We start from the raw sequence: 47,515 nt of genomic DNA, 5'->3' as shown, positions 1-47,515 counted from the left end.
AAGCAGCGCGACACAGTGTATGTGGAAGGAATGTCAAGGCCGAATGATTCCTTTAAAAATAAAATCACAAATCATTCGCTCGTTACCAGCCTTGACAGGCCTGGAACAGACACGTACATTTGCTTAAAAGCTGAACAGGACTCTCACGATCTCACTACACATTTAAAAACATAATTTTGTGCAGACTTTAGGGGGCTAAGACAACTTCATTATGTTTGACGAGTTAAAAAAGACGGACGAGAACGAGAAGGACTTGAATATCGACAGAATATTGAATTCAATGGCATATGGTCGTGAGTTTAAATATACTTACGAGGATCTTTTCGGTGAATTTGACGGGCGAAGCACGAGTTATCAATACTTGATGCTTAATGAAGTACATGACGAAATGGTTTACGAGGACTTAATAACGAGTCAATGGAGGCAAGACACCAGGACAGACGGGAAGTATCGATTGATCTCGTTAACTATTCGGGGTTATCAAATAAAAAAGAAGGGCGGATGGACTAAATACAAAAGGGGATTAAAGACAACGTTCGTTGATGGACAAATAGTGAAATGGAGCATAGTATTCGTTACTCTTGGTAGTTTCGGGATACTCGTCTGGAGCGAATTCATTAAAGGTAGAGTCCCAACAGAGCCTATTCCCATCGAGACAAAAAAGTTAGAGTTAAATACCTCTCAACCCTCAACCAAAAAAGACTCAACTTATCAGGACTCGATACAAATAAAATAGAACATTTACGAGAAGGTCGGCTACTGCATACAACAAAATGTATAATCCATGGCGCTGATAAGGAGGACATTTTTTTATTTTTGCTCAGCGCCACGGCTTATACACAAACGTTGCCGGCAATTTATCTCGGACGATTGCGTGACTAACTAACCTGGACAGGATTATCGATTATAGCGAATGAAAGCAAATAAGAACGTTACAAACGAGGCTAGTGATCTATTACCAAAATATTCGTCTCGCTTAGCATTAGTCTTGGGGCTAATATTTACAGGATGCTCAAGCAAGTACGAAACAAACCAGCCCAGAATAGACGGTGACTGGATACTTATGGAATATCCAGCGGGAATAGAAATTGGCCCGGTTGGACTAAGATTTATGGATGATACTTTATATACGATAACTGACGGCGGATTTGTCAATGAGGGTGTGTTTATAATGAAGGATGACACACTGATAACAAGGGATTTTGACCAAAAATTTGATAAACAAAGAATACAGAAATTAACCGATGATACTTTAGTCTTGACGGGTTTGTATTTAGACAAGAAATACTATTCTCGGAAACTAGAATTCATTGACAATCTAAAATTTGATAACATAGAAATAGTAGCTGGAACTTGTTTCGGAGATTGCCCTGAATTTATATTAAATTTAACAGACGCCGGACTAATTAATTTCAAACCTAAATTGAATTGTAAGTCGACTGAACAAGTGGAATTTATTCTTGGCCAAGAAAAAATGAAAAAAATTGACAGTCTTTTTAAATGGACATATTTGCACAAGCTAGACACAACCAGAACAGGTGCAGCTGTTGACGACTGGGCATTCGAAATTGCAATCATATTTAACCAACAGAAAATAAAACTGAAAACCACACATGATTATATTCCTCACAGGCTAAAGGGAATATTTCATTTGTTGATTGACGAGCTAGTGACCAGGAGATTAATATAAACTGCCGGCAACAGAATATATAAATCATATGCGGGTTCATTTTGGTGCGATAAATTCTGCATGTAAATTTATTAAGCAAGGTTTGATGCCTTTTACTATTAAGCCGCATACGCTTTATATATAAACGTTGGCGGTAATATTTTATGGGACTGTTCGATTTCTTTAAGGCAAAAAAAACTGAAAATTACATTGGACGAGATATTACATTTCGTCTCAATAATCCTAGCAGGACAGTATTGGCTGGATGCAAGGAAGGCGATTACGTCAATTTGTGGACAAAGCCTGAAATGGATCGAGTTAATATTTACGCGCCCAACTCAATTGGTGGCTCCGGTCAGCTGGGCACGATTCCATCTAATTACTTCAAGTTGATTAAGGCTCATATACTTGGACAGAAAGACTTTGAGTTTTCTGGACCATCGACAAATAATTACGACGCTACTATCACAGATGTGTCTTCGACAAGTTGTACAATTTCTATACGATTATTCTCTCCAGAGGAGCACGAGCGCCGGATTAAAGAGATGATTGAAAGAGATAAGGAATTGACAAGAGTAGAGTTAGAGAAAAAATACAGAATGTCTAAGCCTGTAGATATAAAGTTCGACTTGAAAGGAGACAAACCGTTCAGCTTGGATCATGTAAGACTAAGGATTTTCGATAAAGAGTATTACATCGAAAACCCTCACGATTATAAACTTCAGCTTGTAGACGATACGAATGGTGTTATCGCAGAGACCTTTTCCCAGAAGGACAAGGTTTTTAGAGTGGTGAAGGCGCACTTAAATGGTCAACCACTCAGGATTGAACAAATTGAACGGTCGAGAGATCACTTAAAGGTAGTTGTGGGGTGATAAAATACTACCGCCAATAAATAAGGCTTCGCGTGGCCGGCACGGCCCAGCGTGAAGCCCGTGTTGCACGGAAGCTTCGATAGCGGTGAGAATTTTTAGTTATGGGGATTGATGTGCGGGGTGAAGGTGATCTCGCTAACGGTAGGCATATGCTAACACTGTACAGTTTTCTGATTTAAAGCGGCGTACGTTTTTTTCGTTTGATCATCTTGGTAATTTTAAGTGATTATCGGTCTAATTTTCGCAATTTATCCAAAGCAGTGGCCAGGCATAGCTTAAGCTTGCTTACACTGATAGTTTTTAATAAGATCTTTTGTCATTTCCGGACCCGGCGGTCCTCTCCTGTCAAAATTAAAGATGGTGATCATCGTGAGTTTGTTACAAACAGGACAGGCATCGGGATTATATCTTAAAAGTTCTGTACTGATCTGCTTCCATGATTTTTCTTCCGGGAATTCGTAGTAGCTCTCCAATTGCTGATGTAGCAAGGGTAGAATGTGATGCTTTCGACTGCTGCTTAAAATGCCATAGTGCCGAATACGGGTGAATCCTTTGGGCAGAATGTGGAGCGAAAACCTTCGAATGAATTCAAGAGGATGTAAACCCATCTGCTTGACTTTGCTTTCTTCGCGGTAGTCTTTGAATCGAAAGGTCACCAGATTATGTGTGACATGGACAATTCGATGATTGGAGATAGCGACTTTGTGCGTATACCTTCCGAGATATTCGATCACATGTTTAGGGCTTCCGAAAGGACGCTTGGCATACACCACCCAAGATGCTTTGAATAAGTCATTATAAAAAGATGGCTCCAGTCCTTTGAATCGCTCACGAAGTGATGCTACGAATCGGGCTCTGAAGACGTGGCTCATCGCCTTAACCGGGAAGAGGAATTTTCCATTACTCCGGGCATGCTTCCACTTCCCTGATGCGGTCACTCCACCGCCAGGAACAATGCAATGAATGTGCGGATGAAGTGACAGATTTTGTCCCCAGGTGTGGAGAATAGAAATCATTCCGGTATCAGCACCAAGATGATTTTTATCATGCGCAAAACTTTTCATCACACTCCAGGCAGTATCGAACACGAGCTTATACACTAAAGCAGGCTGGTACAAGCAGAGTTTGTTGAGTGCCTCTGGCAAAGTAAAGACGACATGAAAATACGTTGCTGGAAGCAACTCCGTTTCTCTGGATTGTATCCACCGCTCACGTTGCACCTGTTGACACTTGGGACAGTGCCGGTTCCGACACGAATTGTAGCTGATACGCACATGACCGCAGGAAGTGCATAGGTCTACATGTCCACCAAGCGATGCTGCTCTGCATCGCCGAATGGCATCAAGGGTACGCAGCTGCCAGGTATTAAACTGGTCATTGCGCACCATTTCTTTCCAATGTGAATTGATCACATTGGCAAGCTCATAAACCGGACGCACAGCTAAGCCTTTTGCGTCTTTTGCTCAGATGGATAAAGCTTATCGAGTGGAGAAAAAGGAATTTGTCTTCCGGCTTTGGCTACGTGCAAATACACCATGGTGGTGTCAATGTGAGCATGACCCAGCAACTCTTTAATAGAAACAATATCCAACCCCTGCTCCAGCAAATGAGTAGCATATGTATGGCGTAGGGTATGGACGGAGACCTGTTTTTTGATACCAGTCTTTTTGGTGGCTTCACGAACGACCCACTGCGTGCCGCGCGGTGAAAAAGGTTGCTGATGATCCTTTCCATTGAAGAGCCACTTGATAGGCTTTTCTGCATCCAGATATTTTTTTAATCCACGAGCCAGATGTTCACCCAGGGGTACGTATCGGTCTTTCCTGCCTTTGCCTTGGCGCACATGAATCACCTTTCGGTCGAAGTCCACATCTTTGATGAGCAGGGAACGTACTTCCTGGCAGCGGAGTCCGCAGCCATAGAGCACACCGATAAGCACACGATGCTTGAGTAAAGAAGGAGCTTTAAGCAATTCTATCATCTCCCTTGGGCTAAGCACGACGGGAAGTTTTTTATCACGCTTGATGGAAGGGAGTTTAATGGCACGGTCATTCAACCCCTCACATCGAAACAGGAAGCGAAGCCCGTAGACAGTGAGTTTGAAGTCTGCTTCGGAGGCACCTTTCTTTTTGAGAAGAAGTAAATAATCTTCAATCTGTTCGAGGTCAAGTTGGGTGGGAAGGCAATTGTACTTCAAAGCGATATGTGCGATGCACCGCATGTAGTTGTTGAGCGTACTCATGCTCTTGCCACTGACGATTATCTTCTTCTCTAACCTGTTGTGAAGAGCCTTAAAACCTTTTACATTAGCGCATGCGCGCTGAACCAAGGTAGTTCCTTGTTGCTTCTTGATGTTCATAGTAGTAATTGTTATGTGGAAATACAATTTACTACGAAGCGATGAAGAGCTACCGAAGGTTTAGTGCAACAAAATCTTTAAAGGCCGGCTTTGGGGTTCAGTATATTTGAAGTTTTGTTTTCTTAATTTCGTTCAGCAACGTGTGACAGTGGAATGCTTCGAAAGCCCAAGCCGTCATAAACATAAACGTTGGCTGTAATTTTCTAACGACACTTTGATAATGATTAAAATTTGAGATTGAAATTCACAAATCTGACAATTCTTCTGACACTGCTACTTTTCTCGTGTTCGACAAAAAATAATCAAGACCAATGGGACAAAGAAAACATTCGACCACTTGAGGTAGACGACCCGAGAGTTGAGAGAGCAAGGAAAGCTGCACAGGACAGTCTAAAATATTTTGTTGACTATTTTGGGCGTTACCATGGACAAGAAAATTATTCGTTCCATTTAAAAAAAGTGTTCACAGACAAGGACGACTATGAGCACATGTGGTCGACACCATTTTCACTTTATGACAATGGGTTTAATTGCGTTCTGGACAACGTGCCAAATACCATAAAGAATTATAAACTCGGGGACACTGTAAAGGTTCGTTTCGCGGACATTGAGGATTTCATTATCGTGATTTCGGACTCTACCATCATAGGACACTATCTTCAAAAAGAACTCGGGAACTAGAAAACGGCAGCCAACAAAAGTGTTTATGTCAGCTGCGGGTGCGTTGTTGCTGTGAAGTTTAGTCTTCTTGATTTCGTTTTGCGGAAAATTTGACGAACAAAAATTAAAAGGATGGACTGAAATCCCTGTGGACGGTAATTTAATTGATCACAAAGATCAATCACTGAATCTCTTGGACTCGATACTTATTGACTAAATGACATTCAAAAAAATGGAGAAACAGGAATTAGAACTTCGAATAAAGAACGCAATTATCCTTCTTTCCAACGGGCATCCATTTGAGGTTGGAGATTTAACACTTGGGACAAGGGACAAGAATCACTTTTCTGTAACAGGTTGGTCAGTCAACAACGACTTAAAAAACATAACAAAGGAAAGTGCGATCAAAGAAATGAATGAAATAAAGGACTTGTTCAAAAGAATGACATTAGTTTCAAAAGACCTTTCTAGCTTTATTGAGAATAAAAAAATTGAGTATCACTTGCGTTTCGACTATGGAATGGGAGCAATTGGAATCTGCACAGAGAAGGACGGACGGTTAGAATGGGAAACGGATTTGAGTTGGTAAAAACTGCTGCCAACACAAAATATAATGCATGCCTTGCTCTTTGATTTGAACGAGCTGAGAATTAAATTGAAACCATCCAGGTCAACGGATGAATGTTTCTATTTAGAAGCACGCATTATATTCAAACATTGTGCGTAATTTTTTAAAATGAAAGAGACGGAACTAAGAAAGGCGATTTCAGAGAGAAGAATACCCAAGGATAAATTGAGTAACTCGTGGGATCTTGGCATAGGCATGTTACCTGTGACAATGATTTTCTTTGCTTCAGTGGTAATATTGGTTACCCCAAACAATCCAATTTCAACGCGAACGGAGTTAATTCTATTTTCAATCACAGGACTGCTGTTTGCGACAGCGGTTTACTATTTACTTAAAGACAGGAAATTGAAATCAATATCGACTAGCAAGTCAAGGAACGAAAATAGAATACTAATCATTGAGACACTAAGACAAATCGAATGGGGTTATAAGGAGGATCCATTAGGCGTATTTCATGTTGATGTTCCTTTTGTTTTTGGGCACGCCGGGCATTTGTTCATTGTTATTTACCTGGAAGGTGAAATTTTATTTAACTGCAGAAATGTTGGAACCAGTAAAGGCCGGATGCCTTTTTTATTTGGGATTGATACGTTCAAAGAATTGAAATTTATTTGCGATAGAAAAAACTAATGCACAACACAAAATATAATGCATGCCTTGTGCTTTGATCTGAACGGGCGGAGGTTTTAATTGAAAAATCACTCTCGAGGGATGAAGCTCTTATTGAGAGGTACGAATTATATTCAAAGGTTGGCGGCAATTGTACGGTCAATAAATCAGCAAAATTATGATGTTAGGTTCAGGATTTCTTCGACAAATGAATGAAACGATTAAGTACAATAGAGATTTACTTCGTAAAAAGACTCGATTTGAAAAAGACGAATTGAAAAGAACTGAGAAAACCAGATTGACTGATGACAAAAAGCTTAGTGATGAGGAGTCCGAGATTCTGATTAACAATTTAAGGCAAGAAGGCCGCAGACAAAGGCGAAAAGAAGTCTTTTTCTTTTTCTTATCCATTGCAGTCACAGTGATAGTTTTATTAATTTTTAAAGAGACTCTTTTGAAGAAAATAATTGATTTTCTGAGGTAAACACTGCCGCCAACAAAATGTTGCACAATGGTGGGTTACGGGTAAGTTCAAGTGCTATCTTCGTTCAACGTTTGGTCACATGGGACAATGAAGTGTTTCAAATTCACACCACTGCGTAAACACAAACATTATCAAACATTGCTGGACAGAACGGAGTGAAAAAAATGGCCTATATAAGAAGATGAAGAAAGGTTTAATCTGGACGGTCATTGTAGCCGTTGTTCTCTTATTAATTTGGAATTTGGGTTCCGAGCACGTTGACGGTGTTAAGTCCGAGAAGGATTGGTATATTTCTCAACTTAAATTCGATTTTTCAGGAGTTCTAGATAGTGCGGAAAAGAAGGGACAGGCCTTGATTCGCGTTACTCGCGGACATATTGAATTTGACAAAGAGGCGAGGTTAAAGGATAAGTTGCGCTTTAATGGATTGTTGGACTTATTTTTATACCGCCAGGATGGAAAAATTGATTTGATGATTTCTGGTCAAGTCCAGTTGCAGCCCGGTGATAGCGTCTACGTAAATACTGAATTAAAGACTGCTAAGTTTTTCAGAGACGGTGAAATGATGTATGAACAGCCTCTCCTGAAATCTTTAAGGGGAAGACCATTCTAAAGTATGCGATGCAACGTTTGCTAACAATGCATATAAATCATGCCGGCAGAGTTTGATTAATTTTAATGGTCTGCCGGCACGCTTTATATACGAACGTTGTCAATAATAGAGCTCCAGACAATTCTGAATTCAATTTAGTTCAGCGTCTTCAAAAACTCCAACAACTTCATCTCCTTTCTTAAAATCCGAACTAAGAAAAAAGCAAAGATAGTTAAGAATCCGTAGCCACTTAAAACACAATAAAGATACATACCATAGGATAGGTTAACTTTGAAAGCAGGAAGCAGCAACGTAAATCCAATCACATAGAGAATGTAGATGGTGGGAATAAATATAGTATGAATCTTTTTTCTCCATGCATAGTACCCCTGCATTCTCGCACTAAACTCTGCCAACGAGTTATCTGGCCTAATGCTTCCAAATCGATTGGCACTCATCCATTCCAAAACCACTCGTGCTATCATCACCACAATCATCAAGGTCAATCCGATTGTTAAACCATTCATCTGATAGGCTTTCATACTAACAAAATACCCTATCAAGATGAGAATCAAAACGGATATGATGATAATAGTGCCCCAATGACCAGCCCGTACTTTTTTTAGATGAGCTTCTCCTTTTTTCATTAACTCCGTAGCCGAAGTATTACCTGTGACATTCGGCTGTCTGTTCCAAATATTTTGTAAGTCATCAAATGTTTCCATGTTGTACACATTGTGTTAAGTGTTTTTTAATTCTGTGAATCCGCACACGAAGGGCTTCTTCGGTTATTCCGACAACTTCAGAAATTTCCTGGTAGCCAATTCCTTCCAACATCATTAGTGTAGTCATTTTGTCTTGCTCTCCCAGCTTTTGAATGCAGCTATACATTTTCTGGATTTTCTCTTCCTCTTCAAAAGAATATTGCTCTGTTGCAATAGGGGGGAAGATAGTAGTCGCTTTTTCTTTTCGGGTAGACTGCTTTCGTAAATAGAGCAAGCAAGTGTTCACCGAAATCCTATAAATCCAAGTGCTGATGCTCGATTCACCGCGAAATGAATCCAGCGATTCCCATATTTTTATAAATACTTCTTGAGAAGAATCAGAAGCCAAAGCTTCACTACCATTAAAGTATCCTTTACAAAGTCTGAATACTTTAGCATAATGCTGGTCAAACAATTCGTTAAAACGCAGGTTTTTATCTACCGTGTTCAATAGGTTTATTTTAAGTTATTTAATAGCTTCTCCATAAACCAATTAGGTTGGTCGTACATCACAAAGTGAGCAGAATTTTCCGCGTAATGTATTACCACCGAGGCTAATTTTTCATACTGCGCTTTGTATGTTTTCTCAACAGTAGTTTTATCAGGATTGGCAGCACCTAAAACTATCACGGGAATTTTAATTCTGACAATCGCTTCGCGCAAATCTAAATTAAGCATATCGACATATCCATACACGTATGTTTTTCTATCGGCCTTGTTCATCCAATCGATCAACACTTTTTGCTTCTCTGCATTCTTGCACATGTATGGAACAGTCTGGGCATTCATCGCTGCAAAAGAAGCACTGTCCATCCTCAACATCATCTTACTTTGCGGATTGTCGTACGAAATTGGCTCTCCTTTGTAACCGGGAATCATCAACGCAGCCGAAGAGGGCAGCGCCTCCACCGCGATAATTTTACTAAACATATCTGGCTCAATAGACGCCAGCCACAAACTCAATGTACCCCCGAGGCTATGCCCAAGCAATATGGGCTTTTTTAATTTCCTCTCTTTCACATATGCAAGTACGTCATCCTTTATTTTCGCTAGCCACTGCCCTTCGATAGGCGCCACGTTGCCAAACCCGGCAAACGTAAAGACATGGCACTGATGTGTTTTCGAAAGTTCAGCCACCGTTTCGTCCCACACTTCGCCCGTGCAAGCAAATCCGGGGAACAACAAGACTGGTTGCCCCTGACCTTTCACCACAACTTGAAAGGCCGCTTGCGATTTCGCGGTCAGAACAGAGACTAATAAGAGAAAAAAGATAAATGCTGTTGTTTTTATAACTATTGGATTTAAAATTTCCCTTTTGATACATCCAATCAAAAATTGTTACAAGATTTTCAAATTATTATCATTACTAAATTTGTGACGAAAGACAAGCTTCGAATGGAGTGAAGAGAAGGGCCTTACTACTGCCAACAAAATGTTCCATAAAACATAGCGGGGGCGCAGTGTAAAATTTGTAGTTTGGATTTCTTAATTTCGTTCAGCCCCTTGGGAGGACGCAGCTTCGTAAACCAGGCACATTCATACATAAACGTGGTGGCCATGCGCTATTAGGATGACAGACTTTAAATTGACGATAGAGAACGTAAAACCAATTTTTGACGCTTCCGGATTCGAGGCCGTTGAAAGCCATAGAAACTTTATCAGGCTAGAGTCGACCAAAGTTTCAGTGATAATTGCCTATGACGAGAGAGAGAAATCTAATTTGTTTTTTATCGGGCAGATTGGTTCCACGGCGCACCTTTTGCACAGTAAAAATCTTAAGGAAGTATTTGACTACGAAAATGCTCCTGGAAATTTTACCGAGTTCTTACTGGATTTTTTAAACAACGAAGGAAAAGGAATTTTAAAAGGTGACTTCGATAAGCTACATAAGCTCGAGGATCATGAGGAAAGCCAGGCCAAAATCTATACCGACGATCTGCTAAAAGAACAAAAAGTAATAGCTGCTGACAAAGCCTGGACAAACAAGGACTATTTGACGTTTGTGAAAGTGATTGAGGGAATCGATTTGGACCAATTGCCTAGTTCATATAAGTTAAAATACCAAATGGCGTGTGGGCGCATTCGACAAACAAAGTAGAGTTCGGACTGAAGCGCACAGGTCTACAACAATGCATATGGCGCATTGTCGTTTTGTTGTTAATTTGAAAATAAAAATTCCAACGCACCGCATGCGTTTTAAGTAATAACATTGGACAATTTGAGTTATGTCAATATTGAACTTCTTCGGACTAGGCTATCCGAAAATCAAATACGAGCCGCGTGGAGAAAACATTACTTACAAGCTGGAGGATAGAGAATTGTTTGTAGCAACGACTTATCACGATGGAGAACGGATTTACACTGACTCAATTGAAAAATGGGACAACGGGCGGTTATTGACTCACGAGGAGAAAAGCAAAGCTATCTCAGACCTTGTTGACTTCGTAAGAAGGACAAAATCGAAAAATCCAATTATTGTTATCAATGTGGATAAGGACAAGCAACTTTGGGAAAGGGAAATTGAAAGACTAAAAATTAAGATAAAGTCAATCGAGTACACTTCAGAAAAAGAAAAAGATGATGTCGAGTACAATATGTATTTAGGATTTTTGCCAATGTTGACTATCGGAGGTTACGAGATTAAAACAAAGGAAGATCTAGATAATTATTGGATAACCAGGAAGAAGCGGTGAATGTTACTAACGCACAATAAAATGTATAATCCATGGCACTAATAAAGAAGACATTTTATTTTTGCTCAGCGCCACAGATTATACATATACGTTAGCATGCATTTATCTATGAAAACCAACTCATTATTTATTTTTTAGTCTTGCGCTACTCTTTGCATGCAGTAAGGCCCAGGATCGAACAACTTCAGAGAAAGTTTCAATGGATACTATCTACGCAGGAGATTTTATTTGGCGACAAAAAAAGGAGGACAAAAGACTAACAATATTGTTTGACAATGGTAAGGACCGTGAGAAACCGGTGTTCAAATTGAACGAGGAAAACTTATTTCGAATTCGTGTTAAGCGACTTTTTGAATACGAAGTTTATACTTCAGAGATACATGGTGCTGAGATTATTAAAGTTGACTCAGCCACTAACCTCTTTCTTGTTACCCCCATTGATTCTAGCGTCACCTTTGTGATAAATCAGTATTATCCAAAGGGAAGAGTAATACGATGTATCAAAAACTGGAATCAGGAAACTAAAGAATTCGAGGAACAACTGACTCCGTTGAATGGTTTTAAAGCCGTAACGCATTTTGAATGGAAAGTCAAATAGAAAGTCTGCTAACACAAAATACAGTAGTTCAAGGGGACACAATAACGTTTACTATTTCTAAGGGACAATTGAAAAAATCCGGTACTGACGACCATTACTTAGTTACCTCAATTGAGAGCGAAGGGACTATTTACTTGGACAAAGACGAAGTCCTTAAAATCGAAAGAAAGTTAGCAGCTTCGAACGCTGACTATTATTTTGGGTTAATGTACCCCGTTGTTGGACTGTTTGTTTATTTCAGATGGAGGTTGAAGCAAACAAAAACTGCAGCCAACAATTAACGCTTAAACGAAGTGCCAACTTACGATGCGAGAGACTACGAAGTAGTCTTTTTTTGTTAGTGCTTCGTGTAGGCCTGTGGTGAACTGATAACAAACCATAGTGACGGATCTTCCGGAATCGGGGAGGATGAATATGCATACAAAACGCCGCGGGAATTCTTCGCCGCGCAGCGTCATATGTATTTTAAGAAGACTGTGCTTCGATTCGCCTTGCGCATTTGGCACATGCCATAGCCGCGCAAACCCACCACGTCACAAAGCTATGGCAAGAGCCGAACCTAATGTTCCTACCAAATTGGCCATACGACTATGTTCTAATTCTCAAGTTGAAAATAAATTTAAGAAAACTTGCGCAACCAGATAATTGCGCTTATACTTGCAACTACTTGATTGCACATAAAAGCACGATGGAAACAAGACGCGACGTATTTCAGGCAATAGCTGACCCAACAAGAAGAGCGATTTTGCTGTTGCTGGCCGCCCAGGCCATGACACCCAATGCCATCGCTGAAGAATTTCATACCAGCAGGCAAGCCGTTTCAAAACACATTCAAATTCTTACGGAATGCGAAATAGTGAGGCAAGAACAAAAGGGGAGGGAAATTTATTATCACGTCAACGCAACTAAAATGAAAGAGGTTGATAAATGGATTGAGCAATTTAAGAGCATTCTGGAAACTGAATTCAATCAACTAGACAAAGTATTGCTAACACTTAAAAAACAAAAAAAATGACAAAGAATTTGCTATTTGATTTTAGCGTTGACAAAGCAGCGAAAACCGTATTCGTAACAAGAGAATTTGATGCTGACCAATCGTTAGTATGGGATGCTTTTACTAAAGCCGAAATTCTTGACCAATGGAATGCACCTGCACCATTTACAGCAAGAACAAAGTATATGAACTTTAAAGTAGGCGGAAAAAGATTTTATGCAATGGTAAGCCCCGAAGGGCAGGAACGCTGGATAATTCAGGAATACACATCTATTACTCCCAAAACCAATTTCAAATTGTTTAACGCATTTGCTGATGATAATGAAACTCCACAATTACCAGGCTCACATTGGAACTACACTTTCAGCGAACAAAATGGAATTACAAAAGTTAGTATCATCATTTATAATGAATCGCTTGAAAGATTGGAGAAAATGATTGAATTAGGTTTCAAAGAAGGATTTACAGTTTCATTAAACCAACTAGAAGACATATTATCAGCTTTGAATAAGTAACGCGATGCGAAAAGCATACACTTAAATTTCTAATAGCATTAGTAATAGCGGCCCTAATGGCTTGTGGGAATTCTCAACAGCATTCTCGGAAAGACAGTAAGACTGATTCAACTTCCATTCAAACCTTAATAAAAAACCTGAGATGACTACTCAAAAGATAGCGTCTTGTCTTTGGGTTGAGATTATTAATTGCAAAGACCAAAAAGAAGTAGATTATTATTGGGGTGCTTTGACTGCAAACGGTGGCGCAGAAAGTTCTTGTGGCTGGTGTAAAGACAAATATGGTTTATCATGGCAGATTGTTCCTGTTGAATATTTTGACCTCATTAACGGTGATGACCCTATGGTTAGAGAAAAGGCGATGAAAAATACTCTTGAGCAAAAAAAAAATTATTTTATCAAAACTTAAATAACAACCAAAACCAATAAAGACAATGGCACAAATCAACCCACATATCAATTTCAACGGAAATGCAGAAGAAGCATTAAATTTTTACAAGTCTGTATTTGGCGGAGAATTCTCAAAAATTATCCGATTCAAAGACATTGCCAGTGAGGAATTCCCAATACCGGATAAAGAAGCTCATAAAATAATGCACATTGCATTGCCTATTAAACAAAACTTTTTGTTTGCAAATGATATTCTGGAAATTATGGGGCGAGTAAATGAAAACGAGAATCGGAGTAAAATTGCAATTACTGCTGAAAGTAAAGAAGAGGCTTACAAGTTATTTAATGGACTTTCAGCAGGCGGGCAAATTGAAATGCCTATTGACGAAAATCCCGATGGTACTTATTTCGCGATGTTTAGAGATAAATACGGTATTGAATGGATGGTCAAGTTTGACCCAAAACATAAAGGAGAATAATAACAACGGACCACTATCAGCGGTAGACTCGTTACGTAATGCATAACCGAAAGTATTTAACACTCTCTGTAAGGCACACACGTGGCCTTGCCACACTTTCAACCCCGGACCAAGCAGTCAAAGAATGTGCTCGGTTTACTATAGCTGGCTAAATTGGTTTTGAAAAATGCCCTACCGCATTACTAACATAAAAATGTTTGGCGTCAATTAACGAATTAACGAGGGACAAAAGACAAGGCTACCAATGAAGTGAGGAGAAGGCCCTGCTACTGCTAACAACAAATATGCGCCATTGTATTTTTATTGTTAAATTTGAATGAAAACGGTTGTGCCGCATTTAATTTGATGACGATGATAAAAGTATTGACTATTTTGACTTTAATCTTCGGATTGCTGTCCTGTGATAGAATTAAAAGGAAGACAGAACAGGTTACTAACAATGTGAAAACAAGAACGAAAGAGGAGATTGAGAGACAAACAAAAAGAGTTGTTGATACCATACTTCCGACCTTTAACCATGATAAACCGGACACTGAAAATAATAAGGAACGATTTAAGGATTTTATAAAAGTTGAAATTACTCCCGATGTAAAAAACATCTACTGCTTTGATGACGCAATTGGAATAGATGCTGACTATATGTTTTCTTTCGACTGCAATTCGTCAACATCAAATAAAATCATTGAAGTTAATGGTCTAGAACTTGATACAGTTAATAGCGACAATGGATTTTACATACAACACGATTTTGACTGGTGGAATAAGGAGAAAATTGCAAAACTGGCAAAGTATAGCTGGACGAATGGGGATCGATTCTTCAAGTACTATTGGTATGATAAAAAAAATGGTAAGGCTTATTTTTTCGAATTTGATTTATAAGGAGATGTGCAAACGACCGCACAATACGGTATATAAATCATATGCGGGTTCATTTCACTACCAAGGGTTCTGCAGGTAACTTTATTCAGCACCGCCCGGTCGTTGTATGCTTTCACAGCCGCTTACGCTTTATTTACTGATCGTTGTGTATAATGGCTCCTATGACGATTGAGTTAACAGAACAAGAATACAAATCCACAATGACGGGAAAGATGACAGATGTCACGGCGTCTGCCAAGCCAGTCGTAGACATCTGGCCATATGTCGAAATTTTGAGAAATGAAAAAATTGTTCCTGACTATGTATTCGCCAACGAATTGGTTGAATCGGTTTACACAAATGGGGATGGATCATTTCATCACGTTCTATTACCGACTGACAATAAGAATGTATTAATTATTTTAATTATCGATGTGGTCGGACAGAGGATTAAGGGACACTTTAAATTAGATCTAACTCAGCAGTATGGACTCTCCTAAAATTGAACCAGAAGTTGAAGTGGTCAGCTGCTAACTATGTATCTGCGCTATTTAAAATTGGTTTATTATTTTTGGAGGAAAATTTAAACAGCCTATATACTAGCGTTGTATCCATGTGCCCCACAATAAATACCCATGAACAACTATCAAAAATTTGGATTGATCTCAGGACAAGTTCTCATGGGACTGTTGTTTGGATTTGTAGGAGCGATAGTTACAACACTTACGACAATTCTGTACTTTGAAGTTAGAGGGCAATACTTGGACTTGTTTCCTGAAGTGCTGTCAGCGGTAATTGGCTGCTACCTCGGGATACAAATTGGAATTGGTTATAACGGTTTTAAATTCTTAAAACAAAAAGGCAAACAGCAGTACTTCCCTAAATTTTTTTTTCAAAGTACTGGCGGTCTGATTTTGGGACTGATGATATCTTATTTTTTGACTATTTCTCCTGGTATCAAAATGAGTGAGGCTATCGTAAATTGTTTGGGAGTTGCCTTACCACTGACAGGGTCGATAATCGGGTTTGACCTTGGACTTTTAAAAAGAGTAAATGACAATTGAAAAAAGACGCGTGACGCGCACGTGCTACAACAATAGCGATAAAACATACGCCGTTGTAGGTTCCTAAATTGTGTCTAATTAAATTTCGGCAGCAACGCTGGACAACGATGTGGGTATGACACATCGCATACGTCCCATAGCTAGGCGTTGTGCGTCATACAAACAAAAATCGACCTGAGACGACTAAATATTACTAAAAAAATCTACAAAGCATGGAACCTAGAATCACGGTATTGACATTAGGGGTAGATGACTTAGAAAAAGCAGTTGAATTTTATAGAGATGGACTTGGATTGTCCACAGACGGAATTATTGGAAAAGAATTTGAATTCGGAGCCGTAGCATTCTTTGATTTGCAGCATGGCGTAAAACTTGCCCTATGGCCTAGAAAAAGTATTTCAAACGACACTCAATTAACTCAAAAAGAGCCTTCTGCAACGGATTTTACAATTGGACATAATGTTGCAAGTAAAGAAGAAGTAGATGATGTTATGGAACAGGCAAAAAATGCCGGAGCAAAAATTGTGAAACCAGCTCAGGATACATTTTATGGTGGTTATGCTGGGTATTTCCAAGATCTCGACCAACATTTATGGGAAGTAGTTTGGAACCCAGCATTTAAAATTGAGGAGTAGTTTGATTGAAAAGTATGAACGCGCAACAACATGTATGCGTCAGTTAAATTGTTTATTATTTTTTAACACCAAGGCAAATTTAAACGCCGCATTCATCGGCGTTAGCCGCCATAATACGGCACCAAAGAAATGAGGAAAATAACGACAATAATATTTCTGTCCATTGCGAGTTTAAGCTTTGGACAAAAGACTATTCAATTTGCCGACTCAATCCGTAAGGCATACAATATTCCCGAGATCAGCTATGCTGTAATTGATTCCAAATCCGCATTAGAAATTGCTGCATTGGGGAGGCACTCCATAGATCTGCCAGACACTGCAACTCTAAATGACCGATTTCATATTGGCTCTAATACCAAAGCAATGACAGCGTTTATTATTGCTAAATATGTGGAAAAAGGAAAATTGAAATGGACCACCAAATTCTTCGATTTATTTCCAGAGTGGAGAGAAAAAAGCAAGCCCGAATATACGAGCATAACACTACAGGATCTACTTTCACACAAGGCGGGAATATGGCCATTTCAAGGAGAAGGCGACCCACAAATGCCAGACTACAAAGGAACAAAACCAGAAAAAAGAAAACAATTTGGACAGTTTGTCCTAACGTTAGAACCTGTAAAACTTGATGAACAAACACCGTTCATCTATTCAAATGCAGGATACACCTTGGCTACATTAATGTTAGAAAAAGCGACCGGTAAGACTTGGGAGGTGTTAGTCGAGAAAGTATTCAATAAAGATTTAAAGTTAAATGTAAAATTATCTTGGCCCGAAAATCAACACCAGAAAGATACGTGGGGACATAGTTTTGAAAATGGTAAATTATTACCAGTTCCTTCAAATACAGACTATCATTTGGATTATACAGAACCAGCCGGTGATATGAACATCAAATTAAAAGATTATGCAAAATTTATTCAATTAAATATACAAGGACTAAAAGGGCATAATAATTATCTAACTGCTAAAACATATCAATTTTTACACAAAGGAATCGACCACTATTCTTTGGGTTGGTATAATATTTATGAAAACGGTAATGAACTTTCAACACATTCAGGTACAGCAGGGACATATTATACGCTTGTTCATATCGACAGAATAAAAGGAAGAGCCTACATAATTTTTACAAATTCCTTTAATCAAGAGACGCAACAAGGGGTAAGGTTTTTGATGAGAAAACTAAAAGAAAATTACGGCAGCTAATAAACAAGGCTTACGCGCGCCTGGCACGGCCCAGCGTGACGCCGGTGTTGCACGGGAGCTTGCGCCGCCGCTAAAGCTAAGGCGACACGCGGTCGGTAGCGGTAAGTACATTTTTTCTGGTTATGGGGATTGTTGTGTAGATGGAAAGTGTTTTTTCTAACGGTAGGCATATCCGAATGCTGGAGAGTTTTCTAATTAAGCAACGTACTGCCGGAACGATTTATATTCGAACGTTGGATGTCATGCGCAAAATGAGATCAGATGACAGAGAAAATCTGACTTAGATTAATTTCACAGATTAAAAAAAGGGACTCCGATAATTGGATTCAAGGGATTCTCAAAGGAGGGATCCATATGGACAAGGTTCTTTTGCAAGAGCTCTCGCTGTTTGTCCGAGCGTTGCTCTTCAACGAACTGATGGAAGTGGATCTCAACTCAGGCACAGTATCACATGCCTGCTTCACGACGGTGAAGAAATCTTTCTTTTTGAGGCTCATAAAGTATTGATTAATGTTAGCATCAAAGGTGTGAAAAGTGTATCTTCAGATCAGCAGACAGGAATGTGGAGAGACAAACTGCCGAAGGTTTAGTTCAACATAGACTTACTAACATGGGGCCATCGACGACAAAGAAATATTTAATCCGATAAAGGATAGGCTGGCCGACGATTTAAGAAATCGATTTTAGGGGAAAGGATTCCACCCACATGCACACAGTAATCGTTACACGATATGGAATGCAGAATTTTATTTACAATGCTCCTGGTTAGCGAAATGGTTTTGTCAGCATACGGACAAGACTCAATCAAAGTGACCAATAAAGAAGTGGCCAATAAAAAGGAGTCCCGAGTAAAACTAATTCCTTTGCCTGTGGTTGCAGCAAATCCTACTTCCGGATGGATGTTCGGGTTTGCACCAGGCGCTTATTGGTTAATGGGTGATCCTTCTAACACAACACTTTCTAGTGCACTGGGTACGCTGATCTATACTACAAAAAAGCAGCTAATTGTTACTGCAAAAGCAAATACCTTTTTTGAAGGTGACAAGTGGAACATGATGACTGATATTCGCTTTTTTCTTACCTCTCAGCCTACCTACGGATTAGGCACGGGGCCGCAGTCATCAAAACCAGCTGGTACCGGATTTGCCGACTATACCGACAATCCATATAAACCTATCGACTCTGAACAGATGATGGAGTTTAATTTTTTCCGCATTTACAACACCCTGTTAAAGCGAATTAACGATACCCGTTTTTTTGCCGGGGTGGGATATCATTTTGATTATCATTATCAGATTAACGATCAGCTTTTATACTTCGACAGCATTCCCAATACGATCACAAGCCATTACGCTTATAGCACCAGGTATGGTTTCGATCCTGAAAAATATACTTCTTCAGGTATATCATTGAATATTTTGTACGATAGTCGTGACAATGCTGTAAATCCCTATAAAGGCCGGTATGCTTCGTCAACTTTAAAGTAAATCCTGAATTTTTAGGAAGCTCAAAAAACTCGACCGTGCTTTGGTTGGAATACCGAGACTATCTTCATCTATCCAAAAATCGACCGCGACATTTAGTTGGATTTTGGACCTATGGATGGTTTGTGACCAGTGGTAAAGTACCTTATCTGGATTTGCCCGCTTTAGGATGGGATCAGTTTGGGCGGTCTGGCAGAGCCTACACACAAGGCCGGTTCAGAGGACAGAATTTGATTTATAATGAATTGGAATACCGTGTGCCGTTGCAAAAAGTAAAGGACACCTGGGGCATGGTTGTATTTGTAAATGGTACTACCGCGTCCAATACTGATGCAAATATTAAATTGTTCGACTATTATGATGTTGGTTATGGGGCTGGCCTACGGGTGATGATTAATAAAAAATCAAGAGTAAACCTGAGTATTGATTATGCTTTCGGGCACTACGGAGCACAAGGATTCTACTTAGGATTGAATGAAGTTTTTTAATTATACAGTCGACTACTAACCCAAACACCGAATCAATAACGCGATAGCCCAACACTGCTTTCGTGCCATCGCTTGCACCTTCAAATTACCCCAACCTAAACACCAAAACACCTAAACACTTAAACACCTAATTCCCGCTCGAACTGCCATCGAATCATGATCGAATCATGATCGAATCAATAGTCAGACATTTTAAAGGCCTGCTATTTTGTCAGGCATCTGAAAATTAATTGAAAAAAGAATTTTAAAAAACACACCGAAAGTTGGCTGCGGTGTGCGTCGATTCTTTTGCAGCATTAAGGTAAATAAACAAGCTTTGTGTATCGTAAAAGAAAACCGGGCAACCAGGGGATTTAGTGGCAGGCCCGACGATGAATTCATCTGCGGTCAAATCAAGAACAGGTATCGTTCAACGTTATTTTACACGAAATCCATGAGTGCATGCAGCAAATCAAATTGTGGTGTTCCATTGCTAATCTTCTTTTAAAAGATTATTTTTTTGCTTGGATTTTGTATAAAACACTTTTTTGTTGGCAGTCATTGCAAGCTAACTTGCTACCACAATGCATCACTTAGTCGATAAATGGAAAGTTTAACAATTAAGCAGATAGTTAGGAAATATGCGGTTTTGATATGTATGGTCATTTCCGTGATTTTGATCGTAATAGCAACCATAGTTTATCCAGGCGGCTCGTTGCTTGACAAAAATTCTATAGGGTTTGACTGGTCGAAAAATTTTCTAAGCAATTTGTTTGCAACAAAGGCGATAAATGGTTCGGAAAATCCTGGCTGGATTTGGGCACTTATTGGAATGGCATTCCACTCGGTTGGTTATGGAATTTTTTTTATCAATATGTCAAAAAAGATCCCTTCAAGACAATGGGCAAATATTTTAAAATTCATAGGCGTCGCTAACATATTATTTATTTTTTTAATTGCAACACCCTTTCATGACCTGGGAACGATATCGATCATTTTAACATTATTTGGTTTATTTACGATTACAGTATTTATCCTAAAGTCAAAACTTCACTTACTTAAATTCTGCTGTATTATTTGCTTATTAACTTTTTACTGTTTCTTTTCCCTATTTGGTTTTGGTTATTTGGGTTTGGCAGTCATCATGCAGAAAGTATATAATCTGAGTTCGATGCTATTAGTTTTGGGACTGGAGTATTTTACCAAGTATGAAGACTTTGTACAAATTAAATCGGGAGTGCAAAAAATATATGCAACGAACCGCTAACGGCACCTACAAAAAATTGGGTTCGGTGGGTAAATGAAGCTTTGTGCTTCGTACCCAGTTCAGTGCTGGTTGACAGTTCCGATGGCTATCGGCATGTGCTTCGAAAATGCGCCAACTTCTTGTTGCTGTAAACCGTTGTAGCTCATGCGCTGGACAGATTAGTGAAGTGCTAAAAGTAATTTAGGATCGATGGGATTTTTTGACTTCATAAACAAAAAAGAATCGGCAATAGATTTCTCCGATGAGAAGGTTGAATTGCTCTCAAAGTTAATAGACCAACTTGGCGACACACTTATAAAGTCAGGATTTGGATTCTATGTAGCCCGATTATCTGAAATAAGACTCTCAGCAACTCAAAGGGACAAAGAAAAATTTAAGGAACTTGTTGTCAGCCCAGATCTTTTTGGTGGAGCAGGGGCATTGTGGGAAATTTGGATTGAAGACACTGACTTAAGGAAAAAATTTGAAAGGGAGTTTTGCCGACTAGTTGACCATCTGAAAGATATTGGAATAAAAAATGGACGAGTTGATCAAGTGAGAAAGGGTTTCAAAATTTAGGTTGGTGAACGCGCACCAGCTACAACAAATAAGGCTTAAACGAACGGCCAACACACGATGTGAGAGACTACGAAATGTAGTCTTTTTTTGTTGGTGTTTCGATGTAAGCCTGTGTTGAACTGAAGAACAGGAGGTTTGCCTACAGGCTATAGGAGTTGAATTGCTTTTCTTAACCGTTTTTTAGGTGATGAGTTTTGACTTGCCGATGTGTTAGCCTTTCCGTTGCAGCGCGTGATTCGGTGGCTGTTGTTGTTAATGGTCAAGTGCGATGATTTCTGTGATAAATTCCTCTTTTCAGAATGTGAAGCCAATAAACTGCCGATCTCCTGAAAAAGCCGGCGAAACGAAAGCTGTTCATTGAAGTGTCCTTGCCTATATTTCTATAATTTTGAGCAAACTGATAATATGTTTCGAATTACGATACTTGTCTTTGCCAGTCTTCAATGCTTCGCTCAAACGCAGTTACCCATTGCCACCAATTTTAAGAACAGCTATCTGACTCATGTTCGCGCGATGAATGGTTTGCCGGGGAAGAACTATTGGCAAAATCGAGCTAATTATTCCATCCGTGTTCGATTTTCTCCTGACACAAGGCAAGTGTCCGGGCATGTCGATATTGAATATTTAAATGACAGCCCTGACACACTCTCCAAAATTATCTTCAAGCTCTATCCTAACTTATACAAAACTGAATCAGTCCGAACCAAACCAATTTCAAAAGAAGATCTGGGCAACGGTGTCGAGATAGACTCCATTTTTATTAACGGCCGCTTTGTAAATTCCAGCGCAATCTCCATCCGAGGAACAAACATGACGTTGGGAGGCGTGACTGTTTTGCCGCAGACCAAGACAAGCATTAAGGTAAAGTATTCATACATACTAAACCAAGGCTCTTTCATCCGCACAGGCCAGGTGGATGATGGTGCTTTTGTAGTCGCCTATTTTTTTCCTCGTGTTACGGTGTATGATGACATCGATGGATGGAACGAATATCCATACACCGGATTCGATGAATTCTATAATGATTACGGAAATTTTCATGTCGAAATTACTGTGCCCGGTGACTATCAGGTTTGGTGTACAGGGAATTTAGCAAACGCGAACGACGTTCTGAATGAGAAATACGTACAGTTAATTCAAACAGCGAGTAATAGTGAACGTATCGTTGACGTCATTACAAAGGATGACATCTCTTCGAAGGATATTTGCAGGAAAGGGAAACACCATACATGGATATTCGACGCCGCTAATGTTCAAGACGTAGCTTTCATGACAAGCAATCATTACATCTGGAAATCTTCCAGTGTACTCGTTGATTCGGTGGCTAACAAAAGAGTTCGTGTCGATGCTGTTTACAATCCTGATCATGTTCAATATGATTCGGTTATCAAATACGCGCGTGGTACCGTATCAAGCATGAGTTATATCTTTCCGAAAATTCCATTTCCGTATCCGCACATAACAATTTTTGAAGGACTTGACGCAATGGAGTATCCTATGATGGTTAATAATTTGCCTTTTGAAGATCCACAGCAAATAGTAGAATTTACGGCACACGAAGTCTTTCATACCCTGTTTCCTTTTTATGTTGGCACCAATGAAACCAAGTATTCTTTTTTGGATGAGGGACTGGCAACACTGTCGGAATTTACGTTACATCCCATAATCGCTCCTGAAGTTCCTATGCATTATGATATTAGCGATGTAAACCAAACTGCCGGAACCGATTATGACAACCCTGTTGTTACGCTTACACCACAACTGCATCGTAAATCAAGATTCTCAAATAAAGATTTGAAACCTGCGCTTGGATTTCACTATGTGAAGGAGATGCTAGGTGATGAAAAATTCTCAGAAGCATTGCGTTTTTTTATAGATAATTGGAAAGGAAAGCACCCATCTCCCTATGATTTTTTCAATTGCCTCAACACTGGGTCAAGAACTGACTTAAACTGGTTTTGGAACGACTGGTTTTTCTCAAAGATATCCCCAGACCTCGCTATAAAAAGCGTATCAAAGAAAAGGCACAACTACATCATAACGATTCAAAAAATTGGTATTGGTATGGTGCCAATTCATCTCACCATTTTCTTTGAGGACGGCACACAGCAATCATACAAAAATGACATATCGTGCTGGTCAAAAGGGAATGATGTGTATACCATTAAAATGCGCTCGAATGGTTCAATTAAGAAAATTGCATTAGGAAACGACTTTGATGTTGATATTGACAAAAGCAATAATGTCTGGACTGAGACAAGGGAAAATTAGATTGGCTGACTTACCGATTTGTTGAGCGTCTGCGTCTTCATTCGAAACAAGCACTTCATGTGAAATAGAATTGGCAACTCATTTCAATTGTATTCTGGTTCTGGCGGAAAAATGTTGCTAGATCTTCGGGAATAAATGCGGGCAGCATGGTAAACCGATCGTTGTTTTCTTTTCCTTGCGCGACTTTGATTTGCATGGCAGCGCTGTTTATGTTAGAGACCTCGGGCATGCCGAACTCATTGAGTCGGTCCGGCACCATAGAGCAGACCTATCATGCAACGATGCTTGATGTTTGTAACGATTGACACGAGCTTTTTTTACCAAATGACAAATGCCCCACAAAGAACAATTCCTAACTTTGCTGAATGGAAAAATTTATTGACTATGTTTTACAGTTTGGCAATTTGAACAAACAACAAGTTGACCTTATTAAAAGCAAAGCAGGGGAGTTGGAACTTCGCAAAGACGATTATTATTGGGAAGCTGGAAAAACGGTTAAACAAATAGGTTTCCTTACTGATGGTGTTCTTCGTGTTTATTACTACAACAACAAAGGCGAAGAAATTACTCGTTATTTTATTGACGAAAACCATTTGATCTTGTCGGGCAGCACGATTGACGAAGTTTATATCCCTTCTGAATATGTATCGGCAATTACGGACTGCAAAATGGTTGTTTTTTCAAAACAAGATTGGAAAGAAATTACCGAAACGGTTATTGGTTGGGATGCGATTATTCAAAAAATAACTGCTAAATATCATAGAGAAAAAATTGAAAGACGAGGCGGATTGGTTTCGCACGATGCGACTACACGCTATCGTGACTTCATTGAAAAATTCCCGACGTTGGTAAATCGTGTGCCCTTGTCATTCATCGCTTCTTATTTAGGAATTACGCAATCTTCATTGAGCAGAATAAGAAAAAATATCCGCTAAGATCACTTTTTGCCTAATGGCAAATGGTTTCATTTTTTATTGAACAACCTTTACGGTGTTAGATAAAATCAAAAAAAAATGAAATCAAGAAAATTAGGAAACGGCGGATTAGAAGTATCTGCATTGGGTTTCGGTGCAATGGGTTTAAGCTTTCCAAACGCACCGACAAAAGAAGAAAGTATAAAATTAATCCGGTCGGCCGTTGAACTCGGCATTACGTTTTTCGACACGGCACAAGGTTATGGCGAAAATGAATTGTTGGTTGGCGAAGCACTTGAACCATTTCGCAACAACGTTAGAATTGCAACAAAATTCGGCTTCAAAGACGGAAATGTAAGATTGGGTTTAGACAGTCGCCCCGAAACAATAAAAGCCGTTGCCGAGGCATCTTTGAAAAGATTAAGAACTGACGTGATTGATTTGTTTTACCAACATCGTTTTGATCCGAATGTGCCGATTGAAGACGTTGCAGGAACGGTAAAAGATTTAATTCAACAAGGTAAAGTAAAACAATTTGGTTTGTCGGAGGCCCCTGTCGAAATCATTCGCCAGGCACATAACGTTTTACCTGTAACGGCTCTGCAAAGTGAGTATTCGATGTTTTATCGCAAACCTGAAACAGACATCATTTCTACATTGGAAGAATTAGGAATCGGCTTTGTTCCGTTCAGTCCGTTAGGCAAAGGTTTTTTGACCGGAACAATCAATGCAAATGTTGAACTTGACAAAGACGACATAAGAAATTTTTCCCCTCGTTTTAGTAAAGAAAACCGAGAAGCCAACCAAGCATTAGTTGATTTGGTTGTTTCCATAGCGACAGATAAAAATGCCACACCTGCACAAATTGCATTAGGTTGGTTGTTGGCTCAAAAACCTTTCATCGTTCCAATTCCGGGAACATCAAAATTACACCGTTTACAAGAAAACATTGGTGCTGACAACATCGCTTTGACAACTGACGACTTAAACAAAATCAATGCTGCGTTGGCGACAATCAAAATCGTTGGCGAACGCTATTCTACACAAATACAAGAAGCGACAGGACGAAAATAGACAGCAACGTAACGACTGGAAAAAAACTGCCTTAACAAAGGTTTGGCGTTATGGCGTGCGAAGTGCTTCGTATGAACATTATTACTAAATTTGAACGTTGCTTCGTATCAACGGTGGCGCTATAACTCCGAGACGCCTAGGCCAGGTGTAAGCTTCCTGTGAAACGGAAGACCAATGGGCCGATAACAATTTTGCGTATCTAACAAAAAAGTAGCTTTTAACACCAGAGGTTCTATGTACAAAAGGTTGGGCGTTATTTTGATAAACTTTGAGCATATGAGACAAATAAAACTGATTCTGACTTTAGCCTTGCTTGCGACAATAACTTATTCCTGCAGTTCTTCTAACAAGGACAACAATCCTGAGCCAGATACCGCTGCGCAAGTAGAGACAAAAGTCCTTCCGAAAGCATCATCAAAAGTTAAGTTTGATCCGTTCAATAACGTTGAAGATGTTCGGCAAAAACTTTCTGCCGTCGGAATTGGAGAACTTGGGGAGTGGCGAGATGATGAAAAGGGGGGTTACATGAGTGTTACACCTTATTATCAATTTGGTGATGGTGACATGCCAAACAACCTTGCTTATTATTTGGAGAGCGACGATTCAAGCGCTATCAAAAATTTGAGAATTGTGCTTAATATCAATAATGGAGATAGAAAGTCTGCGCTATTGAAGTTAGGTGACATCATTGAAAAGACTTACAGGGCGCTAGGTATGGAGTCCGACACCAAGATAATAAATGAACTTAAGTTTGGTAAAGAACTCAAGTCGGAAAGCGACACCTATAGAACGAGAACCGAGGTGGAAAAATCCCGCATTGAAACCTGGAAATTTGTACTTGAGACAAAGTGAGACGAACGCATAACTCCGTATATAAAACATGGAACTGGAACGGGTGGTAAACATCGATTGAGACTGAGTAAGCGCCACTACTGCCACATGGTATAAATCATGCGGGCAGAGTTAGAGGATTAATTATAAATTAGGACTTCCGGCGCGCTTTATATGCGAACGTTGTGTGCACTTCGCATGGGTAGATGAGACGTCTAATCATTTACATGTTTGTTGCCCAACTGCATATAGACAGATGAGGAAAATAAAACTGTTGTACTTCAAAAATTCCGCCTGTGACGGGGCGACGATATCGAACAGCCTATTAACTGGAATAGTCAAAAAAAAATCAATGGAAAGATACTAACGGTGGACATCGCCACGGTGTCGACGTGTTGTGTTAACGTTGAGCCAAAACCCTTCGATTGACAAACGGTGTTCCAAAAGTGTAACCTTTTACCTTTTAAAAGGTAAAAGAATCGAATTAACGCCATAGAAATGAGGATTAGTGCCCAATTTGTCTTTATAGCTTCCATTATTTATTTCATATTAGTATCAATACCGGCATGGACACAGGCATCTCTCGTTCAAAAGGATTCGTTGTACTCCAAATATTTAAAAGAACAGAGACCTGTCGAGATTTTTTTTCCAAAAAGTTATAAAAAGAATTCAACCGAAAAATACGATGTTTTATATGTGTTAGACGGTGAATGGAACACATCTTTGGCCGTAACAGTCTATGGATTTTTGGAATTTGCTAAATTTATACCTGCCAATATTATCATTGTTAGCGTTCCTAACTATTACAGGAATGAAGTAAACATGAGGGACAGGGATTTTACTCCTACGTTAGCTGAAAATAGTGATGGAAAGATTAATCCCATCTCAGGAGGTGCAGGCAACTTCCTGCTGTTTTTAAAGGATGAATTGGTTCCGTTTGTAACTAAAAAGTGCCAGGTAAAAATTGACAACAGCATCCTTTATGGAACTTCATCGGGCGGCTTATTTGCGATTTATACCTACTTAAACGAGCCAACGCTTTTCACATCATACCTGACGGTTGAGCCCAGTTTATGGTGGGGAAACGAGTATATCAATAAAATTGCTCCTGAAAAATTAAAAAACAAAGAAGGGATAAAAAATTCACTTTGGATAAGTTCACGGGATGGGGGAGCGCAGGTTGGGATGGGGATCTCACGTTTTGATTCATTGTTAACGCAAAGCGCACCAAAGGATTTGCAATGGAAAGTTGAAGCTTATTCAAATGAAACTCATTTCTCGGCAATTTGGAAAGGAATATATGATGGATTAAAGTATACCTATGTTAAATCTCAGATAGACGAAACGTTGTTGAATAGGGCTAATGTCTCCTGGAAATTTAGATCAGAGAATGGAAAATATATTTCTTTTTCCAAAATGGATACATTTCTAAGATCGCAAATGGATTCAATTGGAATGCCGGGATTGTCGTTCGCCCTGATCAGCGATGGACAGCTCGTATATCGCCGGACATTGGGTGTTACAAATGTCGAGACAAAACATCGGGTATCATATAGAACTCTTTTTGATGCGGCCTCCATGACAAAAACACCATTTGCTTTTTTAGTAATGCGATTGGTTGAAAAAGGCGTTTTGGATTTAGATGATCCCTTATACAAATACCTGCCTTATCCCGACATTGCTTACGATGACAGGTATAAGCAAATTACCGGTCGGATGGTTCTTAGCCATACAACCGGTTTTCCAAATTGGAGATTTTTTAACAAGGATGGAAAACTCGATATCAAATTTACGCCGGGCACGCAATATCAATATTCAGGAGAAGGCTATGAATACCTGGCAAATGTTATTGCACATCTTCTCAACATCAGAAAAAATGACCTTCAGGAACTGTTCAATGAGGAAATTGGAAAACCCTTAGGGATGGAGGCAACATATTTTACTTGGAATAGTCAGGTTGAGGAACATCGGGCTACAGGGCATGTAGATGGAAAAGTCGCAGATGGGTATGGCGTCGATGCTAAAAATCCCAATTTTTATGCTTCTTATAGCATGCAAACAGAAGCATTAAATTATGCCAGATTTTTAGTTGGGTTGATGAATGGAAATGGGTTAAAAAAAGAAAGCTATGATGAGATGCTTAAAGTACAATTTCCAAATACCAGAAAATCTCCAAATGAACAATGGGGTCTTGGTATAGGTATTAGACACACGGAGTTCGGGGATGAATTTTTTCATGGCGGATTTAATTTGAATTTTACATCCGAATTCATGATTAATAATGAACAAAAATTCGGATATGTATTTTTCACCAACTGTAATAAAGGGTCAGACTTTAATAAAAAATTATTGAGGTTCATTAAATATAGTGGTGAGTAATATTTAAAAGTACGGTTGCCGAGAGTAGGATAGCTTTTTCCTGACAGATTAGACTTCGAACAAATGAATGACTTCTATTTACCGTTGACCATAAGTTTGACCGAGAATAACGTTCGACATCATTACAATGAAACGTGGGCGCTATCTGCACACGACAATGTAATTAGACCATTGCTCGTAAATTCATTCGATACGTTTATCTACGGGCTTACAGACAAAAATGATTTATTGCTTTCCAATGCGGATATTCTAATCAAGGATAAAGGGAGACATAAACTCGACAAAAGTATCCGGGGTCATTTTGAAAAGAGCTCTTCTGCTGGTAAATTTATTCAGAAACAACGGATAGATATGTGAATTTAAGATCCATAGGCTTTTATGTATCGGCGTTGCCAGTCATGCTTTCACGAACATTCAAATTAATCCAAGTGAGACGTTTTATTAATCAAACAGGCGATTCAAATAAGTTTTGGAACATTGACCAATTGGACAATTCTTACACCGTGACATGGGGAAAGATTGGGACCGAGGGACGAACAAATGAAAAGACATTTTCATCAGGTGACGATTGCAGTAGGGAGGTTCAAAAATTAATCAAAGAAAAACTTAGTAAGGGATACCAGGAAATTTCGGAACACGGCAACATTCCAATCAAACCAAGTCCGAGGTACAAACCAATGGATGAGAATGTGTTCTGGGATATCATCTCCACTTTTGACTGGAAAAAAACAGGAGACGATGATGCAGTATTGAGACCGGCTGTAAAAAGACTAGCGAGTATGACAATTGACGACATTTACAAGTTCGCTGACATACTTGCGGAAAAACTCTACATGCTGGACGGAATTTCTTATGCTTCAAATATTGGAGAGGATAGTTATAAGGGCGAAAATGAACATTTCTCCGTGGACTATTTTCTGTACGTCAGATGCTGTGTTGTAGCTAACGGAAAGAACTATTTCGAATTGGTTGTTTCAAACCCCAAGCAAATGCCAAAAGAGATGGACTTCGAACCATTATTGTATCTGCCTATGGAGGCTTATAACAAAAAGACTAAAACTGATAACTACGACTACGTTACAAAATTTGACTACGAGACATTTAGCAATATTAATGGCTGGAAAAAATAGGTATGAGAAGAAAGCACAAATGCTAGTAAATAAGACTTCGCGTGACCGGCTCGACCAGCATGCAGCTCGTGTTGCAAGGGAGACTTGGAAGGGGGAGAGTACTGCGTTTTATTTATCGCGATAGATATGCGGAGGTGATTTTACCCACGGTAGGCGTACTGGTGATGGTGAGCGGGATTTATCGGTGCATAGTATTTTTTGGTTTAAGCATCTATATGATTTTAACCTTTAATCCATTTTATTTCTACGGACAGAACCCAACTGAGATGGCATAGCCGGCACCACCAGAAAACCACTTTCCTTTCGTCAATAAAAGCGGGTATTTGATACACCCTTGGCCTCCCTTAGTCAATCTGATTTCTTGCTTCTTATCGGCTTGATACTTTTGAGCAAGTGCAAGTACATAACTCCATTTTACTGCGCACATGAAACTGAACTTTGAAACAGATAAAGCTTAAGAAATATGAAAATGATCAGCCTAATATTAATTGTCGCCTTAGCAGGTGCTTCAAACATTGACTTAAAGAGCCAAAGTATCACGAAGACCTTAGATGATTCACGAATAGAACTGGAAGCGATAAACAGTAGGATAGAGCAGTTATACGTAACGGAAGATGTGAAAGCTTTGACAAGCTTATATGCCAGTCAGTTTACTTTTTTTCCTGAGTATAAGCCTGCCATTTTTGAAAGTAAAGCGTTGAATAAATTTTTTAAGGACTGGTTTGCGGCTGGAGATGTTAAGATATACAAGAAAAAAATATATGCAGTGGAGGTCTATGCTGATCATTTGCTGGAATTAGGCACTTTTAGTTTTCATTACGCATCCCTTAAAACTCCGCAAGGTGAATACAAAGGAAATTATATGGTCTTATGGAAGAGTGACAACGATGGAAAATTGAGAATTATATCAGAAACATTTGGAGCTGATAAATATATTGAGCCTGAAGTTGTGCCGTATGCGGATGTTCTGGTAGATGAAACCAACTTCACAGCAATAGATAATGTGAATAAGAAATTGGTTGCTGAAATTGAAGAATTTGACGCAGGGGTGTTAAACGCCGTAGCGAATGGTGATGGAAATGCGAGAGCTGGCGGATTTACAAAAGATGCAATCCTTATGTCAAATTTTGATTCGATTCGGGTGGGCATGGAGAATATCAGACCAAAAATGCTCAAAACCTATACGCCAAATATCTCCTTTAATGTAAAGCACTATTATAATAGGATACATGATCTTGGGGATTATGTTTTTGTGGTTGGTCAATATAAAGGCGGGTGGGGCGATTCAACTAACGGAGGAAGGTTTGAAGGTAACATGTCTAATCTTTTGAAAAAAACAAAAAATGGAAAGTTATTGATGCATAGACAAGCTGGAAACAGGGACAGGGCGCTAGTGCTTTTTAATAATTAATCATCTGCTAATGATTATTTCAATAATCCTGAATTATCCGCAACTCGCTGTTTGAAAAATATCGGCCTCTAAGCATCCAATGCAAAGCCACACAATCGAACACGCAATTAACACTTCACATTTGTTAAGTGGTCCTTTATAATAAGGTCTTAGCCAATAACATGAAGGCAGAATATTTTCTTCTTCCTTACCATAATTCAATATTCTATATTGACCTATTTACGATGGTTCAGTGTAAATTAGTAGTTCGGTTTTCCAAATTACCTTTGATGCTGTGAAACGCTTCGACCACCCGCCATTGATTATGCCTGCAAGCGCAAGACAAGACACAACACAAACGACTTGACAATGAACACAGATTTGATATTCGTAGTGACAGTTATATCAATGTTGTTAATTGTATTTATTGGTTTTCTAATTAAATGTGTTGGACTCTTTAGCTATGAGACAAAGAAGGATCAGGATGAATATAACGACTGGTTAAAAAGAGAGGGAAAAAAGAAAACAATATCAACGATTATAGTGATCTTTTTCTTATTGTTCTGTTTAGTGTTTTCATTAATGAATTTTTAGACTGAAGTAATGAAAGACGTTGGATACTCTTACATCAACGTCTAAACCACTGCATTTCACTTTCCCTTTTTATGAAAAATTCAAAGCAATTTCGCATAAATAATTAACAAAAAGAAGTTTTTTGAATGCCCCAATTTTCGAGGGAGCTTACACTTAAAGCAATACCGACAAACTGACAATGTTTTTTTGACGATGTACTTGACCACGACCTTATTTGCAAGCAGGGCTCAAAATAATATTTAAAAACAGACAACCGAAGACATGCGTCGTTATGGTAACCTGTGTCGTGTTCTAGCCCCTTGAGTTGCCTGCTAATTATCAGATTGCAAGCGTGACATCATCAGCGACATAAATTTTGAGGCAGTGAGTGGCCGCCAGAAAAAAAGTAATTACAGCGCAAGCTTGCAGATCAGGGTTGCTATCACGTTTTGTTTTCTTAATTTCGTTCAACAACGTGGGACAGCGACGCGTTTCGAAAACCCAAGCCGTCATAAATATTCGCACGTTTAAAGACGTGGTTTTTGTTATGAAGGAAGGAGAGGTGATTAAAAATATTCGTAAACGCCAATGTAAAGCCACACAATCGAACACGCAATTGGCATTTCACATTTGTTAAGCGGTCCTTGGTTTATTATTTTAAGATTTTAACAGGAAGGCAGAATATTGTATTCTTCCTTATGATAATTCAATATTGTGAGTTGACCTATTTTACGATGCCGAGGAGATTGATTCCTGGCTTTTGAATACAAAGCTTTTTTGATACTAATTTACGAACGATAAAAAATTTGCATAAGACTTCCATCATGAAAAGCAATTTTATTTCGCTGTCATTATTGGCAATTTCTTTTACTTGTTATAGTCAAACTGAGAAAAAGTTATTTCCACTGAAAGGAACGGAAGGGCTGATGGCTGTTCATGTCAAGATACAAGCATCGGATCACGAGGGCAAAAAATCGGTGATGGTGGTCGACACTGCCCAAGGCATAACCTCAGAGTTGAAGTATGCAAAACTCAGAGAGCTGACCTTTCATAATGGCACGATAGAAGTGGAGTTAGCAGGTAAGCCCAAAAATACTGCAGTGGAAGCAGCACGGGGTTTTGTGGGAATAGCTTTTCGAATAAACGGAGGCGATACAAAGTTTGAGTGCATCTACCTACGCCCAACCAACGGAAGAGCAGAAGACCAGGTGCGTAGGAACCATTCCGTTCAGTACATCTCCTATCCAGACTATTCATGGGAAAGATTGCGCAAAGAAACACCAGGGAAATATGAGTCGTATGTAGACCTGGAGGTTGGCAAGTGGACAAAAGTAAAAATTGTTGTACACGATGGCACGGCAAAGCTTTATGTTCATGAGGCGAAACAGCCATCACTTATCGTTTCAGATTTAAAGCATGGCGAACGTGAGAGAGGAGCTATCGGATTATGGGTGGGTTCTGGTACAGAAGCGCACTTTAGAAACCTAATTGTTATACCCCGTGACTAAACTACCGCTTACAAATTTTCTAATTTGGATTGCGGTAGATGTTTATATACGAAGGTGGGTAATAACTTTTTAGGCAGAATGCATATTAAAGTTGCTGTCAAGTTTAGTCTTTATTAATTCCTTCAGCAACTTGCGACAGGAATGCATATCTAAAAAATCAAGCTGTAGACATAAACGTTGGCCCTCGGACAAATTTGACTACTAAGATGGAGAGCGACAGGACAGTTTTTTATGCATTCAAGTATCTCCCATTTGTCGTGGGACTTTTCTTTATAACGACTCCCTTAACCGCACATGTAGACCCGGGGCACGCTACATCCAATGGAGAACCGGGCCACCTAACTTGTCATTGTGTCGTTAAGCAATCAAAACATTAAAATCACAAAGGGTGACAAAGTAATTGAGGCAACTTGGCTGGACGTAGAGACGGTAAAAAGGTTGCCGGCAACTTTCCGCCTCTTTACAAACTGAGACTTAAAACCTACGAGGTCTACTTTTATTCAACGCGACAACATCGGGAACGCAGTTTATGGTCTTCATATGGACTGGAGTGACATGGGACAATAGATAAAAAAGAAAAAAGAAAGAGTTTTGAAATTTAAAAAACCAACAATGACCAGATTCATAATAAAGATTGGGCTCTTCTTGTTCTTTGTGTTCTCTTCATTACTTGTGATAATTTACATTGGGCTACTTTACGACAAAATAACAAGACCGACATTCAAAAATATGAATGACAGAGATGTTATATGGTTTGGCCTTATAGCTTTAGCGTTAGCAATGTTGGACTTTTTAATAATAAGAAGATTTCTTCGTAAACTAAAAAAGTGAGCACTAACGGCAACAAACCGCCAATAAAGGTTCGTGTGGCCGGCACGTTAAGCCCGTGTTGCACCAGAGCTTTCAGTAGCGGTGACTATATTTACCGGGAACAAACGAAAAAGTGAAATTATATGAGACGACTTCTACTTTTAGCATTAGTTTTTAAGGCCCTTGTTAGTTATAGCCAAACTTCTGGTTTAACGAACCGGGAGAATAAGGCGATCATTTGCCTCACGTATGATGATGCTTTAGATTCTCAACTTTCAATAGCAATTCCCCAACTAGACTCTACAGGACTAAAAGGAACGTTCTTCTTAAACTCTATACAAGGGACATCGGGGATATTAGGAAAAGGCTCACCTGCATTTTATGGCTGGAGAAAAGCTGCTCAGAATGGACACGAACTCGCTAATCATACATTGTTTCATTCCTGCCCGGAGAAATTTGGATGGAAAAAGGAAGAAGCAATTGAGAGCTACAACGTCGAAAAAATTCTCAAAGAAATTGAAGTGATGAACTTATATCTTGAGCAAATTGACCAAAAAACTGGTCAAAGATCCTTCGCTTTCCCTTGTAATAATGTGACGGTAAATGGTGTTGATTACTCTACAAAGTTGAAGGAACTCCATCTCATAAATTATGCACGGGGTGGAGGAGACAAACTAAGTGTTGTTGCAGATCTAGATAAAATGAATATGATGCAGGTTCCAAGCTGGCATGTTCAGGAAGGAACAGGCCTCAATGACCTAATAGAATTTGCGGAGAAAGTGAAAGCAGTTAACGGGTTAGGAGTCTTTCAGTTTCATGGCATAGGTGGACCACTTTTTAAAATTTCAAGTGAAACGCATAGAGGATTTTTGAAGTACTTAAAGGACCATGAGAACGATTATTTGGTTTCAACTTTTGCCGACGCTATGGCAATAATTCAAAAAAGGGTTGAAATGAAACTGAAGAAGAAATAGTAGTACACCAGCTGCTAATTGAATGGAGGGGCCACCGGATTTACTGATGTAATTTTAAATTAATCTAACAGTTCGGCTAACTTAAAAGTGAGTACAATAAGTTAAACCCTTTACAACTGTCAGAAAATTGAGTACCGAACGAAGTCATCTGTTCCATTTTTTTAAAATTTAAGGTTTCTGTTTTATTTGATTCGTTCTGCGCTGTTACCTGGCCATGCCGCCAGCGCAAACATGAGTGTTAACAAAAATTTTGTTCATCAGCACCGGCTTTTCTCTTTCCTTCGATAACAAAGCCACTATGCCGATCACAGACTACAGTGAATCAAAGCTTGACGTTTTGATTCCGGCTTACCTCGCATTTCTCGAAAAACTACGTGGACGCAAGTCGCATACTAGCCGGGCAAAGATTGCCGCACTATCCATGGCGTCTCCGGCTTTACCGAGTATCCAGGAGGTTGCGGGGCAATTAACTACAACGTTCGAACCTTTCAGCGGATGCTTGCCAAGGAAAAGATGAGCTATAGGAGTCTATTGGAAGAATTGAAATGTAAATTAAGCAGGCTCTTGCTGAAGCATAACAGCTTTACCGTATCAGACATTTCAGCGATACTTGGACATTCAGAGCCAACCGCATTCGTACGTGCATTTAACAGATGGCAGGGAATATCACCTTTTAAATACCGGTGGTCAGCGCTTTCATAACTGAACTTTCTCGGGTTCTTTAAAGACGCCATGCAACGGGAGCAGGTGCATAGCTGTGATCTTATGGATAAAATTATTACAGACTTGTCGTTGTATGGGATGATGGTTTGTAATCAAACTCCGTCTGCATAGCTCAATTTCGCTATCGAATAGCGTTAAATTAAAAATGTTACATACGTGTCAGCATATGGGAAATATGTGCTAACCGGCCAGCGCAAAAATCAGCGAACGTTGCACCACAAACAAACAAACAAAAAAAGAAATGAAAATTAGCGTAATGAAAAACAAATTGTGGTTAGCTGGTATTATTCTAATCAGCTTCATGTTCATGCAATGTCAGCAGGAGGAAAGTGATGCCCTTCCTCACGATCATCAAGATCATGCACAAGATCATCCAAAGATTGTTTCTGTGCCCACCAAGGATGTACCGGAGATGAGTTTTCCAGAACCTGAAGAAGCAAACTCACCAATTATTGATGACAAAAAGGTAAATGAGACGCAACAGATCTTTCCGGAGTCAGGCAGAGCGATTGGCAACGGTAAAACGCAAGCTTTTGATTACGTGGATTTCGATGATCCGATTGCCCTAAACTGGATACCGGATCAAGCGAAATTTACGTTTGCGACTTCACCGTTTTACATTCAAGCAGTAGGAAGTGTCTGGTTCCACGTAAAGGAGAATAATGGCAATGGGTACAATCCAGATTTTACTAGCGACTATGGCCATTACCATCTCGGCTACCAGAATTTTGTTCCAATTTTTAATTGGACCAACCAAACTGTATGGAAAGTGATCAATGGCCAGCCAATCTTGGTACAGCCTCTCCTGGAACCTAGAACGGTATCCAGCCATTATGGAAATCAATGGATAAAAATATATGCTTACGATTATAATAGCAGCCAAATTCCTTTCGAGTTCTGGGGAATCAAAGTTATCAATGGCCCGATCCAGGTTTGGATGCAGAAGCTGGATGGAAGCTGGAGCAAGTGGTCCAGTTTAGGAGAAGCCACCTGGTCGTTTGATTATGCGCGACACGTAAAACAGATCTTGATCTCAGGTGTTGGTAGTGATTCCTATACGATCGACAACATTAAGGTAAAAAAGCCCTAAGGATAGGAAAATCAGGCGAGCTTGATAAGCTGTGTTCACATGCACCTACATCGTTCTGGTTATTTATACCGGAACGATGTTTTTTAATATTCCGACATGGGTTATCTCGAAATGTTTTTCACAAGGTTGTACAAGTTGTGCGGATAAAGCTTTTTACAATATGCAAGTCCCATTACCTTGGACACTATGGTTGCCATTTGAGGACATGCTTATTCGCCAAAAACTGAACCATGTTATTTCATAGTTACGGTTGACTTTGGGGATCTGCAGTGACTTTACGGTAAAAACAAATAGAATGAAGGCTAACGTCGCCAAAATGATTACACAACGTCAGACTTCTGGGCCCAAACATAAGCTCGTTTAGTGGCATACTCGACTTCAGGATAGGGAAGTCGTTCCACTGTGTCGATGATGCTAAAGTTGTTGTCGACAAGGAGTTTCAGGATCCGGTCAGTCTGCAGGAAGTGCAAATCAATATCAATATCGATACCGTTGGCATTATCAAAATGTACCGTCTCTTCTCCCACATGGAATGAGAATAAAAAATGTGCACCTTTTTTCAACACGCGATTAACTTCCTTAAATGCTTGGTCGATCTGCTGGTAATCAAAATGTACAATGGCATAAAATGCAACTGCGGACGCAAAATGGTTTACGTCATAGGGTAAGGAAAGGAGGTCGCCTGTCTCGAATTTGATGTAAGGAAAAATTCTTCGGGCGACATTCACCATTCCCGGGGAAATATCAATGCCGACAATATCCTTGACACCAGCGTCAAACAAAAACTTGGTTGTCTGTCCCGGACCGCAGCCAAAGTCAGCACATGTACCCAGGTCTTTATTAAGCCGTGAAAACTCTCTCAAAATCATTTGATCAAAATGCTTTTTAGTAAGTTCATCGATGCGTGTAGCTGCATAGCTTTCAGCGGTAGCATTATAGGTCTTTATAATTTTCTCTGGAGGCTGCATTTTAATCCGTATGTTGTAATATCAATCTTATCGGAACTTTCCCTGTTTTCACAAGATCAATGGCTTCATTGATCTTGGAAAATGTCATTACATCCGCAATGGCTTGAATATTATGCTTCGCTGAAAACGCTAACATGTTCATCATATCCTTGCGACTTCCTGTATAATTGCCATAGATAGTTCGCTGGGCGTAATCATATAACAATCCCAGATTAACGTACACTTTATTCAAAGGCTGCGCCACGACACAAAACTTACCCTGAGGTGCAAGCATTCGCAAATATGAATTCAAATCAAAGTCAACGTTTAATGTTGAAAGGATAAAATCAAATTTCCGGTGGTAATCTGTCTTGTTATTAACGGTTGCGCTATCTACAAGTTTTCCCCCTAGACTCCGAATCATCTCTCTTTTTTCCGGCGTGCGCGAAAAAGCTGAAACTTCGTGTCCCATTTTATGAAGAAATTGAATCGCTAAGTGACCTAAACCACCAATTCCCAAAACAGCCACCTTTGAATTTCGGGCAAGGTTTGCACGAAGGATTGCCGAGTATACGGTGAGGCCGGAAGATAACAGCGGGACTGATCTAACGGAATCAAGATTCAATGGAATCTTAAACGCAAATCTCCAATCCACGACAATGTGTTTGGCCAATCCGCCAGGCAAATCAACACCTACTACCTTTTGTTTTAAACAAAATTGCTCGTTGCCATCCCTGCAAGGTTGACATTTAAAACAGGCATTGAGCTGATATCCAACACCGACACGGTCGCCATTTTTCAAGCCTATCACATGCGAACCCGTTTGTTCAACTGTTCCTATGATCTCATGACCTGGAATCAATGGAAATTTGGAATCGCCCCATTCATTGTTCATCATCTGCACGTCGCCCGATGCAAGAGAACAATGCGATATTTTAATCAATACATCATGCTTCCCAATTCTTCTTTCATAAGCGAATGGTTCTACGTTACCGCCGGGATGCTTTACAGCATATGCCTGTATTTTCATATTGATTTAATATCGTTAGCAACAATGGTTAAGTCATTGTTAAATTGATGTCCTCCAACTGAAATTTCGCGGAAGGAAGCCCATGGAAGGTGATGCCTATAAATAGTCAGGTGACCGAATGGTACTTCCTCATCATCACGGCAGTGATAAAAAAACAGCGGCGTTTTCTTATCAAGTTGTTTTGCGAAGTTGGGCCGCAGTTTAAACGCTTCAACCCAATCTTCTTTTCCATTCCAAAAGGGCGTCGCTAAAAGAAAAATACCTGCCACTTTTTTTCTGATCTTATTTTCAGATAGGCATGCCAGCAACATGGAAGCCCCCAGTGAATGGGCAAGCAAAATGATGTTATCTTCACTTGTGGAAATTTCTTCGCTGATCTGTTTGCGTCTCCCGAGGTCGGGAGTTCCGTCGTTATCCAATAGCGGATAGTGAACAGTGTATCCTGAACCCAGCTTAACTTTAAGCGATTCGACAAGTTTTGCGTCGGCTTCATAGTCTTCTTTAGAACCGCCTCCGTGAAAGAACGTTAAATGTTTTTGCATATCGAGCTATAGCATTACCTTTTAAAATTACTTTTTCCAGCTAAAAGAAGATAGGGTGTATTGCGACAAGTTACGGGCTAAGCGTGACGCACGAGGGCAGGGCGTAATCGTTGATAGCGTTATTGCCAACATGCGAATAGTCGGATATGTCATTGAATGTTGTAATCAAAAATAGATACGTGGAATTGCAATCCTAAATGTCGTGCTGGCCTGGCGTAGATGATCGTCGCAATCTGACATGATGAGTTTGTCGTTTATCCTTAAGCAAGTGTAACGTGGCGGTAAGAAAAAAATTAGTGTCACAATCAACAGTATTTTATATTTTACTCACCAAAAAAAACCAACTTCGCTCAACTTTGTTGAAAGGATTGAGAAAGCGGAATTTAAGAAACACTTGTGAGGCAACATGCCTCCATAACAAACTAAACACTACTCGTAAAATAAATTAATAAGCATGAAGAAAATAATTTTTGTTTTGTCATTTGGAACTGTCCTTTTATTCGGATCTATCGTATCGAAGGCGCAACAAGCAACGGCAGGGGTGTCTGTCGAGACGAAGAAGCCAAATTCAGACTATAAGCCTGCTTTTGAGGGGCAGACCCGTATCGCTGCTGTTACCACCAAAACGCCCTATGAGGGGAAAGTGTTAACTAGCTCACTGCGTTTACCTTGGGGTATTACATCGCTCCCGGACGGTAGATTTATCATCACAGAAAAAGCAGGTGCCATAAAAATTGTATCAGCCGCCGGCGCTGTGGGCGAACCCATTAACGGTGTTCCCAAGGTTAATAGCGCAGGGCAAGGTGGGTTGCTGGGTATTTGTCTTGATCCTGCATTCAAAAACAACAGGATGGTATACTGGGCGTTTTCCGAACCACTTGACGAGGGCACTGTAACTTCCGTCGCGAAAGGCAAGTTGTCTGCCGACGAAAAGACGCTGGAAAATGTTACTGTAATTTACCGTGCACTGCCCGTTTACAAAGGGACACTTCACTATGGAGGCCGGGTTATTTTTTCAAAAGATGGTAATCTGTTTTTATCGACTGGAGAACGGTCTGATATCGAGACACGTCCTCAAGCACAGGACCTCAACTCCGGACTTGGAAAGATCATTCGCATTACCACGGATGGTAAGCCTGCAAGTGGTAATCCGTTTGCTGGTAAGGCGAGACCGGAATTGTATTCATATGGTCATCGTAACGTACAAGGAATTGCTTTCCATCCCACGACGGGAGATTTGTGGGAAGCCGAATTCGGACCACGAGGAGGAGATGAAATCAATCGCGTAGAAGCTGGTAAAAATTATGGTTGGCCGACCATTACCTATGGAATTGAATACCGTGGGGATAAGATTGGCGATGCAATTCAACAAAAGGAAGGAATGGAACAACCCGTGTATTATTGGGACCCGGTCATTTCCCCCAGTGGAATTACATTCTATGATGGATCAGGAATAGCTGAATGGAAAAATAATTTATTTGTTGCTGCCTTAAGCGGCATGCACATTTGTCGCCTGGTCATTGAAAACAACAAAGTTACTGGTGAAGAAAGACTTTTATCGGATGAGAAACAACGTTTCAGAGACATCACACAAGGAATTGATGGAGCGTTGTATGCCATAACAGATCAGGGAAAATTATATCGGATTGGTAAGAAGTAAAGGAATTTTTGATTTGAATTCTTCAGGGTAGGAGACTGGTGCATTGCAGTTCAATCCTCATGATTTGAACTGTAATGCAGCCAGCTGCCAGATCACAGAAGTTCTTAAAGACTTGTTTCCGTAATATCACAATGGCTGAGAATAACAAAGAAATATTACAAAAGGCAAATGCAGCTATCATTGCTGGTAACAATGAGGGGTTTCTCTCGTTCTGCACGGACGACACGGAATGGACTTTTGTGGGTGACCAAACGCTACGGGGTAAAGAAGCAGTTCGCCAGTGGATGGCAACGAACTACAAAGAGCCGCCAAAATTTAACGTTTCTAACTTAATTGCAGAGGGCAATTTTGTTACGGCGCTTGGCAACATAACAATGAAGTCTGACAATGGCAAGGACGAGGATTACTTGTATTGCGACGTCTGGCAATTTCGAGACAGCAAGATTGTAGCGTTAACGGCCTTCGTTATTAAGTCAGTCGTTCAAGGAGAAAAACAATAGCGCTTCGCCATTCTTGTTTTGATGCTTCAAAATATAGTTCGTTCGCTATGGAACTTCATCAGCAGAAGCTATATCCGCATTTATTCATTCGTTGCTTAATTTCTCCTCTTTGAGAAAGTCAATCAAAATCAAAAGCTGCGGTGTCAGGATTTTGCTCTCTTTCTTGAAGGAGCTTTTTTCGTTTTTGATGCCTTGGCTTTCTTATTAAAATCAAGACATAACTTCATCCAGTATTCAAAATTTGTCCTCGATTTATATCCCTCTTCGCTAACATAGCAGTAGCCTTTGAGTTGTTTTCCTTTCATGACCATTGGTAAAAAGCCTACGCGTTCCGCTACTTCATTTTCCAGTTCAGGATCAAATCGACACATCAGATTTTCGTGGCTTACATTTACGCACATTTTCCCATTCACTAAAAATGCAAGTCCACTGAACATCGGCTTTTCTTCCACTTTCATTTTCGGGACATTTTCAAGATATGTTCTGATGCGGTCCGCGAGCTTGGTACTATAGGCCATTGACGTTACTTTAATTTTGACATTAAATTAAAACATCAAAGTCTTAAAGCAAGGCCTTCAAAAAAGACACAACCAGTTGATTGTGGTTGTGTCCTTTCGGGAGATAGCCATATTAGATTACCTTTCAGAGAATGCGCAACTCGTATACATGATCCCGTTAGATAACGCGATCACTTAGCTGGCTTGGCAACGAGAAAGTCGTTAACCTCTAGCCAGTGCATGAAAGCATCGAACCAGCGATTACTTGTCCGGTCGGGATTGCCGAGGCCAAAGCCGTGTCCGCCATTCTGGTAAAGGTGAAATTCGACTGGCCGCCCTGCCTTGAACCACGATTCAACGACGCCAAACTGACCACGGAATAGAAAGTCGTCAGAGGCTATCACATTGAACATTGGTGGAGCATTCTTCGGCACCTCGACAGGCCCCATGCCTCCATAGATCGGACCGATGAAGTCGAGTTGCATAGTCTTGGAGTGAAGAGTCGAATGCATGGTGAGGCCGGCACCAGCTGAAAAGCCGATCATACCAAACCGACTTGTATCGACACCCCACTCGGCCGCACGCTTGACGATCATGGCATAGGCTGCCTCAGCATCTTCGAGCTGGTTAGACAGGTCCATGCGTGGCGGACCAGCTGGAGCAGCAGTTCCGGAAGGCGGCGGCGTTGCCGCAGCGAAAGTTCTATTCATGGACTCTTTAAATCCATCGAGTGACTCGGGGGTGGGATGGAGTCTGTATTTAAGCACGAAGGCAGCGATGCCCTTGTCTGCTAGCGCTTGCGCAACTTCCCAGCCTTCATTTCCTAACGACAACCATCTAAAGCCGCCGCCGGGTGCCACGATTACAGCTGCGCCATTCGCCTTGCCCTTCTTGGGAAGGAATGGGGTGAGGGTAGCTTTGGAAATATTCCGCGCCATCGGATCGCCCCATTGGCGGAACCAGGTTTCAGGTGCGGGCTGGTTGTCAACGCCGCCTGTGTTGAGTGGGATAGCGTTCGGTTCAGCAGGAGCATCGAGTGGATAAATCGTTCCGTCCTGCGCCATGGCAAAGGTACTGGTGAAAAGTAGGGAAACGAGAATTGCTGTTTTAGTCAGCTTGGTAAATAAATTGGGCATAGTAAGATGGTTTTGGGTTCAAACGATGTAGATACAATATTAAAAAGTGTCGTCTGAATCCTTTATTGAAATTAAATGTATTCGACACACTTCTTCAGATTGTCGGCGCTTTTGTGGTTTTGGCCGATTGTATGAGATTTTTTTGTTTGATTGCGTGATGCGAGGTGAAGCAAGTTTGTTTGTGTTCCGATTAGGATTGTTAGTATTGAAGGGTATCTCACATTGAGATAGGTTCTTTCCTTAAAACGAAAAGATTAGTTCTTGGGCTTTTTGAAAAGGAGGGGAACAGATAACATCCAGTCTGTGGCAACTTCTTCTGCATACCAATGACCTTGATATTGAAGGTCTGCCTTACGTTCAATGTCGCCGTCACTAGCGCGAGCGTTGTGATCGGCCTTGCGGGTGGCTCACTTGTGAATACCAGGATTTTAATTTTTAGACGTCTGATGTTCACTAATCCCATTGCCTCAAAAAATGGATGCATACGGTCTCAATTTGGAACATGACGGCGTAGTGTATAGTTGTCTATACGTGGCGGATACCGAAGCGGCGATTTGCCTATACAAAACTTTGAAACAAACTTATCTTGTAGTCATACATTGTAATGGTTCGTGTTGTTTCAACAATTAATCGGGCATTAGGTCTTCTCTGGATCTGCGGCTTATATGTAGCAAATTGTCAATGTAAATTCAAAAAAGTGTCAATTACATTTATGATTTTGCTGGAAATCAATACCGAGTAAGGAAATTAATAAAAAATATAAAACACTTCGTTTTAGTATGAATATCACGTTCCTAAAACAATCTGTGCGATTTATTTGCATCTGTCGTTATTCTATAGATGCAAATAACGTTCGATATTTTCAAACATTACAAGTGCGCATGGCTGTCGAGTTGCAACATAGCTATGATTAATTGGTATTATTGTGCGGTTTGTATCTCCGATCGTGCTTTATTCAAAACATAAATTGTTTGTCCGTTGTCTGAATCCCAACGCTTTAATAGTCGTTGTGACACTGCTGCTCTATGGATGTTTCGAACCGGAAGGAGAAAACTTCGTCGTCGTGGATAAACCGTCCTTCGAGGGGTTGGAAATCAACCTTATCAATGCAAATTCGCCGGTCTATATCTACCGGCCGACCCACTTAACATATAAAATCGAACAGGATGGTTATCAACTGGTTCGCTTGGAAGGATACATTGATGGGATATCTATTATCGATCCAAAAAATCCGACAAGGCTATTAGTAGACCCCGCCAAATTTGCCAACGGAAGCCACACACTTGCAATTACTGCGGCTTTTGTAAATCAATCTGAAAGCCTGTCTTCGATTCTCGGCAAAGAGGAGAAGTTGATCAACAGGGACTTCGAAATTGTTGTTGATTTAGTGTTAGGTGATCCAGTCGAGATTAAATCAATTGAACCTGAAATGGGCACGCTCTATGTGCGATGGGACCCTCCGGAGAAATCAAACTTTCTCAATTATGAAGTAAAACGTTTTTTCAAAGACACAAACGGCCAGTGGGTAGAATACCATATGCCAAAACCATGGACCTTAGATGCAACAGCATTATACTTCCGCGATTCACTCTACATCGGCGGTGATGTTCGATACCGTGTGGACCTTTTGGGATACAAATCCACGCGGTCAGGGATTCATAAAGACACGCATTTCAAAACACTACAATTTGAAATTCAGCCAATTAGCGATGATCAAGTCGTTCTTAGGTGGCCGCCATCGCTGTTTTACAACAATATTACCACGGTATCGCTAGGCACGTACAACAAACCTGAGCAAAAATTCGAACCAAATCAATCTGGAGAAGTGACCATTGACACACCGTTCGGACACTCTACCGTGTATTACCTTTCTACTTTTGGTCGCTATAGTGATAAAGGATGGGCTGATCAATTTCATGTTTGGACCGGGGATAAATTGGAGTTTGATGGTATTTCATCGTTGGATACCTACGGCTTTCACCATTATGGTGCGCGCGAGATGTTAATCAGTGATAATTCTAAACCTGATGAAGCTCTTCTTGTGAATTCAGTGACAGGCTCGATCGATCGCCGTGTAGAATTTGAGGCATATTATCAGTCGGCCGGGCACCAGTGGTCTGCAGAGCATTCTATGTATGGAAAATCGTTTGATGGGAAGAATTTTTACTTATTTACCGGGATGGAAGTGATTCGATTCGATCAAAACATGGACTATTTGGAAACGATTGACTTTACTGCCATTAACTCCGGTTTTTCAATGTATGCGCATAGTATCGAAGTTTCCAATGATGGAGTGGCATGTTTCTACATTTCCGGACAAGTTGTTGGCGTGTTTGACCTACAAAAAAAGATCAAGATAACGCCATACTTGCAAGCCACTCCTGCACCCCCGCATATCTCGCCGAATTCAAAATTCTTTTTTAATGATGGGACACTATATACCATTGTCAATGATCAGTTGAGTCAGTTGATCTTGTTAAATGACCGGGCAAACATTCGGGACGCTGTTTTTTCAAGTAGTTCAGATCGCTTGTTTGTGGTTTACCGTACTGGCCACATGGATGTCATTGATCTCTCAACGCGCAATGTAGTGCAGACATTTAGCTTCCAGGGCAATTCGTTTTCCGGCGTATCGTATGATCCATTGACGGGTTATGTTGGCTTCGTTGTTGGTGACACTCAAACAACGTATTTGGTAATTGACCCTATTGGCAATTCATTGGTGAAGAGTTTGAAAGTCGCGTACCCATCTTACGAACAATTCCGACTGTTTAATAACGTCATTTATTCAACGCGGGGATTTGCTTTTCCTTTATGAGAATCAGTATAGTTATTATATTCCTGTCGATCTGTCTGCCTTCACAAGGTCAGAAGTTATCAGCTGGATTGGAATCTGGCTATGGGTTTTATAATATGAGTTCACTCCGGCAAAAGGAAACAATTGTTGGTGGAAATATTATTCCTTATAAAAATGTACAGAATTTTCCTGCAACACCTTTTGTACGAGGATTCGTTCGTGTTCAGATCCGAAACATATGGTCCACGGGGATGACGTTGGGATATCTGCGCACTGGAAGCAGGTCAGCGTACAGTGATTATTCTGGAACTGCATATCGTGACGTGGTTGTAAACGGTTTCCTAGCGGGATCGTCAAATCTCTTTCAGGTTTACACAACGGGCAACTACCTGGTCAACGCGCGTATCAACATTGGTGCGCTATTTAATTCAACGAATTTTCAACATAGCATAAATCTGCACGATCCGACCTATAGTGAGGACAGGAGGTCTAAGTTTACGTCTATAAATTCATACTTCTCATTTGGTGCAGACGTTTCACGAACGTTGGGACGATTCGCACTAGTACTCTTCGTTGAATACGAATTTAATGTGTCCGGTGAACCGAAGCTTAAATCGTCAATTTTTAGTACACCGCCTCCCGCAGACTTTGATGTTGATTGGAGCGGTGTTCGTGCCGGAGTTTCGTGCGCTTTTCAATTTCACAAAGAACCATGATGATAAGGGGATATTTAAAAAAATGTGCAATTATAATACCGGCGATCATGGCTTCGTGCATCGACGATCCGTCCGAGCGGATCAGGGAAAAAGTAAGAATTGACGCGCGACAAGTTGGTAGTGATGTTATCTATGCGGGGCTTCCAGTCGGTTTTGTTGCTTTTTCGCGGGT

The 47,515-nt window shown here is 40.1% G+C and carries 51 protein-coding genes (1 of these 51 only partly in view); 40 read left to right on the top strand and 11 right to left on the bottom strand.

Annotated elements, in window-relative coordinates; all coding sequences use genetic code 11:
• Positions 1–211: 211 nt before the first annotated feature.
• The 3 genes from P2W71_RS14310 (at position 212) to P2W71_RS14300 (ending at position 2,544) form a co-directional block, all read left to right on the top strand.
• Positions 212–736, top strand: coding sequence for a hypothetical protein (locus P2W71_RS14310; RefSeq protein ID WP_276371951.1), 525 nt, complete (start codon positions 212–214; stop codon positions 734–736).
• 177 nt (positions 737–913) lie between these two features.
• Entirely contained in the window at positions 914–1,690 is a 777-nt protein-coding gene (locus P2W71_RS14305) for a hypothetical protein (RefSeq protein ID WP_276371950.1), read from the top strand.
• A 143-nt stretch (positions 1,691–1,833) separates the two neighbouring features.
• Positions 1,834–2,544: a hypothetical protein gene (locus tag P2W71_RS14300; RefSeq protein WP_276371949.1), complete on the top strand. Its 711-nt coding sequence runs from the start codon at positions 1,834–1,836 to the stop codon at positions 2,542–2,544.
• A gap of 275 nt (positions 2,545–2,819) precedes the next feature.
• Here the strand turns inward: P2W71_RS14300 and P2W71_RS14295 are convergent, their stop codons facing one another.
• Both P2W71_RS14295 and P2W71_RS14290 read right to left on the bottom strand, forming a co-directional pair.
• Positions 2,820–3,983, bottom strand: coding sequence for an IS91 family transposase (locus P2W71_RS14295; RefSeq protein WP_276371948.1), 1,164 nt, complete (start codon positions 3,981–3,983; stop codon positions 2,820–2,822).
• 2 nt (positions 3,984–3,985) lie between these two features.
• Positions 3,986–4,903: a tyrosine-type recombinase/integrase gene (locus P2W71_RS14290; protein ID WP_276371947.1), complete on the bottom strand. Its 918-nt coding sequence runs from the start codon at positions 4,901–4,903 to the stop codon at positions 3,986–3,988.
• A 237-nt stretch (positions 4,904–5,140) separates the two neighbouring features.
• Here P2W71_RS14290 and P2W71_RS14285 point away from each other — a divergent pair, with 237 nt between their 5' ends.
• From P2W71_RS14285 to P2W71_RS14270, 4 genes are all read left to right on the top strand, one after another.
• Positions 5,141–5,584, top strand: a complete 444-nt coding sequence (locus P2W71_RS14285; RefSeq protein ID WP_276371946.1) for a DUF2314 domain-containing protein — start codon at positions 5,141–5,143, stop codon at positions 5,582–5,584.
• Between the two features lie 211 nt (positions 5,585–5,795).
• The gene (locus P2W71_RS14280; RefSeq protein ID WP_276371945.1) at positions 5,796–6,152 is read left to right on the top strand and encodes a hypothetical protein; all 357 of its coding nucleotides are present in this window, start codon (positions 5,796–5,798) and stop codon (positions 6,150–6,152) included.
• 147 nt (positions 6,153–6,299) lie between these two features.
• A complete protein-coding gene (locus P2W71_RS14275; RefSeq protein WP_276371944.1) occupies positions 6,300–6,821 on the top strand; it encodes a hypothetical protein in 522 nt (173 codons plus the stop codon).
• Between the two features lie 644 nt (positions 6,822–7,465).
• Positions 7,466–7,897: a hypothetical protein gene (locus P2W71_RS14270; RefSeq protein WP_276371943.1), complete on the top strand. Its 432-nt coding sequence runs from the start codon at positions 7,466–7,468 to the stop codon at positions 7,895–7,897.
• A 134-nt stretch (positions 7,898–8,031) separates the two neighbouring features.
• On the opposite strand, the gene P2W71_RS14265 is transcribed toward P2W71_RS14270, so the two are convergent.
• Genes P2W71_RS14265 through P2W71_RS14255 form a run of 3 tightly spaced genes read right to left on the bottom strand, consistent with a single transcriptional unit; the run spans position 8,032 to position 9,972 of the window.
• Positions 8,032–8,601, bottom strand: a complete 570-nt coding sequence (locus P2W71_RS14265; RefSeq protein WP_276371942.1) for a hypothetical protein — start codon at positions 8,599–8,601, stop codon at positions 8,032–8,034.
• A complete protein-coding gene (locus P2W71_RS14260) occupies positions 8,588–9,091 on the bottom strand; it encodes an RNA polymerase sigma factor (protein WP_276371941.1) in 504 nt (167 codons plus the stop codon). The genes P2W71_RS14265 and P2W71_RS14260 overlap by 14 nt, the downstream gene beginning before the upstream one ends.
• 5 nt (positions 9,092–9,096) lie before the next feature.
• A complete protein-coding gene (locus tag P2W71_RS14255) occupies positions 9,097–9,972 on the bottom strand; it encodes an alpha/beta hydrolase (protein ID WP_276371940.1) in 876 nt (291 codons plus the stop codon).
• Between the two features lie 238 nt (positions 9,973–10,210).
• On the opposite strand from P2W71_RS14255, the gene P2W71_RS14250 reads away from it, so the two are divergent.
• The 17 genes from P2W71_RS14250 to P2W71_RS14170 all read left to right on the top strand — a co-directional run bounded on the left by P2W71_RS14250 (position 10,211) and on the right by P2W71_RS14170 (position 24,122).
• Positions 10,211–10,738: a hypothetical protein gene (locus P2W71_RS14250; RefSeq protein ID WP_276371939.1), complete on the top strand. Its 528-nt coding sequence runs from the start codon at positions 10,211–10,213 to the stop codon at positions 10,736–10,738.
• Positions 10,739–10,865: 127 nt separating this feature from the next.
• The gene (locus P2W71_RS14245) at positions 10,866–11,333 is read left to right on the top strand and encodes a hypothetical protein (RefSeq protein WP_276371938.1); all 468 of its coding nucleotides are present in this window, start codon (positions 10,866–10,868) and stop codon (positions 11,331–11,333) included.
• 199 nt (positions 11,334–11,532) lie between these two features.
• On the top strand, positions 11,533–11,931 hold the full coding sequence (locus tag P2W71_RS14240; RefSeq protein WP_276371937.1) for a hypothetical protein: 399 nt from the start codon (positions 11,533–11,535) through the stop codon (positions 11,929–11,931).
• Positions 11,916–12,212, top strand: a complete 297-nt coding sequence (locus tag P2W71_RS14235; RefSeq protein ID WP_276371936.1) for a hypothetical protein — start codon at positions 11,916–11,918, stop codon at positions 12,210–12,212. Before P2W71_RS14240 ends, P2W71_RS14235 begins: the two co-directional genes overlap by 16 nt.
• 407 nt (positions 12,213–12,619) lie before the next feature.
• The gene (locus P2W71_RS14230; protein WP_276371935.1) at positions 12,620–12,946 is read left to right on the top strand and encodes a metalloregulator ArsR/SmtB family transcription factor; all 327 of its coding nucleotides are present in this window, start codon (positions 12,620–12,622) and stop codon (positions 12,944–12,946) included.
• On the top strand, positions 12,943–13,440 hold the full coding sequence (locus P2W71_RS14225; RefSeq protein WP_276371934.1) for an SRPBCC domain-containing protein: 498 nt from the start codon (positions 12,943–12,945) through the stop codon (positions 13,438–13,440). Before P2W71_RS14230 ends, P2W71_RS14225 begins: the two co-directional genes overlap by 4 nt.
• 142 nt (positions 13,441–13,582) lie before the next feature.
• The gene (locus tag P2W71_RS14220; protein WP_276371933.1) at positions 13,583–13,849 is read left to right on the top strand and encodes a VOC family protein; all 267 of its coding nucleotides are present in this window, start codon (positions 13,583–13,585) and stop codon (positions 13,847–13,849) included.
• A 25-nt stretch (positions 13,850–13,874) separates the two neighbouring features.
• Entirely contained in the window at positions 13,875–14,309 is a 435-nt protein-coding gene (locus P2W71_RS14215; RefSeq protein ID WP_276371931.1) for a VOC family protein, read from the top strand.
• Between the two features lie 351 nt (positions 14,310–14,660).
• Positions 14,661–15,188, top strand: coding sequence for a hypothetical protein (locus tag P2W71_RS14210; RefSeq protein ID WP_276371930.1), 528 nt, complete (start codon positions 14,661–14,663; stop codon positions 15,186–15,188).
• A 161-nt stretch (positions 15,189–15,349) separates the two neighbouring features.
• On the top strand, positions 15,350–15,667 hold the full coding sequence (locus tag P2W71_RS14205; protein ID WP_276371929.1) for a hypothetical protein: 318 nt from the start codon (positions 15,350–15,352) through the stop codon (positions 15,665–15,667).
• Between the two features lie 135 nt (positions 15,668–15,802).
• Complete coding sequence (locus P2W71_RS14200) at positions 15,803–16,231, top strand: hypothetical protein (RefSeq protein WP_276371928.1); 429 nt, start codon at positions 15,803–15,805, stop codon at positions 16,229–16,231.
• Positions 16,232–16,443: 212 nt separating this feature from the next.
• Positions 16,444–16,866, top strand: coding sequence for a VOC family protein (locus P2W71_RS14195; RefSeq protein WP_276371927.1), 423 nt, complete (start codon positions 16,444–16,446; stop codon positions 16,864–16,866).
• Between the two features lie 129 nt (positions 16,867–16,995).
• A complete protein-coding gene (locus P2W71_RS14190; protein WP_276371926.1) occupies positions 16,996–18,075 on the top strand; it encodes a serine hydrolase domain-containing protein in 1,080 nt (359 codons plus the stop codon).
• Between the two features lie 731 nt (positions 18,076–18,806).
• Positions 18,807–19,562: a hypothetical protein gene (locus tag P2W71_RS14185; RefSeq protein ID WP_276371925.1), complete on the top strand. Its 756-nt coding sequence runs from the start codon at positions 18,807–18,809 to the stop codon at positions 19,560–19,562.
• A gap of 35 nt (positions 19,563–19,597) precedes the next feature.
• On the top strand, positions 19,598–20,047 hold the full coding sequence (locus P2W71_RS14180; protein ID WP_276371924.1) for a BamA/TamA family outer membrane protein: 450 nt from the start codon (positions 19,598–19,600) through the stop codon (positions 20,045–20,047).
• Positions 20,048–21,482: 1,435 nt separating this feature from the next.
• Positions 21,483–21,851, top strand: coding sequence for a hypothetical protein (locus P2W71_RS14175; RefSeq protein ID WP_276371923.1), 369 nt, complete (start codon positions 21,483–21,485; stop codon positions 21,849–21,851).
• Positions 21,852–22,256: 405 nt separating this feature from the next.
• Positions 22,257–24,122, top strand: coding sequence for a M1 family metallopeptidase (locus tag P2W71_RS14170; RefSeq protein WP_276371922.1), 1,866 nt, complete (start codon positions 22,257–22,259; stop codon positions 24,120–24,122).
• A gap of 55 nt (positions 24,123–24,177) precedes the next feature.
• Here the strand turns inward: P2W71_RS14170 and P2W71_RS14165 are convergent, their stop codons facing one another.
• Positions 24,178–24,318, bottom strand: a complete 141-nt coding sequence (locus P2W71_RS14165; RefSeq protein ID WP_276371921.1) for a hypothetical protein — start codon at positions 24,316–24,318, stop codon at positions 24,178–24,180.
• 169 nt (positions 24,319–24,487) lie between these two features.
• Between P2W71_RS14165 and P2W71_RS14160 the strand changes: the two genes are divergently transcribed.
• From P2W71_RS14160 to P2W71_RS14110, 11 genes are all read left to right on the top strand, one after another.
• A complete protein-coding gene (locus P2W71_RS14160) occupies positions 24,488–25,057 on the top strand; it encodes a Crp/Fnr family transcriptional regulator (protein WP_276371920.1) in 570 nt (189 codons plus the stop codon).
• 78 nt (positions 25,058–25,135) lie between these two features.
• Positions 25,136–26,110: an aldo/keto reductase gene (locus P2W71_RS14155; RefSeq protein ID WP_276371919.1), complete on the top strand. Its 975-nt coding sequence runs from the start codon at positions 25,136–25,138 to the stop codon at positions 26,108–26,110.
• A gap of 276 nt (positions 26,111–26,386) precedes the next feature.
• The gene (locus tag P2W71_RS14150) at positions 26,387–26,962 is read left to right on the top strand and encodes a hypothetical protein (protein WP_276371918.1); all 576 of its coding nucleotides are present in this window, start codon (positions 26,387–26,389) and stop codon (positions 26,960–26,962) included.
• 477 nt (positions 26,963–27,439) lie between these two features.
• On the top strand, positions 27,440–29,320 hold the full coding sequence (locus tag P2W71_RS14145) for a serine hydrolase (RefSeq protein ID WP_276371917.1): 1,881 nt from the start codon (positions 27,440–27,442) through the stop codon (positions 29,318–29,320).
• A 63-nt stretch (positions 29,321–29,383) separates the two neighbouring features.
• Positions 29,384–29,677: a hypothetical protein gene (locus P2W71_RS14140; protein WP_276371916.1), complete on the top strand. Its 294-nt coding sequence runs from the start codon at positions 29,384–29,386 to the stop codon at positions 29,675–29,677.
• Between the two features lie 71 nt (positions 29,678–29,748).
• The gene (locus P2W71_RS14135; protein WP_276371915.1) at positions 29,749–30,450 is read left to right on the top strand and encodes a DUF4240 domain-containing protein; all 702 of its coding nucleotides are present in this window, start codon (positions 29,749–29,751) and stop codon (positions 30,448–30,450) included.
• Between the two features lie 463 nt (positions 30,451–30,913).
• Positions 30,914–31,861, top strand: coding sequence for a hypothetical protein (locus P2W71_RS14130; RefSeq protein WP_276371914.1), 948 nt, complete (start codon positions 30,914–30,916; stop codon positions 31,859–31,861).
• A gap of 1,376 nt (positions 31,862–33,237) precedes the next feature.
• A complete protein-coding gene (locus tag P2W71_RS14125) occupies positions 33,238–33,921 on the top strand; it encodes a hypothetical protein (protein ID WP_276371913.1) in 684 nt (227 codons plus the stop codon).
• Between the two features lie 953 nt (positions 33,922–34,874).
• Positions 34,875–35,705, top strand: a complete 831-nt coding sequence (locus tag P2W71_RS14120) for a polysaccharide deacetylase family protein (RefSeq protein WP_276371912.1) — start codon at positions 34,875–34,877, stop codon at positions 35,703–35,705.
• 235 nt (positions 35,706–35,940) lie between these two features.
• Positions 35,941–36,222: a hypothetical protein gene (locus P2W71_RS14115; protein WP_276371911.1), complete on the top strand. Its 282-nt coding sequence runs from the start codon at positions 35,941–35,943 to the stop codon at positions 36,220–36,222.
• 462 nt (positions 36,223–36,684) lie between these two features.
• The gene (locus P2W71_RS14110) at positions 36,685–37,518 is read left to right on the top strand and encodes a hypothetical protein (RefSeq protein ID WP_276371910.1); all 834 of its coding nucleotides are present in this window, start codon (positions 36,685–36,687) and stop codon (positions 37,516–37,518) included.
• Positions 37,519–37,838: 320 nt separating this feature from the next.
• Here the strand turns inward: P2W71_RS14110 and P2W71_RS14105 are convergent, their stop codons facing one another.
• Genes P2W71_RS14105 through P2W71_RS14095 form a run of 3 tightly spaced genes read right to left on the bottom strand, consistent with a single transcriptional unit; the run spans position 37,839 to position 40,037 of the window.
• On the bottom strand, positions 37,839–38,486 hold the full coding sequence (locus P2W71_RS14105; protein WP_276371909.1) for a class I SAM-dependent methyltransferase: 648 nt from the start codon (positions 38,484–38,486) through the stop codon (positions 37,839–37,841).
• Position 38,487: 1 nt separating this feature from the next.
• Positions 38,488–39,495: an NAD(P)-dependent alcohol dehydrogenase gene (locus tag P2W71_RS14100; protein WP_276371908.1), complete on the bottom strand. Its 1,008-nt coding sequence runs from the start codon at positions 39,493–39,495 to the stop codon at positions 38,488–38,490.
• On the bottom strand, positions 39,492–40,037 hold the full coding sequence (locus P2W71_RS14095; protein WP_276371907.1) for an alpha/beta hydrolase: 546 nt from the start codon (positions 40,035–40,037) through the stop codon (positions 39,492–39,494). Before P2W71_RS14095 ends, P2W71_RS14100 begins: the two co-directional genes overlap by 4 nt.
• A gap of 454 nt (positions 40,038–40,491) precedes the next feature.
• Between P2W71_RS14095 and P2W71_RS14090 the strand changes: the two genes are divergently transcribed.
• Together P2W71_RS14090 and P2W71_RS14085 are read left to right on the top strand one after the other, a co-directional pair.
• Entirely contained in the window at positions 40,492–41,697 is a 1,206-nt protein-coding gene (locus P2W71_RS14090) for a PQQ-dependent sugar dehydrogenase (protein WP_276371906.1), read from the top strand.
• A 131-nt stretch (positions 41,698–41,828) separates the two neighbouring features.
• Positions 41,829–42,197 carry a nuclear transport factor 2 family protein gene (locus tag P2W71_RS14085; RefSeq protein ID WP_276371905.1) on the top strand — a complete coding sequence of 123 codons (369 nt, stop codon included), beginning with the start codon at positions 41,829–41,831 and terminating at the stop codon, positions 42,195–42,197.
• A gap of 143 nt (positions 42,198–42,340) precedes the next feature.
• On the opposite strand, the gene P2W71_RS14080 is transcribed toward P2W71_RS14085, so the two are convergent.
• Entirely contained in the window at positions 42,341–42,715 is a 375-nt protein-coding gene (locus P2W71_RS14080) for a TfoX/Sxy family protein (protein ID WP_276371904.1), read from the bottom strand.
• Positions 42,716–42,885: 170 nt separating this feature from the next.
• The gene (locus tag P2W71_RS14075) at positions 42,886–43,758 is read right to left on the bottom strand and encodes an alpha/beta hydrolase (protein ID WP_276371952.1); all 873 of its coding nucleotides are present in this window, start codon (positions 43,756–43,758) and stop codon (positions 42,886–42,888) included.
• A 1,081-nt stretch (positions 43,759–44,839) separates the two neighbouring features.
• Here P2W71_RS14075 and P2W71_RS14070 point away from each other — a divergent pair.
• The 3 genes in view from P2W71_RS14070 to P2W71_RS14060 are tightly spaced (at most 47 nt apart) and all read left to right on the top strand, a layout consistent with a single transcriptional unit that may run on beyond the window.
• Positions 44,840–46,648 carry a hypothetical protein gene (locus P2W71_RS14070; protein ID WP_276371903.1) on the top strand — a complete coding sequence of 603 codons (1,809 nt, stop codon included), beginning with the start codon at positions 44,840–44,842 and terminating at the stop codon, positions 46,646–46,648.
• Positions 46,645–47,343, top strand: coding sequence for a hypothetical protein (locus P2W71_RS14065; protein ID WP_276371902.1), 699 nt, complete (start codon positions 46,645–46,647; stop codon positions 47,341–47,343). Before P2W71_RS14070 ends, P2W71_RS14065 begins: the two co-directional genes overlap by 4 nt.
• A gap of 47 nt (positions 47,344–47,390) precedes the next feature.
• Positions 47,391–47,515: the 5' end (the start) of a PKD domain-containing protein gene (locus P2W71_RS14060; protein WP_276371901.1), read on the top strand. The gene runs 1,207 nt beyond the window's last position; only the first 125 of its 1,332 coding nucleotides appear in the window; it begins with the start codon at positions 47,391–47,393; the stop codon falls past the right edge of the window.

The organism is Chryseolinea sp. H1M3-3, from assembly GCF_029360725.1.
Lineage (GTDB): Bacteria > Bacteroidota > Bacteroidia > Cytophagales > Cyclobacteriaceae > Chryseolinea.
This window is presented reverse-complemented; position numbering and strand designations above follow the sequence as displayed.

Bases quoted from the DNA above. Each gene is read 5' to 3' on its own strand.
- P2W71_RS14290 (WP_276371947.1), bottom strand. From the start codon at position 4,903: ATGAACATCAAGAAGCAACAAGGAACTACCTTGGTTCAGCGCGCATGC.
- P2W71_RS14105 (WP_276371909.1), bottom strand. From the start codon at position 38,486: ATGCAGCCTCCAGAGAAAATTATAAAGACCTATAATGCTACCGCTGAA.
- P2W71_RS14230 (WP_276371935.1), top strand. From the start codon at position 12,620: ATGGAAACAAGACGCGACGTATTTCAGGCAATAGCTGACCCAACAAGA.
- P2W71_RS14075 (WP_276371952.1), bottom strand. From the start codon at position 43,758: ATGGCGCAGGACGGAACGATTTATCCACTCGATGCTCCTGCTGAACCG.
- P2W71_RS14300 (WP_276371949.1), top strand. From the start codon at position 1,834: ATGGGACTGTTCGATTTCTTTAAGGCAAAAAAAACTGAAAATTACATT.
- P2W71_RS14140 (WP_276371916.1), top strand. From the start codon at position 29,384: ATGAATGACTTCTATTTACCGTTGACCATAAGTTTGACCGAGAATAAC.
- P2W71_RS14150 (WP_276371918.1), top strand. From the start codon at position 26,387: ATGAGACAAATAAAACTGATTCTGACTTTAGCCTTGCTTGCGACAATA.
- P2W71_RS14220 (WP_276371933.1), top strand. From the start codon at position 13,583: ATGACTACTCAAAAGATAGCGTCTTGTCTTTGGGTTGAGATTATTAAT.
- P2W71_RS14310 (WP_276371951.1), top strand. From the start codon at position 212: ATGTTTGACGAGTTAAAAAAGACGGACGAGAACGAGAAGGACTTGAAT.
- P2W71_RS14185 (WP_276371925.1), top strand. From the start codon at position 18,807: ATGGAATGCAGAATTTTATTTACAATGCTCCTGGTTAGCGAAATGGTT.
- P2W71_RS14130 (WP_276371914.1), top strand. From the start codon at position 30,914: ATGAAAATGATCAGCCTAATATTAATTGTCGCCTTAGCAGGTGCTTCA.
- P2W71_RS14120 (WP_276371912.1), top strand. From the start codon at position 34,875: ATGAGACGACTTCTACTTTTAGCATTAGTTTTTAAGGCCCTTGTTAGT.
- P2W71_RS14085 (WP_276371905.1), top strand. From the start codon at position 41,829: ATGGCTGAGAATAACAAAGAAATATTACAAAAGGCAAATGCAGCTATC.
- P2W71_RS14065 (WP_276371902.1), top strand. From the start codon at position 46,645: ATGAGAATCAGTATAGTTATTATATTCCTGTCGATCTGTCTGCCTTCA.
- P2W71_RS14145 (WP_276371917.1), top strand. From the start codon at position 27,440: ATGAGGATTAGTGCCCAATTTGTCTTTATAGCTTCCATTATTTATTTC.
- P2W71_RS14235 (WP_276371936.1), top strand. From the start codon at position 11,916: ATGGAAAGTCAAATAGAAAGTCTGCTAACACAAAATACAGTAGTTCAA.
- P2W71_RS14195 (WP_276371927.1), top strand. From the start codon at position 16,444: ATGGAACCTAGAATCACGGTATTGACATTAGGGGTAGATGACTTAGAA.
- P2W71_RS14080 (WP_276371904.1), bottom strand. From the start codon at position 42,715: ATGGCCTATAGTACCAAGCTCGCGGACCGCATCAGAACATATCTTGAA.
- P2W71_RS14175 (WP_276371923.1), top strand. From the start codon at position 21,483: ATGGGATTTTTTGACTTCATAAACAAAAAAGAATCGGCAATAGATTTC.
- P2W71_RS14100 (WP_276371908.1), bottom strand. From the start codon at position 39,495: ATGAAAATACAGGCATATGCTGTAAAGCATCCCGGCGGTAACGTAGAA.
- P2W71_RS14160 (WP_276371920.1), top strand. From the start codon at position 24,488: ATGGAAAAATTTATTGACTATGTTTTACAGTTTGGCAATTTGAACAAA.
- P2W71_RS14210 (WP_276371930.1), top strand. From the start codon at position 14,661: ATGATAAAAGTATTGACTATTTTGACTTTAATCTTCGGATTGCTGTCC.
- P2W71_RS14095 (WP_276371907.1), bottom strand. From the start codon at position 40,037: ATGCAAAAACATTTAACGTTCTTTCACGGAGGCGGTTCTAAAGAAGAC.
- P2W71_RS14305 (WP_276371950.1), top strand. From the start codon at position 914: ATGAAAGCAAATAAGAACGTTACAAACGAGGCTAGTGATCTATTACCA.
- P2W71_RS14245 (WP_276371938.1), top strand. From the start codon at position 10,866: ATGTCAATATTGAACTTCTTCGGACTAGGCTATCCGAAAATCAAATAC.
- P2W71_RS14205 (WP_276371929.1), top strand. From the start codon at position 15,350: ATGACGATTGAGTTAACAGAACAAGAATACAAATCCACAATGACGGGA.
- P2W71_RS14240 (WP_276371937.1), top strand. From the start codon at position 11,533: ATGGATACTATCTACGCAGGAGATTTTATTTGGCGACAAAAAAAGGAG.
- P2W71_RS14270 (WP_276371943.1), top strand. From the start codon at position 7,466: ATGAAGAAAGGTTTAATCTGGACGGTCATTGTAGCCGTTGTTCTCTTA.
- P2W71_RS14090 (WP_276371906.1), top strand. From the start codon at position 40,492: ATGAAGAAAATAATTTTTGTTTTGTCATTTGGAACTGTCCTTTTATTC.
- P2W71_RS14280 (WP_276371945.1), top strand. From the start codon at position 5,796: ATGGAGAAACAGGAATTAGAACTTCGAATAAAGAACGCAATTATCCTT.
- P2W71_RS14250 (WP_276371939.1), top strand. From the start codon at position 10,211: ATGACAGACTTTAAATTGACGATAGAGAACGTAAAACCAATTTTTGAC.
- P2W71_RS14125 (WP_276371913.1), top strand. From the start codon at position 33,238: ATGAAAAGCAATTTTATTTCGCTGTCATTATTGGCAATTTCTTTTACT.
- P2W71_RS14190 (WP_276371926.1), top strand. From the start codon at position 16,996: ATGAGGAAAATAACGACAATAATATTTCTGTCCATTGCGAGTTTAAGC.
- P2W71_RS14110 (WP_276371910.1), top strand. From the start codon at position 36,685: ATGAAAAACAAATTGTGGTTAGCTGGTATTATTCTAATCAGCTTCATG.
- P2W71_RS14265 (WP_276371942.1), bottom strand. From the start codon at position 8,601: ATGGAAACATTTGATGACTTACAAAATATTTGGAACAGACAGCCGAAT.
- P2W71_RS14215 (WP_276371931.1), top strand. From the start codon at position 13,875: ATGGCACAAATCAACCCACATATCAATTTCAACGGAAATGCAGAAGAA.
- P2W71_RS14170 (WP_276371922.1), top strand. From the start codon at position 22,257: ATGTTTCGAATTACGATACTTGTCTTTGCCAGTCTTCAATGCTTCGCT.
- P2W71_RS14200 (WP_276371928.1), top strand. From the start codon at position 15,803: ATGAACAACTATCAAAAATTTGGATTGATCTCAGGACAAGTTCTCATG.
- P2W71_RS14275 (WP_276371944.1), top strand. From the start codon at position 6,300: ATGAAAGAGACGGAACTAAGAAAGGCGATTTCAGAGAGAAGAATACCC.
- P2W71_RS14165 (WP_276371921.1), bottom strand. From the start codon at position 24,318: ATGCAAATCAAAGTCGCGCAAGGAAAAGAAAACAACGATCGGTTTACC.
- P2W71_RS14155 (WP_276371919.1), top strand. From the start codon at position 25,136: ATGAAATCAAGAAAATTAGGAAACGGCGGATTAGAAGTATCTGCATTG.
- P2W71_RS14225 (WP_276371934.1), top strand. From the start codon at position 12,943: ATGACAAAGAATTTGCTATTTGATTTTAGCGTTGACAAAGCAGCGAAA.